Below are 56577 nucleotides of genomic sequence, written 5' to 3' on the forward strand. Positions count from 1 at the left end.
TCAACCCGATCACTTCATACCTCCCTGTTGGACTATGGCCGAGCTTATTGCTCGGCCTTTTTTTTGGCCTCACATCACCGGAATCTCGGCCTCCGCGAGCGGCGACAGCGCTCGCGGCGCACCTTCGGTAATTACGATGTTCTCCTCGTGCACCATGCACAGGCCCCCGGGCCGGTCGATCCCCGGCTCCAGCGTGATCACCATGCCGGGTTCCAGAACAGTCTCGTCGCGCGGGGTGAGAGACAGCCCCTCGGTCAGTTGCATCCCCAACCCGTGGCCCAGCCGCCCCGCGGTCTCGCCCGCGCCGACGATATCCGACATCGCGCGCCACAGGTCGCAGGCGCGCGCGCCGGGCCGGGCGATCTCCATCGCCGTCGCCGTGGCCTCGATCAGCCGCGCATGGGCCTCCGCCACGCCGTCGCCCACATGACCCACCGCGAAATTCCGGTCGAAATCGCAGAAATAGCCGTCCCACACCGCGCCCGTGTCCAGCATCAGCACGTCGCCCGCCCGCAGCGGCATCTCGGACGCGGGCGAGATCACATCCGCATACCCGCCCTGCGCCGCGCCGCCCGCAAGGTAGGGCACCCAATCCGCGCCTTCCTCCAGCAGCAGGCGCTGGAAATCGCGAAAGACCCCCGCAAGCGCCCGGCCTTCCCCCGCGAATTCGGGCACCCGGGCAAAGGCGCGGCCCGCAATGGCACAAGCGGTTTCGATCTTGGCGACCTCGGCCGGGGATTTGACCGCCCGCAGCCGCGCTACGATGCCCGCATCGCCGGTGAACGGCAGACCGGCCAGATCCCTAACCCGCGCGAAATCCGCCAGCGGCATGCGCAGATGCGTCTCGTATCCTGACGGCACCCCCACCGGGCCGCCAACCTCGGCCAGCGTCTGCGCCAGCAGGCTCACACCGTCATCCTCGGGGTTCGGAGCCGGCCACGTGCGGATATCCTCGATCCATGTCCGCCCCATCAGCGCGGCTCCGATCGAGGGAATCACCGCCTTGGGCGGTCCTTCGCGCGGCACCACCAGGAACCAAGAGCGGCTCGGGCTTTCCCAGAACCGCGTCCGAAAGCCGGTGAAATAGCGAACATCCGCCTCGGTGGTCAGCAGTAGCGCGCCCAGCCCCGCGCGATCCATCAGCACCTGTGCCCGCGCGATGCGGGTCTCGTACTCCGCCCGCTCGAACCCCCGGCTCATCCGTCGGCCTGCTCGCTCAGGATGCACAGCACCCGCGCGGTGGCCCCCAGCCCCATCAACCGCGCAGCCGCCAGCCCCGCCGCCCCCGATTCCGTGCTCTCCAGCCCCATCAGCGTCAGCTCCGGCAGCACCGCCGCCGCCTCGTCCTCGGTGAGGGTCGCAAAATCGTCGGCGTCCCGCGACAGCCCGCGCAGCGCGATCAACGACGGCTCCTTGCAATCCAGCCGCCCCATGGCCGAAACCGGGCCCTCGGTCGCCACCGGCCGCCCCGCCTCAATGCTGGCTTGCAAGGCCGGGGCCGCCTCGGGTTCCACCACGACGATGCGCGGCGCGGCGCTCCAGACGGCGCGGAAATAGGCGGCACAGGCCCCCGCCAACCCACCAACCCCGGCTTGCAGGAAGATATGCGTGGGCACCTCGGGCATCTGCCGCACGGCCTCTTCGGCCATCACCAGATAGCCCTCCATCAACCGCCAGGGCAGGTCCACGTACCCGGGCCAGGAACTGTCGGACAGAAGTGTCCAGCCATTGTCCGCTGCAGCCTGCTCGGCGGCTTTCATGCTGGATTCGTAGTCCACCCCGGCCCGCACCACCTCCGCGCCCATGTCGCAAAGCCGAGCGGCAAAGCTTTCCGGAACCGTCTCGGCGATATAAACCACGGCCTTCGCGCCAAAGACCTTAGACCCGGCGGCCACCGACATCCCGTGATTACCCGCGCTTGCGGTGACATAGGTTCGCTCCGCCAGTGCCATCGCCATGTCGTCCGCCCCCGTCGCCGCGGCCTCATGCGCAATGACATAGGCCGCCCCAAGCGCCTTGAAGCTCCCCAACCCCATGCGCCCGCGCTCGTCCTTCACGAATACCGTTGTACCAAAGGCCTCGCGCTGCTCCAGCGGCGTCTCCCCATGCGCCGGGCACTGCGCCAACAATCGCAACGGCGCGGCGGCCTCTACGCTTGGCCCCGGGATCTCGGCCAGCACGCCGTCCACCAGCCCTTGCCCGCGCCACGGGTTCTCGATGATCTTCATTACAGCTCCTTTTCGCCCAACCCCACGGCATCGCGACGGGCAGGTCAAGGCCCATGCCACCCGGGCGCGCCGCACCCCCTTCCCCCCGCTGCGATCATGGCCTAATAGGGGCGCCATCTGCACCGCACCTTGGGGGACATGTTTCACATGCAGGAACCGGCCATCACGTCCGATCTGATCGCGGCCCACGGGCTCAAGCCCGACGAGTACGACCGCATCCTCGAAATCATCGGCCGCGAGCCCACGTTCACCGAGCTTGGCATCTTCTCGGCCATGTGGAACGAGCATTGCTCTTACAAGTCCTCCAAGAAATGGCTGCGCACCCTGCCCACGGACGGCCCGCAAGTGATCTGCGGCCCGGGCGAGAATGCGGGCGTCGTGGATATCGGCGACGGTCAGGCCGTGGTCTTCAAGATGGAAAGCCACAACCACCCGTCGTATATCGAGCCCTACCAGGGCGCGGCCACCGGCGTGGGCGGCATCCTGCGCGACGTCTTCACCATGGGCGCGCGCCCCATCGCGTCGATGAACTCGCTTAGCTTCGGCGAGGTCGCCCACCCCAAGACCCGCCAGCTGGTGCATGGCGTGGTCGCGGGCATCGGCGGCTACGGCAACTGCTTCGGCGTGCCCTGCGCGGGCGGCGAGGTGCGCTTCGACCCGGCCTATAACGGCAACTGCCTCGTCAACGCCTTCGCGGCGGGGCTGGCCGATGCCGACAAGATCTTCTACTCCGCCGCCTCCGGCATCGGAATGCCCGTGGTCTATCTCGGCGCCAAGACCGGCCGCGACGGCGTCGGCGGCGCCACCATGGCCTCGGCCGAATTCGACGAGACCATCGAGGAAAAGCGCCCCACCGTGCAGGTCGGCGACCCTTTCACCGAGAAACGCCTGATGGAGGCCACGCTGGAGCTGATGGCCACCGGCGCCGTCATCTCGATCCAGGACATGGGCGCCGCAGGCCTCACCTGCTCGGCCGTCGAGATGGGCGACAAGGGCGGCCTCGGCGTGAAACTCAACCTCGACGCCGTCCCGCAGCGCGAGGCGAACATGACCGCCTACGAGATGATGCTGTCGGAATCCCAGGAACGGATGCTCATGGTCCTGCGCCCGGAAAAGGAATCCGAGGCCCGCGCCGTGTTCGAGAAATGGGACCTCGACTTCGCCATCGTCGGCGAAACCATCGCCGAGGACCGCTTCCTGATCATGCACAAGGGCGAGGTCATGGCCGACCTGCCGCTGGCAACCCTGTCGGGCAGCGCCCCGGAATACGACCGCCCGTGGGACGAGCCGGAAACGCCCGAGGCGCTCGACGATGCGAACGTGCCCAATGTCGATCCCATCGACGGTCTGAAGGCCCTCATCGGCTCGGTCAACTACTGCGCCAAGCAATGGGTCTACGAGCAATACGACACCATGGTGATGGCCGACAGCGCCCGCACGCCGGGACAGGGCGCGGGCCTCATCCGCGTGCACGGCACGGACAAGCACCTCGCCTTCACCTCCGACGTGACCCCGCGCTACGTGCGCGCCAACCCCTTCGAGGGCGGCAAACAGGCGGTGGCCGAGGCCTATCGCAACCTCACGGCACTGGGCGCCGTGCCGCTTGCCACCACCGACAACCTCAACTTCGGCAATCCGGAAAAGCCTGCGATCATGGGCCAGTTCGTCATGGCCATCAAGGGCATCGGCGAAGCAGTTGCAGCACTCGACATGCCGATCGTATCGGGCAACGTCTCGCTCTATAACGAGACCGATGGCAGCGCCATTCTGCCCACCCCCACCATTGGCGCGGTCGGCCTTATCAAGGACCCCGAGACCGCCATCACCGGCCAGGCCCGCGACGGCCACGTGGCCCTGCTGGTTGGGGAAAGCAACGGCCACCTGGGCCAATCCGCATTGCTGGCCGAGGTCTACAATCGCATCGAAGGCGACGCGCCGCCCGTCGATCTGGCCGCCGAAAAGCGCAACGGCGACTTCATCCGCGCCAATGCCGAATACATCAAGGCCTGCACCGACCTCTCCGATGGCGGCCTCGCGCTGGCGGCTTTCGAGATGGCCGAAGCGGCGGGCGTGGGCGTCTGCCTCGACAGCGACGAAACAGCGGTCCTCTTCGGCGAGGATCAGGCCCGCTACCTCGTGGCCTGCAACTTCGACCAGGCCGAGGCGTTGATGATCGCCGCAGGCCAGGCCGGCGTGCCGATCCAATCCGTGGGCCGCTTCACCGGCAGCGACGTGCAGATGGGCCGCTCCAGCGCGCCACTCACCGAGCTGGCCGCGATCTACCGCGGCACCTTCGGCGACACCTTCGCCTGACACACCGTAGGGCGGGGTTTAACCCCGCCTCCGCACGCCGGTGCCGGGATGAAATCCCGGCCTACGCTGACCCGCGCACAAAATTACACCGCCTGTCCGTCTCACACCTCCACCCGCCGTCCCGCAGGGCGGGGTTTCACCGCGCCACCCCACCCGGATACCGGGATCAAATCCCGGCCTACCTTAATCACGTTTGCGTCGGGGGCGTTGGCGTGCCCGCCGTCCCCTGCCATTCTTTCGGACACCGTACCGTCCGAAAGGTCCCACCATGCTCCGCCTGTCTCTGACCCTTGCCGTCACCCTGCTGCCCCTCCTGGCCAGCGCGCAGGACAGCGAAACACCCGCCCCGGCCCCTGTGCCCGAGGCCCCCATGACGGTCGACCGGCTGAATGACATCCTCGTCGCGCTCGACGACAGCGCGCGGATCAACGGCCGCGTCTGGCAGCTGACCATCGCCGGCACGCCGGTCCTGGTGATTGCAGACCCCGACAACGACCGGATGCGTGCCCTGTCCCCCGTGGCCGATCTCGAAGACGTACAGATCGACACGCTCCAGCGGATGATGCAGGCCAATTTCGACACCGCGCTCGATGCCCGCTACGCCATCGCCAAGGACATGGTCTGGTCCACCTATATCCACCCTCTCAGCCCGCTGGAAAAGGACCAACTGATCTCTGGCTTGGGCCAGGTGATCAACCTCGTGCAGACCTACGGCACGCTCTACACCGGCGGCGCGATGCAGTTCGGCGGCGGCGACAGCGGCGCGATCCAGCGCGACCTCATCGACGAGCTACTGAAAAAGGGCGAAGAACTCTGACGCGGCGCGCGCCCGCCCCACATCGTAGGGCGGGGTTTCACCCCGCCGCCTCATCCCGATGCCGGGATGAAATCCCGGCCTACCGCGCCGCGGACGACGTCGCCGGAAACCACGTCCGTCGCTTGCATCCCGGCCCTGCGCTCTCTACATCAGGGGCAGACACCAAGGAGGCGCGCACATGCCCATGCAAGTCCAGGAAATCGAGGACCTGATCCGCGAGACTTTCCCCGACGCCAAGATCACCATCACCGATCTGGCCGGCGACGGGAACCACTATGCGGCCGAGGTCATCGACGAAAGCTTCCGGGGCAAGAACCGTGTCCAGCAGCAGCGCGCCGTCTATGCCGCGCTCAAGGGCAAGATGGACGGCCCCTCGGGCGACCTGCACGCCCTGGCGCTGACCACCAAGGCCCCGGACTGACCGCAATGAGCTGGACGCTGATCATCCTGCTGGTCCTGGTTGCCGCCGCCATCGCCGCGGTCGCCATCGTGGGCCAGCGCAAATCCCCCGGCAAACGTGGCAGCGAACCGGGGACCGGAATGCATGTACTGGAATCCGACTACCAATCCGGCATGGGCGGCGGCAACGTCCGGCGCTGGGAAATCCCCCGCGATCCGCAAGCCTATGCCAAAATCTTTGCACCGAAGGACACCAAGAAATGAGCGATCCCAAGACGCAAATCGAAGAGACCGTCAAAGCCAACGACGTGGTGCTCTACATGAAGGGTACCAAGACCATGCCGCAATGCGGGTTCTCGTCCCGAGTCGCGGGCGTGCTGAACTACATGGGCGTCGACTATACGGACGTGAACGTGCTGGCTGACGATGGCATCCGGCAGGGTATCAAGGATTATTCCGACTGGCCCACCATCCCGCAGCTTTACGTGAAGGGCGAATTCGTGGGCGGCTGCGACATCATCACCGAGATGACCCTCTCGGGCGAGCTTGATACGCTCTTCGAGCAGAACGGCGTGACCTATGACAAGGACGCCGCCGAGAAGATCCGCGAAGCCAACGGCTGAGCCGGTCTTTCCCAAGACTTGATCCAAAGCGCGGTCCCGGTTTCGGGGCCGCATTTTTCTTTGCGAATGCTTACCGGCGCACGGTCCGTTCACACAAGCCTTCGGACAACGGCACCGTCGCGACACCACCAAAATACCGACGCGATACCGACGCGGGTTTTCGCCCCCGATTCGCCGTTAAGACATTGGCCACAGGATCAAAAACAGCCCCGCCGCGAACGCCGCCGCGCGCAGCGGCCAGCCTTTCTTCAGCACCAGCGATAAGCTGACCAGCGCCAGCCCCGCGCCCACCTTCACCATCGCCAGTACCGCCCATCCGGGCGCCTCGGCCAGCGCCGTGATGCCGGGGTTTGCCACCATCCCCAACGGGATCAGGTAAAGGCCCACACCCAGCGTCATCGCCGTCAGCGCGACCCGCAGCCAGTTCTCGCCGATCATGCCCGCCGCGATGAACACCGCCCCGCAGACGGGCGGCGTGATGGTCGACAACAGCGCATACCAGAAGACGAACAGATGCGCCTGCAAGGGCTCCATCCCCAGTTTGATCAGCGCCGGCCCGGCGACCGACACGCAGATCACATAGGCCGCTGTCGTGGGCACTTCCATGCCCAAAATCAAGCAGGCACAAGCGGTTAGCAGCAGCGAGGGCCACAGCATCCCGCCCGAGGCCGACAGGATCAGCGAGGTGATCTTGACCCCCAGCCCGGTCACACCCAGCACCCCGATCACGATCGAGGCGCAAAAGATGATAGCGCCGATCAGCGCCACCTGCCGCGCCGCCGTCATTACGGCCAACTCGGCGCGCTCCAACGCCCGGCGCGCATTGAACCGCAGGTCCGAGCCCACCAAAAGCAGCGCCGCCCCGGCAAAGATCGACAGGCAGGCAGCATATTGCGGCGTCACGCGCATCACGAACATGCCCCATAGCAAGATCAGGAACGGCACCAGGAAAAATGCAGACGTGACAAGCACATCGCGCCGCGCGGGCCGGTCCGCATCCGCCAGTCCCCGCAGGTCGAACCGCGCCGCATAGCCGTCGATCCCGACCCACACGGCCCAGAAATACAAGAGCGCCGGAAGCGCGGCCGCCGCCATGATGCCAGTGTATGGCACCCCCGTCAGCTCGACCATCACGAAGGCCCCCGCCCCCATCAGCGGCGGCATGATCTGCCCGCCGGACGAGGCCACCGCCTCGACCGCGCCGGCGATCCGCTTCGGGTATCCCAGCTTTTCCATCGCCGGCAGCGTCACCGCCCCGGTCGAGGCCACGTTGGCCGAGGCCGAGCCAGAGATCGACCCGAAGAGCGCAGAACTCAGCACCGACACCTTCGCCGCTCCGCCCCGCAGACGCCCGGCAGCCGCAGAGGCCACGTTCATGAAACCCTGCCCCGCCTCGCCCGCGTTCAGCACCGCACCGAAGATGACAAAGATCGCCACCACGTTCACCGATACCTGCGTGAGCGATCCCCAAAGCGCGCCTTCGGCAATGGTCAGCGTGCCCAGAAAGCTCTCGATCGGCGTGCCCGAATGCCCGAAACGCCCCGGGATATATTGCCCGAAGAGGCCGTATAAAAGCGCGATGGCCGCCACCAGCGGCAAGGGCCAGCCAATCGCCCGCCGCGCCGCCTCCAGCACCACCAGGATCAGCACCGCGGCGATGGCCACCTGACCCTGCCCTTCAAGAAACCCGTACTGGTCGCCCAGCATGTCGCGGTTGAAAACCACCCACAGCGCCGCGCCCACGCCAAGCACCGCGAGCACGTAACCGCTATGACGCATGAGCCCCGCCTGCCCCCAGACCAACACCCAGGGCAGCACGAATACCAGGTGCATCGGGCGGCTGACCAGGTTCGGCACCAACCCCCAGAACACAAGCCCGATATGAAAAACCACCGAGGCCAGCGCCAGGCCAAGCCAGAAAAGCCGCACAGGACCAGCCTGCGCGGCGGGATCGGGGGTCGTCAGGCTCACGCGGTCACTTCTGGGCGTCGGTCAGGGCCATGCCTGCCTCTTCGTAATACCGCACGGCGCCGGGGTGGATCTGGCCGGTGATGTTCTCCATCAGGGCCTCGTCCACGCCGTTCCACCAGGCCGAGGATTCGCCCAGCTTGGCCTTGCTTTCCCAATAGGTCTTGGTCAGCTGATACGCCGTCTCGTCATCCATCTTGGTCGTCGTGTAGGCCGCCACCGGCAGCGAGGTCGTCACGATATCCTCATCCTGCCCGGCATAGGTGCCGGCGGGAATGACCAGCTTGGTGCGCCCGGTCTCGGCGATCTGCTCGTCGCTCATCGACAGCACCGTCACACCTGTCGAAGCCGCGGCCTCGACCACGTTCGGCGCGGGCCACGAGCCTGCGGTGACGAACCCGTCGATCTGGCCGTTCTGCATGGCCGGAACGGCATTGGACAGTTCCACATCCGCGATCTCTACCTTGTCCGCCAGGCCAAAAAGACCAAGGTACTTCTCGCCCTCCGTCGCGCCGAAGCTTCCCTTGCCCAGAAGGATCGTCTTGCCTTCCAGATCGGCCAGCGTCGTCGCGCCGCTTTCCTCGGACATGACGAAATGCATAGTCAGCGACGGGATCGGAAAGAGCGCGCGGATCTCGTTGAAGGCCGGGTCGCCCTTGCCCTCGAACATCGCCTTGCCGCCCTGCGCCAGGCTGACCAGCACGGGGGGCGTCGTAAACACGTAATCGCTGCCCCGCGCCCGCACCTCCATCACGTTCTGCACCGAGCCCTGGCTTTCCTCGACGGTGACGCTGATCTCGCCGTCCGAGGCCTCTTGCATGGCCTCGGCGATCTGCACGCCCATCTGGTAATAGGACGAGGCCGTCTTGGCCGATTTGTAGGTCACGCGCGTCTCGGCGGCGGCCGGCAACGCCAGCATGGAACCGGCCAGAACGGCGGCGGTCAAACGGTGAAACTTCATGGTATCCTCCCAACTGTCTGGGGCGCATCAAGACACGCGCCCCGGACAGGGTCAATGGTCAGATATCCAGCGTATGGTCCTTTTCCCATTGGCTGAAATGCGCCATGTAGGAATCCCATTCCTGCCGCTTCATCTTCAGGAACGCGGCCGAGAATTCCTCGCCCAGCATCGCCTTCAATTCGCGGTCCTTGTCGTAAAGCCGCAAGGCATCCAGCATGTTCAGCGGCAGCTTCGGCGCACCGCGCACCTTGTGGCCTTCGGCGTACATGTCGATGTCGTGCCGCTTGCCCGGATCGGCCTTGGACCGGATCCCGCTGAGCCCCGCCGCGATGATCACGGCCTGAAGCAGGTACGGGTTCGCCGCCCCGTCCGCCAGCCGCAGCTCGAACCGCCCCGGCCCCGGCACGCGCACCATGTGGGTGCGGTTGTTGCCCGTCCATGTCACCGTGTTGGGCGCCCAGGTGGCCCCCGACGTGGTGCGCGGCGCATTGATCCGCTTGTAGCTGTTGACGGTCGGGTTGGTGATCGCCGCCATGCCGCTGGCGTGCTTCATGATCCCGCCCAGGAAATTTGCGCCCCGGTCCGACAGGCCCAGCTCCGCTGTCGGGCTGCCCTCGGCGGTGTCGGTGGCAAAGACGTTGGTCTTGGCCTTGGCCCCCGGCGCGTCCCAGACCGAGATGTGCACATGCGCGCCGTTCCCGGTCAGCCCTTCGACCGGCTTCGGCATGAAGGTCGCGCGAAAGCCGTGCTTTTCGGCCACCGACTTGGCCATGAACTTGAAGAACGAATGCCGGTCCGCGGTCACCAGCGCGTCGTCGAATTCCCAGTTCATCTCGAACTGGCCGTTGGCGTCCTCGTGGTCGTTCTGATACGGCCCCCAGCCCAGATCCAGCATGTAGTCGCAGATCTCGCGCACCACGTCATAGCGGCGCATCACCGCCTGTTGGTCATAGCACGGCTTTTCGGCGGTATCGAACTCGTCCGACAACGAATTGCCGTCCGGCGTCAGCAGAAAATACTCCGCCTCCACGCCGGTCTTGACATGCAGGCCTTCCTCGGCGGCCTCGTCGATCAGGCGGCGCAGCACGTTGCGCGGGGCTTGCGCCACATCCTCGCCTTCCATCACCGGGTTGGCGGCCACCCACGCAACCTCGGGGTTCCACGGCAGCTGAATGACCGACTCGGGGTCCGGCACGGCCAGCATGTCGGGATGCGCCGGCGTCATGTCCAGCCACGTGGCAAAGCCCGCGAACCCCGCGCCATCCTCCTGCATGTCGGCAATCGCCTGCGCCGGCACCAGCTTGGCCCGCTGCCCGCCGAAGAGGTCCGTGAAGGAAATCATGAAGTATTTGACGCCGTTCTTGTCGGCGAATTTCGCCAGGTCCGTGGCCATTGTCGTCTCCCCGTTTCTTGTCGTTGTTGATTATTGTCGCGATTACATACCGCCCTGCCCGGGAATCCAAGAGGTTCCCGCCAGAGGCACTCGCGCCATGGCGGCGGCCTCTACGGTAAGAGCTTGTAAATCTTCTGGCTCCAGGTTGTGCACGTGGTTCTTGCCGCAGGCCCGGGCCAAGGTCTGAGCCTCCAGCGTCAGAACCTGAAGGTAGTTGTTCAGCCGCCGCCCCGCTTCGACCGGATCAAGGCGTTTCGAGAGTTCCGGGTCCTGGGTGGAAATCCCGGCAGGGTCGCGGCCTTCGTGCCAGTCGTCATAGGCCCCGGCGGTGGAACCGAGCGCGTTGTACTCGGCCTCCCACTTGGGGTCGTTGTCGCCGATGGCCACCATGGCCGCCGTGCCGATGCTGACCGCGTCCGCGCCAAGTGCCAACGCCTTGGCGACGTCCGCGCCGGTGCGGATGCCGCCCGAGACGATCAGCTGCACCTTGCGGTGCATCCCCAGTTCCTGCAGCGCTGCGACGGCCTCGCGGATACACGCCAAGGTCGGGATGCCAACATGTTCGATAAACACGTCCTGGGTCGCGGCCGTGCCGCCCTGCATCCCGTCGATCACCACCACGTCTGCCCCGGCCTTCACGGCCAGCGTCGTGTCGAAGAACGGGCGCGCGGCGCCGACCTTGACGTAGATGGGTTTTTCCCAGCCGGTGATCTCGCGCAGTTCCAGGATCTTGATCTCCAGATCATCCGGCCCGGTCCAGTCGGGATGCCGGCAGGCCGAGCGCTGGTCGATCCCCTTGGGCAAGGTGCGCATCTCGGCCACACGGTCCGAGATCTTCTGGCCCAACAGCATCCCGCCGCCGCCGGGCTTCGCGCCCTGGCCCACGACGACCTCGATGGCATCCGCCTTGCGCAGATCGACCGGGTTCATCCCGTAACGGCTAGGAAGATATTGATACACAAGCGTTTTCGACTGCCCCCGCTCTTCCGGCGTCATGCCGCCATCGCCCGTGGTGGTCGAGGTTCCGGCCATGGACGCACCACGCCCCAACGCCTCTTTCGCCTGCGCCGACAGCGCGCCAAAGCTCATCCCCGCGATGGTGATCGGGATTTTCAGCTCGATGGGTTTCTTGGCATAGCGCGTGCCCAGCACCACGTTCGTGTCACACCGTTCGCGATAGCCTTCCAGCGGATACCGCGACATGGATGCGCCCAGGAACACCAGGTCATCGAAATGCGGCACCTTCCGCTTGGCCCCGCCACCGCGGATATCATAGATACCGGTGGCTGCCGCGCGCCGGATTTCCGCGTTAACGTCGGGCGTGAAGGTATTGGAATATCTCGGCAAAGTCCGCGGAGCGGATTTTTGATTGTCGCTCATCTGTCCGTCTCCTCAATAGGCGTTGTCGACTTTGAAATTATAGAGCTTGCGAGCCGAGCCATAGCGCTTGAACTCGGACGGATCGGCGTCGATCCCGGCCTTCTCCAGCAATTCTCTCAGCTTCTCGATGTGCTCGGGCCGCATCTCCTTCTCGATGCAGTCGGCGCCCAGGCTCTTTACGCTGCCGCGCACGAACAGCTTCGCCTCGTAGATCGAGTCGCCAAGCGCATCGCCCGCATCCCCGCACACCACCAAGTGACCCGCCTGCCCCATGAAGGCCGACATATGCCCCACATTGCCGCCCACCACGATATCGATCCCCTTCATCGAGATCCCGCAGCGGGAAGACGCATTGCCCTTGATCACCAAGAGACCGCCATGCCCGGTCGCCCCGGCATACTGGCTGGCGTCGCCTTCGACGATCACCGTGCCGCTCATCATGTTCTCGGCCACGCCGGGGCCGACGCTGCCGGCGACCCGCACCGTTGCCTGTTGGTTCATGCCCGCGCAATAATAGCCGGTCGATCCCTTCACGGTCACATCCAGCCGCGCGTCCAGACCCACGGCAATCGCATGGCTGCCGCGCGGATTGACCACCTCCCAGCCGGTCTCGTTGCCGCTGGCCCCTTGCAGCGCGGCGTTCAGCCCGCGCAGCCCGTCTGCTTCCAAGTCGTATGTCTGCATGTCAGTGGCTCCAGAAATAAACGGTGGCAGGCTCCGGCTCCCACACGCGGGCATCCTCGATCCCCGGCAGGTTCACCAGAGCGCGATACTCGCTGCCGAAGGCCACGTATTGATCGGTTTCGGCCATCACGGCCGGTTTGCAGGCGATGGGGTCGCGCACCACGCCGAACCCGTCCTTGGTGCCGACCACAAAGGTATAAAACCCGTCCAGATCACCCAGCCCGGCCTCCAGAGCTTCGCCAAGCGTATGACCTTGCTGCATTTTCCACGTCAGGTAGGCCGCGGCCACCTCGGTGTCGTTCTCGGTTTCCACCGAAACGCCTTCGCGCGCCAGCTGCCGGCGCAGGGCGTTGTGGTTGCTGAGCGAGCCGTTATGGACAAGGCACTGATCCGAGCCGGTGGAAAACGGATGCGCGCCCAGCGTCGTCACCGCGCTTTCGGTGGCCATGCGGGTATGTCCGATCCCGTGGCTGCCCGTCAGCTTGGGAATGGCAAAGCGTTTCGCCACGTCCTCTGGCAGGCCGACTTCCTTGTAGATCTCGATGATGTCGCCCGCGCTCATGACCCGGATATCCGGGCGCAGCCGCTTGATCGCCTGCCGCGCCGCCGACAGCTTGTCCTTCGGCAGGTTCAGCACCGCGTGGGTGTCGATCACCCGTTGCGCGATGTCGGCGCCGACCTCCTGGCCGATCTCGTCGGCAAGACCCTCGAACTGGCCTGGATCGGCGGCCTGAAGCGTCAGCTTCGCCTGCCCGTCCCGATCGGTGCCGTAGACGGCGATGCCTGCGCTGTCGGGCCCGCGATCGGTCATCGTGATCAGCATTTCGGTCAGCATTTCGCCCAAGCGCGGCTCAAGCGTCTTGTCCTTCAGGAACAGTCCTACGATTCCACACATATCCGTGTCTCCCATGTTCAGAAGACGCTAGTACGGCCCGTGCAAGGATGCAATAGAGGGAATTAAATATTCTTCTGGGGAATATTCATCGATCCCCTTGCGGGTATGAAATCACCGACAGGTACCGGATCGGCAAACGCAGGAGTTCGTCCGGGCCATGTGGCGCGTCGGCATCGAAAAACAGGCTGTCCCCGGGCCGAAGGTGAAACCGCTGGTCGCCGTGGCGATAGCCCACCTCGCCCTCCAGGATATAGAGCAACTCTATCCCTTCATGTTGAAAGGTGGGAAAGACATCCGATTCCTCGTTCAAAGTGATCAGGTAGGGCTCCACCACCACGCCGCTGTTGTTGGCGCCGATATGGCCCAGCAGGTTGTACTGGTGCCCCGCCCGCGTGCCCGCGCGCTCCATTTCCACCGCCTCACCCGCCTTGACATGTACGGCCTCGCGCCGCTCCTCGAAGCGGCGGAAGAAGGCCGTGATCGGCACGCTCAGCGCTGCCGACAGCGCCTGCAACGTGGTCAGCGACGACGAGGTGACCCCGTTCTCGATCTTCGACAGCATTCCCACGGACAGGCCCGTGACATCCGACAGGTCCGACACCGTCATGCCCCGGGTCTTGCGGAACTCGCGCACGGCGCGCCCGATGGCGGTTTCCAGGTTCATGTCCTGTTGTTCACGAACCTTGTGTGGGTCCTGATTCAGCTTGCCGGCGGCCATGGTGTCTGCACTTTTTCTCGTTTCGGAACTTACCCTTGCACGGTCGCGCTGAAGATTACGACAGAAAATTCATCGCAACTGCCACAATCCCGCCACATTCCGGCCCAACTTACGCCGCCATCCCCGGTGAACCTGATCGGATAACCAGGCGCCGGTCGGCGCTGTCCGGCCGGTCTGACCCATAAAGGAGCAGGCAAATGGCAACGGCACCCAACCTCCCCCAAAAGTCGCAGAAACCGGCGCCGACACCGCGCAATGTCGTCCGCAACGACGCCAAGGTGATCGTCTCGAAGCAGGTCTTCACCGACTTCGCCGCGATCTGATCCGGTCCATCAAAACGAAAACGGCGCGATCCGAAGACCACGCCGTTTCCCAAATACTGTCTCGGCGCGATCAACCGACCAGTTCGAGCCCCGAGAAGAAATAGGCGATTTCGACCGCCGCCGTCTCCGGCGCGTCTGAGCCGTGGACCGAGTTTTCGCCAACCGATTCCGCGAATTCCGCGCGGATCGTGCCCGGGGCCGCATCGGCGGGGTTCGTGGCCCCCATCACTTCGCGGTTCTTGGCGATGGCGCCTTCGCCTTCCAGCACCTGAACGACGACCGGCTCGGACGCCATGAATTCGCACAGCTCGTCATAAAACGGACGCTCGGAATGCACGGCATAGAACACACCGGCCTGTGCCTTGGAAAGGTGGATCCGTTTCTGCGCGATGATGCGCAGGCCGGCATCCTCGAACTTGGCGTTTATCTTGCCGGTCAGGTTGCGTTTGGTGGCATCGGGTTTGATGATGCTGAGCGTGCGTTCGACAGCCATTGTAGCCTCTTTTCGTAATAGTCATGGCGCAAACCCCATGCCTGCGCCGTCATTCGGCGCCCCGATAGCATGGGGGTGCATGATTGAAAAGCTGCGATTGACGGCGCGGGCGCGATACGTCATGCGGTTCGCATGTTGCGTCTTGATGACATAAGTTTCTCGGTCGCCGGCCGCCCCCTGATCGAGGGCGCATCGGCCGTCATTCCCGCAGGCCACAAGGTGGGCCTGGTGGGCCGCAACGGCACCGGCAAGACCACGCTTTTCCGGATGATCCGGGGCGAGCTGCCGCTGGACACCGGCACGATCTCCTTGCCCGAGCGCGCTCGCATCGGCGGCGTCGACCAGGAGGTGCCGGGCAACGAGGTGTCGCTGATCGACACCGTGCTGGCCGCCGACACCGAACGAAGCGCGCTGATGGCAGAGGCCGAAACCTCGACGGACGGCACGCGGATCGCCGAAATCCAGACGCGGCTTGCCGATATCGACGCCTGGAGCGCCGAGGCCCGCGCGGCAACCATCCTCAAGGGTCTGGGGTTCACCGACGACGAACAGGCCCAGCCCTGCTCGGCTTTCTCGGGCGGCTGGCGGATGCGCGTGGCGCTGGCCGCGGTGCTGTTCACCGCGCCGGACCTGCTGCTCTTGGACGAGCCCACGAACTATCTCGATCTCGAAGGCGCTCTGTGGCTGGAAAGCTATCTGGCGCGCTATCCGCATACCGTTCTGGTCATCAGCCACGACCGCGGTCTTCTGAACCGTGCCGTGGGGTCGATCCTGCATCTGGAGGACCGCAAGCTGACGCTCTACCAGGGCGGCTACGACACGTTTGCCGAAACCCGCGCCGCGCGGCTCGCCAATGCCGAGGCCGAGGCGAAAAAGCAGGACGCCCGTCGCGCCCACCTGCAATCCTATGTCGACCGCTTCCGCTACAAGGCGGACAAGGCGAAACAGGCGCAGTCCCGCATCAAGGCTCTGGAAAAGATGAAGCCGATCTCGCGCCCGCAAGAGGCCGCGCTGCGCCGATTTACCTTCCCCGAGCCCGACCAGCTATCGCCGCCCATTCTGAGGCTGGACAACGTGGCCACGGGCTATGACGGCGTACCGGTGCTGCAGCGCCTGACGATGAGGATCGACCAGGATGACCGGATCGCGCTTCTGGGGCGCAACGGCGAAGGGAAATCCACGCTTTCCAAGCTGTTATCCGGCAAACTTGAGGTTCTGGACGGCAAGAAGCACGCGGCCTCGAAGCTGCGGGTGGGCTATTTCGCTCAGCATCAGGTGGACGAGCTGCATCTTGATGAGTCCCCGCTCGATCACATCCGCCGCCTCTATCGCGATGACGGCCAGGCCAAGCTGCGCGCACGGCTGGGCGGCTTCGGTATCGGCGCGGAACAGGCCGACACCAAGGTGGCGAAACTGTCGGGCGGGCAGAAGGCGCGGTTGTCGCTGATGCTGGCCACCACAGACGCGCCGCACATGCTGATCCTAGACGAGCCGACCAACCACCTTGATATCGAAAGCCGCGAGGCGCTGGTCGAGGCGCTGACCGATTACACCGGCGCGATCATCCTTGTCAGCCACGACATGCACCTGCTGGAGCTGGTGGCCGACCGGCTGTGGCTGGTCAAGGACGGCACGGTCAGAGCTTACGAAGGCGACCTGCAAACCTATCGCGCCGCCTTGCTGGACCAGAAGCCGGCGAAAAAGGAAGCCGCACCAGCGTCAGCCGAAAAGCCCGCGCCGAAACCCAAGCGCCCCCCTCGCGATATGGTTCTCGAACTGCGCCAGGATGTGAAGACCTGCGAACAGCGCGTGGAAAAGCTGAACGTGATGCGGGACAAGATTGCGGCCAAGCTGGCCGATCCCACGATCTACGCCGACGCCAAGGCGAACGACATGGAAGCCTGGCAGCGCAAATATGCCGAGGTGATGGACGGCCTGGACCGGGCCGAGGCGCTGTGGCTGGCTGCGCTGGAACGGCTGGACGCGGCGGAAAACTGAACCAGGGCGGTTTACAAGCCGCGCATCCCGTCGCAAACCACGCTTATGGATCCAAGCTTCCTCATCACCGCCTGGGTGGCGCTTTTCGTGATCATCGACCCGATCGGGATGACCCCGCTTTTCGTGGCGCTGACCCAGGGCGACAGTCCATCGCGCCGCCGCGCCATCGCCCTGCGGGCCTGTATCGCCGGGGCACTGATCCTGATCGTTTTCGCCAGCTTCGGCGAATCCGTGCTGGAGTTCGTGGGCATCTCGATGCCCGCCTTCCGCATCGCGGGCGGTCTGCTCCTGTTCCTGACCGCGCTCGACATGCTGTTCGAAAGGCGCACCAAGCGGCGCAAGGACCAGGCGGACGAGGAAGACGACCGAGAGGATCCCTCGATCTATCCGCTGGCTATTCCGCTGATCGGCGGGCCGGGGGCCATCACCACGGTGATCCTTCTGGCGGGACAGCAACCGGGGATCGAGGGCCTTGCTTGGGTCATCGGCGTGATGCTGAGCGTTGTGCTGCTGGTGTTCCTGCTGTTCCTGACGGCGGGTCTGCTGGAACGTGCCCTGGGGCGGACCGGCATCAACGTCATCACCCGCCTGCTGGGGATGCTTCTGGCCGCGCTGGCGGTGCAGTTCGTGCTGGACGGATTGAAGGGGTTTGGGCTGGCGGGCTGACGCGCCGCCGCCTATATCTGCACCATGACCGGAGATGACACCGCCCGCCTGCTCTATCTCGTGCTGCTCGGCGCGGCCGTCGTGGCGTGGTTCTTCGCACAGAACCGCACCTCGCTGGGCAAGAACATGCAATACGCGGTGGTCTGGGGGCTGATCTTCATCGGCGGTATTGCCGCCGTGGGCCTCTGGGGCGACATCCGCAACACCGTCAGCCCTGCCGCCTACACCACCATCGGCGAAGATACGATCGAGCTGCGCCGGGCGATGGACGGTCATTACTATGTCACTGCGCAGGTGAACGGCGCGCCCGTCGATTTCGTGGTGGATACGGGCGCGACGCTGATCGTACTGACCCGCGCCGATGCCGAGCGCGCGGGGTTGCGCACCGAGGATCTTGCTTTCGTGGGGCGCGCGGGCACGGCGAATGGCACGGTCAGCACCGCGCCGGTGCGTCTGGACAGCCTGTCCATCGGCCCGCTGGAGGACCGCGGCATCGCGGCGTCGGTCAATGGTGGCGAACTGGACCAGTCGCTTTTGGGCATGAGCTATCTCGAGCGGTTCTCGAACGTCCAGATTTCCGACGGGCGGATGATCCTGACCCGCTAAGCGGACGCCCGGCGTTCACGCCTCGGCTTTCTTCTCCCAGCGGCCCGACTCCTCGGACCAGTATTGCGCCGAACAGCCGGCACCGGTTAGAGCCTTCCATTGGCCACGGGCGTGGTTCAAGGCCTGGTCGTCATTCCCGTCGAACAGGATGCAGGTCCGTTCCAGCGCCTGCACTTCTTCGGGTGACACCTCGGCGCCGTCGACGCTCATGATGCAGACCGCGCCATTGGCCGCCGCGCCCGTCCCCAAAAGGATCGGCTGGCGCGCGTCATGCGGGCCACCCTCGCGGCCATGGGGCAGAAAGCCGTCCTCGGGGCCCAGCCACAGCTTTTCGTCCAGCCAGTCCAGCCGCGCCGCCTCGGTACCGCGCACCAGCACGCGCCACCCCGCGTCGCGCGCCTTTTCCAAGAGCATCGGCAGCGTCGCCTCCAGCGGGCGGCGAGTCAGGTGATAGAAATAGACCGCGCCCATCACTCCCCTTCGTATTGATCGGCGACCAGCCGGTTCAGGCTCATCACGCCCCACCCGGTCGAGCCCTTGGGCGCGAAATCGGTGTCCTTGGTCACTCGCGCCACGCCCGCGATGTCAAGGTGGATCCAGGGCGTGCCCTCCTCGACGAAACGTTGCAGGAATTGCGCCGCGGTGATCGATCCTGCAGCGCGGCCGCCCACGTTCTTCATGTCGGCGATGTCGGATTTCAGTTGCTTGTCATACGCCTCGCCCAGTGGCAGACGCCACGCGCCCTCGCCCTCGTTCTTGGCGGCGCGCAGGAACTTGTCGGCGAAATTGTCGTCGTTGGAAAAGACGCCCGCGTTCTCATGCCCCAGCGCGATGATCATCGCGCCGGTCAAAGTGGCAAGGTCGATGATCGCTGCCGGTTTATAGGTCTGCTGCGCGTACCAAAGCACATCGGCCAGCAGAAGCCGCCCCTCGGCGTCGGTGTTGATGATCTCGACCGTGTCGCCCTTCATCGAAGTGAAGACGTCGCCTGGCCGATAGGCCTCGCCCGACGGCATGTTCTCGACCAGCCCGACAAGGCCCACCACGTTGGCCTTGGCCTGCCGCAGCGCAAGCGCGCGCATTGTGCCTGTGACCACGCCGGCGCCGCCCATGTCCATGGTCATGTCCTCCATCCCCGTGGGTACCTTTAACGAGATACCCCCGGTGTCAAAGACCACGCCCTTGCCGACCAGCGCCAGCGGCGCATCCCCGTCGCGCCCACCGGACCATTCCATCACGGCGACCTTGGTGGGCGAGGCCGAGCCCTGTCCCACGGCCAGCAGAAGCCCCATGCCGTGTTTTTTCAGCTCTTCTTCCTCAAGGATCGTGATCTTCAGCCCGAGGCTCTCCATCTCCTTGATGCGCTTGGCGAACTCTGTGGTGGTCAGGTGGTTCGCCGGCTCCGACACAAGATCGCGGGTCATCAGCACGCCCTCGGCCACGGCCAGGGCGGATTTTGCCGCCTCTGTCGCCTCGTCCGGTTTTCCCACCATGATCGACACCGTGCCCTGCGCGTCAGGCTGCTTGGACTTGCGCGCGTCGAAGGAATAGGCCCTGAGCGCGATCCCCTGCGCCAGCTCGGTCAGCCGCCGCGCGGTGCCTGCCAGAACCAGAAGCGGCCCATTGCCCTTCAACTTGCCCAAGGCCGCACCGGCCTTGCGCGTCTCGACCGGGTCGGCCCCGCGTTCCAGGCACAGCACGTCCAGCGCCTTGGCCGCAAGGCCCGTGGGCCAGGCCAGTGTCACCACCTGCCCGGGCTTGGTCTTTTCCCATGCGTCGCTTTCCAGCAGGCGCTTGACCGCCCCCTTGGTCAGCCGGTTCACACGCCGCGCGCCCGGGCCCATCTTGCCGCTCGGGGTGACCACCACCGCCACGCGGCCTTCCGCTTGGGCGATGGCGTCAAGGTCCAGCTCGGTGAAGGTAACGGAAACGGGGGTGCTCATGAGATGCTCCTTGCGCGGAAGTTGTGTGTCTTTCGCCACCAGATCTAGCGCCTTGCGGACGGGAAGGCCAGTGCCGGCCGCAAACCGCCGGTCCGCATCGCTTTACAGGTTTTCCCCCGCAGTCAAATCGCTTAACTTGCCCGGAACTGCTGTTAAGTTCCGGGGGGGAATGCGTGACCAGATTCGACAGGTATATGCTGTCGCAATTCATGGTGCTGTTCGGGTTCTTCGCACTCGTGCTGGTGTCGATCTTCTGGATCAACAAGGCGGTGCGGATGTTCGACCGGCTGATCGGCGACGGCCAGCCTGCCTGGATCTTCCTGGAGTTCACGGCCCTGACCTTGCCCGGCGTGATCGGCGTGGTGCTGCCCATCGCGACCTTCGCCGGCGCGGTCTATGTCACCAACCGGATGACGACCGAATCCGAACTGACCGTGATGCAGGCCACGGGCTATTCACCCTGGCGGCTGATCCGGCCGGTGCTGATATACGGATGCCTGATCGCACTCATGATGTCGGTGCTCAGCCACTACCTGATCCCCAAAAGCCTGAGCCAGCTGCGCCTGCGCCAGGCCGAGGTCAGCCAGAACATCACCGCCAAGCTGTTGACCGAAGGCGAGTTTCTGCATCCGGCCCCTGGCATCACGTTCTACATCCGCGACATCACGCCCGAGGGCGAATTGCGGGATGTCTTCCTTTCGGACCGGCGCAACGACAAGACGCCCGTCACCTACACCTCGACCCAGGCCTATCTGGTGCAGGAGGGGGGCGGCACCAAGCTGGTCATGGTGGATGGGCTGGCGCAGAACCTGCGCACCGAGGGCAATCGACTGTTCACAACGCATTTCGACGATTTCTCGTATGATATCAGCAGCCTGATCTCGCGCGATCCGACCAACCTGAACCGGGTCGATTTCGCCCTGACCGGCGACCTTCTGTTCCGGCCCGCGGAAATGGCCGAGATCACCGGCAGCACCGTGCCCGAAGTGCTGTACGAGGCGCATGGCCGGTTCGCGCAGGCCCTGATGTGCGTGGTCGCGGCGCTGATCGGCTTCGCCACGCTGCTGGTCGGCACCTACAGCCGCTTCGGGGTCTGGTGGCAGATCGTCGGGGCCTTCACCCTGCTGGTGCTGATCAAGATGGTCGAGGGCGGCGTGTCCGGTGCCGTGCTGGCAAGCGCAAGCGCCTGGCCGCTGATATACCTGCCCACCGGCATCGGCGCCCTGCTTACGATCATTCTTCTCTACCTGGCGGCCTACCCGGGTATCTGGCGCCGTCTGTGGCCGTTCGGGCCGCGCAAGGGTCCCTCCGGGCCGGTGGAGGGCGCCGCGTGATCCTGCACTACTACTTTGCCCGCAAGTTCCTGTGGACCTTCCTGGCCATCGCCGCGGTCTTCGTGATCCTTCTGGCGCTGATCGACCTGGTCGACGAGCTGCAGGATTTTCCGAACCTGCCGTTCATGGACGTTCTGGGCGTCGTCCTGCTGAATGTCCCGCACGCGAATTACGAGATCCTGCCGCTGGTCGTCATCCTGTCCGCGGTGGCGCTCTACCTGCGGCTTGCGCGGTCCTCGGAACTGGTCGTGGTGCGGGCCGCCGGGCGCTCGGCCCTGCGCAGTCTCGCCGCCCCGATCACAGTGGCCGCGCTGATCGGCATCCTGTCGATCACCATGCTGAACCCGCTCGTTGCGGCGGCCTCGAAACGGTACAATGACGTGGTCAACACCTATATGGGCGGCGGCACCAGCGTTCTGGCGATTGCCTCCGAAGGGCTGTGGCTGCGCCAGGGCAGCGCCGAGGGCCAGACGGTGATCCACGCCGCAAGGGCCAGCTCGGACGTCACCACGCTTTACGAGGCGACCTTCATCAACTTCTCGCCCGAGGGGGACCCGGAGCGGCGCATCGTGGCCGAGACTGCCACCCTGGCCGCGGGCCAGTGGGAGCTGAAGAATGCCAAGATCTGGGAACTGACACTCGGGCAGAACCCCGAGGCCTCGGCCCGCGAGGTGGCACAGCTGGACCTGCCCTCGGCGCTGACGCAGGACCGCATTATCGACAGTTTCGGCAAGCCGGAATACATCTCGCTGTGGGATCTGCCGGGCTTCATCAACCAGCTTGAGGAGGCCGGTTTCTCGGCGCGGCGCTACGCGGTCTGGTTCCAGATGGAACTGTCGCGGCCGCTGTTCCTGGTGGCGCTGGTAATGGTGGCTGCGGCCTTCACCATGCGGCACGCACGGCTCAGCAATACCGGGATTTCGGTTCTGATCGCGGTGATGCTGGGCTTCACGCTGCATTACATCCGCAATTTCGCGCAGATCCTTGGAGAGAACGGTCAAATCCCCGTCTACCTCGCGGCCTGGGCACCGCCCGTCGCCTCGTTCATGCTGGCCGCCGGCATCCTGTTGCACATGGAGGACGGATGACCCGACTGTCCGGAATACGCGCCCGGCTTGCAGGGCTTGCGGCAGCGCTGATCTGCTGGACCGCGGCCGCGGTCGCGCAAGGCGGCGTCGATCCGTCCCTGCCCGCCGCGCAGGACGCGCCGCAGCCCGCCATCCTGGTGGCCGACGACGTTTTCCTGTCCGGAAACGAGCAACTGGTGGCAACCGGCAATGTCGAGGCGCTTTACGACGGGCGGCGGCTCAAGGCGTCCCGGATCGTCTATGACCGGACCACCGAAACCCTGCGGGTCGAGGGACCGATCTCGCTGGAAGAGGCCGATGGTTCCATGCTGGTGCTTGCCGACAGTGCCGAGCTGGACCGCGAGATGAAGAACGGCCTGCTCAAGGGCGCGCGGATCGTGATGGACGACCAGGTGCAGCTGGCCGCGAATGAACTGGCGCGGGTCAACGGGCGGTACAACCAGCTTTACAAGGCCGCCGTCACCTCCTGCCGGGTCTGCAATTCGCAAAGCCCCCCGCTCTGGCAACTGCGCGCGCGCCGGGTGGTCCACGACCAGCAGGAAAAGCAGCTTTATTTCGACGATGCGCAGTTCAGGGTGCTTGGCACGCCGGTCTTCTACCTGCCGCGCTTGCGGCTGCCGGATCCGACGCTCGAACGCGCCACGGGCTTTCTTGTGCCGTCGCTCAACAACTCGTCGCTTCTGGGGTTCGGCGCCCGGGTGCCCTATTTCATCCGGATCGGCGATCACAAGGACCTGACCGTCACGCCGTATCTCTCCACCGAAAGCCGCACGCTGGAGCTGCGCTATCGGCAGGCGTTCCGCACCGGCACGATCGAGGTGACCGGCGCGCTGAGCGACGACGACATCGGCGGGCGCAGCTTCAAATCCTATGTCTTTGCCAACGGCACCTTCGCCCTGCCCCGCGATTTCACCCTGCGGTTCGACATCGAGGCGGTGAACGACGACACCTACCTTCTGGATTACGGCTATTCCGAGAAAGACCGGCTGGACAGCGAGATCTCGGTCGAACGCGCCCGGCGCGACGAATACATCCGCGTCGCCCTGACCGGTTTCCGTTCGCTCCGCGCGGGTGAAAGCAATTCGACCCTGCCCACGATCGTGTCGAACGGCGAATACGAGCGCCGGTTCCAGCTGGGCTATGCGCCCGGCGGCGAAATCCGGCTGGGCGTTCTCAGCCACGCGCATTACCGATCATCGAACCTGGCCGTCGACGGCGCCGATTTCGACCCTTTCGCGGATGGCCGCGACGTGGCGCGCTTTACCGTCAGCGCGGATTGGCACAGGTCCTGGACACTTGGCCCAGGGGTGCTGACCAGCGCGCAGGTCGGACTGGCCATCGACAGCTTTCATGTGCAGCAGGCCGGCGTCACCAGCCGGTCCGAAGCGGTCGAGGTCACGCCCTCGGCCTCGGTCGAACTGCGCTGGCCGCTTCTGAAAACCTCATCGGCGGGCGCCACCCACATGATCGAACCGGTGATGCAACTGTCCTGGGTCGGGGGCAGCAACCCGCTGGTGCCCAACGACGAAAGCACCCGGATCGAATTTGACGAGGGCAATCTATTCGCCACTTCGCGTTTCACCGCGCCGGACCGGCGCGAACGCGGCTTCAACTCGGCCTACGGGATCAGCTGGACGCGTTATGGCAACAAGGGCTGGCAAAGCACCTTCGCGGTCGGACAGGTGGTGCGCGAAGAGGCCCAGATCGACCCCGCCGGCGGATTCGCCTTTACCAACTCGTCGGGATTGCAGGACCGCTATTCCGACCTTCTGATCGCCGGGCAGTTCAAGACAGATGACGGGCTGGCCATCACCGCGCGCGGCCTGTTCGACGACGATTTCGTCACCACCAAGGCCGAGGCCCGCGCCAGCTGGCGCAACGACCGCGCAACGGTCGGCGGCACCTATATCTGGCTGCGCAACGACCCGGCCGAGGCGCGGCCCAACAACATCTCGGAATGGGCCTTCGACGCCTCCTACCGCCTGTCGCGGCACTGGACCGGCAGCGCCGACTGGCGCTACGACGTGGCCAGCGACGAATCCGTGCGGGCGGGCCTTGGTGTCACCTACACGAACGAGTGCGTGGACATTTCGCTTTCGGCCTCGCGTCGCTTCACCTCTTCCACTATCCTCGTGCCATCGACCGATATCAGTTTCACGGTTGGCCTACGCGGCTTTACCACCAAGACACGCGACAAAAGCTACGTCCGGACATGCGAGCAATGATGCCAAGACTTACATACCTTACTTCCGCGCTGCTGGCGCTTTCCCTCTTTGCCACCGCCACCCTGATCGGCTCTGGTCCGGCGCGGGCCCAGCAAAGCCCGTTCGACGCCGTGATCAAGGTCAACGACATGGCCATCACCCGGTACGAGATCGCGCAGCGGGCGCGGATGCTGCAACTGTTCCGTGCCCCCGGCGATCCGGTCAAGCTTGCGCGCGAACAATTGATCGAGGACCGGCTGAAGCTGGACGCGGCCACCGCCGAGGGATTCGTGATCACCGACGAGGCGCTCATGGCCGGGATGGAGGAATTCGCCAGCCGCGCCAACATGGACGCCGAACAGATGATTGCCTCGCTGGGACAAGCCGGGGTCGACGCATCGACCTATCGCGATTTTGTCCGCGCCGGCCTGACGTGGCGTGAATTCTCGCGGGCGCGCTTCGGCCCGCGCATCAATGTCGACGAAGACGACGTAAACCGGGCCCGTCTGTCGTTCGGCCGCGAAACCAGCGTGCGCGTGCTTCTGTCCGAAATCATCATGCCGCTTGCCAACGCCAACCCGCAGACGGTGCAAGAGCGTGCGAACCAGATCAGCCAATACACGAGCGAGGCGGAGTTTGCCGCCGCCGCGCGGCGTTACTCGGCCACCGAAAGCGCCGGGCGTGGCGGACGCATGGACTGGGTCGCGGTCACCGATCTGCCCGAAGGCCTGCGCTCGGTGGTTCTTGCCCTTGCCCCCGGCGAGGTCAGCAACCCGCTGCCGCTGCAAGGCGCCATCGCCCTGTTCCAGCTGCGCGACATCGAGGAAATCGCGCAACCCGAGCAGGAATACGAGGAAATCGAGTATGCCGCCTATTACATCGACGGCGGCCGCACCCAGCAGACCCTGGCCCGCGCCGCCCAGATCGACGCGGATACCGACACCTGTAACGACCTCTACGGCATCGCCAAGGATCAGCCCGAACGGGTGTTGGAACGGGGCAGCAAGGCACCCTCCGAAATCCCCGATGACATCCGTTTTGAGCTGGCCAAGCTTGACCCCGGCGAGATTTCCACAGGCGTGACGCGTGCGGGCGGTCAGACGCTGGTGCTATTGATGCTGTGCAGCCGGACGCCCAAGACCGACGGCGACGCGCCCGACGCCGATCAGCTCACCAACTTCATTCAAAGCCAGCGGCTGGACAGCTATGCCAGCGCCTATCTCGCCGAGCTGCGCGCGGCGGCCCGGATCGTCGAACTGGAATGACCCAGGCTTCGGCCCTGCCCGTCGCCATCAGCTGCGGCGAACCCGCGGGCATCGGGCCGGAAATCGCGGCCCGGTCCTGGCACGCGCTGCGGCACGAGGTGCCGGTGCTTTACCTGGGCGATCCGGACCACCTGCCCGAAGACGTACCCGTGGTCTGCATCGACCAACTTGAAGACGTGCCCGAGGTCGGGAAAACCGCGCTGCCCGTCCTGTCGCACCGGTTCGACGGCCCGCTGACCCACGGCCGGCCCAACCCGGACCATGCGCAGTCGGTCGTCGAGATGATCACCACCGCTGTCACGCTTTTGAAGAACGGGGCCGTCAGCGCGCTGTGTACGGCGCCGATCCACAAGAAGGCCTTGCAGGATGGGGCCGGTTTCACCTTTCCCGGACATACGGAATTTTTGGCGGACCTGTCCGATACGGCACATGTGGTGATGATGCTGGTCAGCGAGCAATTGCGCGTCGTACCGGCAACGATCCACATGCCGTTGTCCGAGGTGCCGCAGGCCCTCTCGCCCGAGGTTCTGGAGCAGACCATCCGCATCACGCATGACGGCCTGATCCGCGACTTCGGCATTCTCGTGCCCCGTATCGCGGTTGCGGGTCTCAACCCCCATGCCGGCGAAGGCGGCAAGATGGGGTGCGAAGAGATCGAGGTGATCGCGCCCGTGCTGGACAAGCTGCGCGGCGAAGGCATGGACCTGCGCGGCCCGCTGAGTGCGGACACCATGTTCCACGCCGCCGCCCGCGCCACGTATGACGCGGCGATCTGCATGTATCACGACCAGGCGCTCATTCCGATCAAGACGCTGGATTTCGACCGGGGCGTCAACGTCACGCTGGGCCTGCCCTTCGTGCGCACCTCGCCCGATCACGGCACGGCGCTCGATATCGCGGGCAAGGGCATTGCCAATGCCTCGTCGATGATCGAGGCGGTGCGCCTTGCCGCCCGCCTGGGCCGGATCCGCGCGTGAGCGGTATCGACTCGCTGCCCCCGTTGCGCGACGTGATCACCACCCATGGTCTCAGCGCGCGCAAGTCGCTGGGTCAGAACTTTCTGCTGGACCTCAATCTGACCGCCAAGATCGCGCGCATGGCGGGCGACATCGAAAATGCCGATGTTCTGGAAATCGGCCCCGGCCCCGGCGGACTGACGCGCGGCCTGCTTGCCGAAGGCGCGCGTCGCGTTCTTGCGGTGGAAAAAGATGCACGCTGCATCCCCGCGCTGGAAGAGATCGCCAGCGCCTATCCCGGACGGCTTGAAGTCATCAACGGCGACGCGCTGGAACTCGATCCGACCGAACGCCTGACCCCGCCGATCAAGGTCGCGGCGAACCTGCCCTACAACGTGGGAACAGAGCTGTTGGTGCGGTGGCTGACACCCCCGTCCTGGCCGCCCTTCTGGCAAAGCCTGACCCTGATGTTCCAGCGTGAAGTGGCCGAGCGCATCGTGGCAACGCCCGGATCGAAGGCTTATGGACGTCTGGCCGTGCTGGTCCAATGGCGCGCGTCGGCGCAGATCGTGCTGAACCTGCCGCCCGGCGCGTTCACGCCACCGCCCAAGGTGTCAAGCGCAGTGGTGCATCTCACGGCCCTCAATGCGCCCCGGTTCCCGGCAGACCCGAAAGCGCTGGAACGGGTGGTGGCGCGGGCCTTCAACCAAAGGCGCAAGATGATGCGTGCGGCCTTGAAAGGCATGGCGCCCGATATCGAGGACAGGCTGATCGCCTCGGGGATCGAGCCCACGGACCGCGCGGAAACCGTCGGGCTCGAGCAATTCTGTGCACTTGCCAGAAATCTCGGCTGACAGGCCGCTCGGAACGCGGATGGACCGCGTCGTTTACTCTGCCGCCGTAGAGGTGTCGGAATTGCCGCCCTGCCCCTGGTCACCGCCGTCATTGTTGCCCTCATCGGGCTTCTTGCGCGGTTTGCGGCTACGCTTGGGCTTTTGCGGTTTTTCACCGGACTGATCTTCGGGCGTTTCCACCAGCCCGCTGTCGCCCTCGAAATCGCCTTGCATCGCGTCGGAGCCAGAGTCGTGATCCTGGCCCTGGTCGCCCTTGCCCTGGTCGCTTTGGCTTTGGTCGCCCTTGCCCTGATCGCCGCCGCCATTCGATTCTTGTTCCTGGCGCTGGGCGCGCTCCCGATCTTTCTCGGCCTGGCGCTCGCGGTTCTGGCGTTCCTGTTCTTCGCGGCGCTGGTCCTGTTCCTTCTGCGCCGATCCCAGCAGCCGAAGGTAATGTTCCGCGTGTTGCTGGAAATTCTCGGTCAGCACCCGGTCGCCCGCCAATTGCGAGTCGCGGGCAAGCTGGTTGTACTTGTCGATAATCTGCTGCGGCGTGCCGCGCACCTTGCCTTCGGGGCCGGAACTGTCGAATACGCGATTGACGACATTGCCCAGGGACGAGCGGTTGCGGTTGGACTTGTTCCGCGAACGTGACTTCGATGATCTCATAAGTTTTTGTCAGCCCTATTGCTTGAAGCGCCGTTTGTTCCGGGTGACGCCCCTCGCGTCGAAAATGACCGGATCAATGTGCTGGCTTGAACTCACGTGCGGGTGTCTCAAGGACCCTCTACGTCGTGATGTTCCCCAGTAAACACGCATCGGCCGGTTTCACAAGGGGTAAGCTGGTAAAATCGCCAATAAACCGGGCAAAACCGCCGATTTTCCCCGTCTCACGCGGGCGACTGGCCGCTGATCACCCTGTCCCGGCCTTCCAAGTCGCGGATCACCGAGACCTCTTGAAAGCCCGCTTCCCGGAAAAGACGGCTGACTTCGGCGGCCTGTGTCCAGCCGATTTCGACCATCAAACGCCCGCCCGGGCGCAGGTGCGACACGGCCCCCGGCACGATCCGGCGATAGGCCGACAGCCCGTCACCCTCGTCGGTCAGCGCCACGCGCGGTTCGTGCCTCAGCTCGGGCGCCAGCTCCGTCATCTCGTCAGCCGTGATGTAGGGCGGGTTCGACACGATCAGGTCGAACCGCCCTTCGACGGCCTCATACCAGTCGGACTGCAACAGCAGGCACCTTTCGGCGACGCCCAGGCGCCTGGCATTGCGGTCGGCAAACGCCAGTGCCTCGGGCGAGACATCGGTCCCCAAGCCGGCGGCCTCCGGCCGGGCGGCAAGCAGCGAAAGCAGGATACAGCCCGAGCCTGTGCCAAGGTCGAGCACATGGCGGAACGGCTGCTCCAGCGCGGCCTCGACCAGCGTTTCGGTATCGGACCGAGGGTCCAGAACCGCGCCACTGACCTCGAAGCGATGACGGTAGAAGTCGCGCCAGCCGGTCAGATGAGACATCGGCACGCGTTGCCCCGCACGGCGGTCCAGCAGGTCTTGCAACCGCGCCGCCGCGTCAGGGGGGACATTGTCGTGGGACAACAGGCGGACCCGATCGGGCGCCACGCCGAGGGCGAGTGCCACGAGGGCGCGCGCCTCGCGCGGCGCGTCCTCGATGCCCGCGGCCTTCAGCACGACCCCGGCATGGCGCACAAGGTCGGCCACCGTCTGGCTCACCCTTGCATCTCCGCCAGAAGCGCCGCCTGCGCATCTGTCGTCAGCGCGTCGATCACCTCGTCCAGGTCGCCCTGCATCACCTGGTCCAGCTTGTAGAGCGTCAGGTTGATCCGGTGATCGGTCATGCGTCCTTGCGGGAAATTGTAGGTGCGGATGCGTTCCGAGCGGTCGCCGGAGCCCACCTGTGCCGCGCGGCTGGCCGAGCGTTCGTCATGCATCTTCTGGCGTTCCATGTCGAAAAGGCGCGTCTTCAGCACCTGCATCGCGATCTCGCGGTTGCGGTGCTGCGATTTCTCGGAACTGGTGACGACGATGCCGGTGGGGATGTGGGTGATCCGCACGGCGGAGTCGGTGGTGTTCACGTGCTGGCCGCCCGCGCCGGAACTGCGCATCGTGTCGATCCGCAAGTCGTTCGGATCGATCTGGATATCCACGTCCTCGGCCTCGGGCAGCACGGCCACCGTCGCAGCCGAGGTATGGATCCGCCCGCCCGATTCCGTTTCCGGCACGCGCTGCACCCGGTGCACGCCGGACTCGAACTTCAGCCGCGCAAAGACGCCCTCGCCCTTGATGTTGGCCACGACCTCCTTCACCCCGCCCAGCTCGGTCTCGCTGTATTCGATGATGTCGAAGGTCCAGCGCCTGCTTTCCGCATAGCGCTGGTACATGCGCAAAAGGTCGCCCGCGAACAGCGCCGCCTCCTCCCCGCCCGTACCGGGCCGGATCTCGATGATGGCAGGCCGCGCATCGGCCTTGTCGCGCGGCAGCAGCGCAAGTTGCAGCCGTTCCTCCAGGGCCGGGCGCTGCTCTTCCAACGCGTCCAGCTCCTCGGCGGCCAACTCCTTCATCTCGGGGTCGGCCAGCATGGCGCGGGCGCTCTCGATCCCGTCCAGCACCTCGTTATAGGCGCGGATCTCCTCGACAACCGGGCGCAGTTCGGCATATTCCCGGCCCAGCTGCGCGATATCGCCCGTCCCGGCCGACATCTGCGCCTCGATATACTCGAACCGCTGCGTGATCTCGCGAAGTTTGTCCAATGGCACCATCCGGGCGGTGTTGCCTATTCGTGGCGCTTGGTCAAGTCGGCAAAGCGTGCTAGCATCTCGCCATGAAACGGATTTTCGTCCTTCTCTTTGCGTTCACGCCCGTGCTGGCCACGGCACAGGGCAAGACGGTCGAATGCTACTGCACCGACAAGTCCGGCGCGCGGATCGAGATGGGCGAGACGATCTGTATGCAGGTCGACGGGCGCAGCTTCATGGCGCAATGCCAGATGTCGCTGAACGTGCCGATGTGGCGCAAGGTGTCCGACGGGTGCCTCAGCTCATAGGCGCGCCAACCACCCGTCCAGCCGCTTGGCGTTGACGCCCATATCCGATTTGCCGAACCGCAGCCGACCATAGAGCACGATCTGACCGCCCTGCCGTGCGACCGTGGTATAGTCGGGAAACCCCCACAGCGCCGAACGGGTGATATACGTGATCATCCCCTCGTCGACCGAGCCTGCCAGTACCGTGGTCCGCGGCGTGTCGCGAATGATCGCGTCCAGCCGTTCGAGTGTGTCACCTTCATTCGACACCACTCGCACCGCGCTGCCCGCACCTTCACCGGGTTCCAGACCGTTCGGCAGATCGTGCCAGTCCTCCGCGTAAGACGGCGCAAGACGCACGTAGATCCCAAGCGCGATCAGAGCAAGCACCAGAACGACAATGATCCGCGTCAGAATATACATGGCTATCCCTCTCTATCGCCGCGTCCAGCCCCAAAGGCACAGCATCTCCATCACCACATGCGCGCCCGCAATGGCCGTGGCCCCGGTGGTGTCGAACGGCGGCGACACCTCGACCATGTCCCCGCCCACAAGGTTGATCCCCGCGATATCGCGCAGGATCGCGGCGGCCTGCCAGCTGGCCAACCCGCCCCAGACTGGCGTGCCTGTCCCCGGTGCGAAGGCCGGATCGAGGCAGTCGATGTCGAACGTCATGTAGGTCGGCGCGTCGCCCAGCACCTCCCTGATCCTCGCAGCAACGGCGGCGGGCCCCATCTCGTGCACCTCCCGCGCGGTCAGGGTCGGCACGCCCAGGTTATCCTCGTTCACCGTGCGGATCCCTACCTGGATCGAGCGCGCCGGGTCCACCAGCCCTTCCTTCACGGCCTTGTAGAACATGGTGCCGTGGTCGATCCGCTCCATGTCGTCATCCGCCCAGGTGTCGGAATGCGCATCGAAATGCAGCAGCGACAGCGCCCCGTATTTCTCGGCATAGGCGCGCAAAATCGGGAACGAGATATAATGATCGCCCCCGATCGCGATGCTGGCCGCGCCGCCCTTCAGGATGCCTCGGATGTGTTCCGTCAAGGCGGCGGGAAACTCCGACACCTTGGCATAGTCGAACGCCATGTCGCCGTAATCCACGATCGCCAGCGCCTCCAGCGGGCTGTAGCCGTCCCAATAGATGGGCGGATCGAACGGTTGCAGGCTCGACGCCTCGCGCACCGCGCGCGGCCCCAGCCGCGTACCGGTGCGGTTGGTCACCGCCTGGTCGAACGGGATGCCGGTGATGGCCACGTCCACGCCCTTCAGGTCCTTGCTGTATTTCCGCCGCAGAAAGGACGGCGCGCCGCCAAAGGCGTTCTCGAACGACAGCCCGCGCAGATCGTCCCGCGTGAACGCCTGGTCCACCTGTTTCTTAGCATCCTCAAGCGCCATCCTTGCGCCCTCCTTCGTTATCCGTTCAGCGGTTGCGCCCGCTCCACCAGCCGGGCAAAGAACGACGCCCCAACCGGCGCCACCGCATCGTTGAAATCAAATCCGGGATGATGCAGCGACGGCCCCTCGCCCTGTCCCAGAAACAGATAAGCACCGGGCCGCGCATTCAGCATAAAGGCGAAATCCTCGGCCCCCATCTCGCGCTGGCGGTCGGTCTGCACCATGTCGGCTCCAGACACCTCGCCCGCCACTTCGGCGGCAAAACCCGTCTGGTCGGCATGGTTCACCGTGGCCGGATACCCCGTCTCGATCCGCAGCGCCGCTTCGACCCCGTAAGCGGCCGCCTGCCCCGCGATGATCTCTTCCAGCCGCGTGTGCACCATCTGTTGCACCTCCGGCGCAAAGGTGCGGATCGTGCCGTTCACATAGGCCGTCTCGGGCACGATATTCTCGGCGCTGCCGGTGTGGATCTGGGTCACCGACACGACCAGATCCTGCAGCGCGTGATGGTTGCGGCTGACGATAGTCTGGATCGCCTGCACCATCCCCGCCGCCGCCACGACCGGATCGCGCGTGTGGTGTGGAAAGGCGCCGTGCCCGCCCTGCCCGGTGATATCGATGTGGAACGTGTCCACCGCCGCCATGATCGGCCCCGGCGTGGTGCTGAACAGCCCTTCGGCATCCCCCGGCATGGTGTGCAGCGCGTAGACCTGTTCGATCCCGAATCGCTCCATGATGCCTTCCTCGACCATGATCCGCCCACCGCCCGGCCCCGCCTCTTCGCTGGGCTGAAAGATCAGCGCAACGCGGCCTTTGAAATTGCGCGTCTCGGTCAGGTACCGCGCCGCGCCCAGCAGCATCGTGGTGTGCCCGTCATGCCCGCAGGCGTGCATCGCCCCCGGCGTCTGCGAGGCATGGGGCACGCCCGTCGTCTCATGAATCGGCAGCGCATCCATGTCGGCGCGCAGCCCGATGGTCGGCCCCGGCCCCTGCCCCTCGATCACTGCCACCACGCCGGTCTTCGCGATCCCGGTCTCGATCTGCGTGATCCCGAACTCCCGCAACCGCTCCACGACAAAGGCCGCCGTCTCATGACAGTCGAATCCAAGCTCGGGCCGCTGATGCAGATGCCTGCGCCACGCCGTCATGTCGTCTGCAAATCCTGCGATCCGGTTGATGATGGCCAAGCGTCTGGACTCCTTTTCGCTCTGCGGTCAGGGTCCACTCAACGCCAGAAAGAAGGAGGGTGCAATGCCCGATGACCTGATCCATGACCCCAAGGGCGGGATGCCCCGGCTGCGCGCGATCATGCGCGCGCTGCGCGATCCCGACACCGGCTGCCCGTGGGACATCGAACAGGATTTTGGCACCATCGCCCCCTACACAATCGAGGAAGCCTACGAGGTCGCCGACGCCATCGAGCGCGGCCAGTGGTCCGAGCTGCGCGACGAACTGGGGGACCTCTTGTTCCAGTCCGTGTTCCACGCCCAGATCGCCGACGACAAGGGGCTGTTCGATTTCGACGACGTGGCCAATGGCATCGCCGACAAGATGGTCGCCCGCCACCCGCACGTCTTTGGCGATGAAAGCCGCGACAAGTCCGCCGAGCAACAGACCCGCGACTGGGAAACCGTCAAGGCGGCCGAACGGGCGGCCAAGGCCCAGACCGGCGTGCTCGACGGCGTGGCGGTCGGCCTTCCCGCCCTCATGCGCGCGGTGAAACTCCAGAAACGCGCGGCGCGTGTAGGCTTCGACTGGCCCAATGCCTCGCACGTCCTGGACAAGATCACCGAGGAAGCACACGAGCTGCAAGAGGCCGCCGACACGCTTGGCCCCGACGAGGTCGAGGAAGAATTCGGCGATCTTCTCTTCGTCATGGCCAACCTCGCCCGGCACATGAAGGTCGATCCCGAACAGGCCCTGCGCCGCGCCAACGCCAAGTTCACCCGCCGGTTCGAGCGGATCGAGGCGTTTCTGGCCGAAGACGGCAAGACCCCGCAAGACTCGAACCTGGCCGAGATGGACGCCTTGTGGGACCGCGCCAAGTCCGAGGAAAAAGCCTGAGGTCAGGTGGCTGTCGCGCCGCCCCGGTCATCGCTGGCCTCGCCGGCGCGTCTGTCCTCACCTTCCACCACGATCTGCCGGTAGAGGTGCCATGTGGCATGGCCCAGAAGCGGCAGCACCACGAACAGCCCCAGGAAGCCCGGAGCGAGTGCCACGAACGTCAGCACCGCCACGATCGCGGCCCAGCACAGCATCGGCACCGGGTTGCCCGCGACGGTCTGAATGCTGGTGATCATCGCGGTCACGAAATCCACCTCGCGGTCCAGCAGCAGCGGCAACGCCACCACCGTCATGGAAAACAGCAACAGCGCAAAGGCCGCGCCCACGGCACTGCCCACGGCCAGCATCGTCAGCCCCTCGCGCGTCAGGTAGATGTCGTAAGAGGTCGAGACGTTGGTCATGGTCGAATAGCCCAGGAACAGCGCAAAGATCATATGCGCGAGGAAGAACCAGAACAGGAACACCACGATCACCACGGCGCAGATCGACGGCAACTGCCGATGCCTCTGGTCAAAGATCACGCCCATGATGTCCTTTGCCACCAGCGGCGCGCCGGTCTCCAGCCGGTGACTGACCTCGTACAGACCGACCGCCGCGAAGGGACCGATCAGCGGAAACCCCACCGCCGCGAAGACCAGCCAATAGGTCTGTCCGGTGATCCAGGTTATCCAGATCATGCCCCAGCCGATGGCCACGTAGACGCCCGCGAAAAGAACGGCGTAGCCGGGCGCTCGAAGCATGTCCCGAAAACCCCGGCGCAATGCCGTGCCCAGCATGTCCAGCCGGACGTCGCCAAGCTCCGGCACACCCAGCGGCCGCGCGTGCTGTTCCCTTTCGGCCATGGAATCCTCCCTCGGGCGACAAGCCTACAGCCTGCCCGCGCGTCGGCAAAGCCGAATTTGAGTTCGGCGCACTACAGGATCGGCGGCCGCGTCTCGGGCCAGCGCGTCGCGCGGTGGTAGGCCTCGGCCAGCTCCAGCAGGCGCGCATCGTCGCCGTGCCGCCCGATCAGCTGCAGCCCCATCGGCAGGCCCTGCGGCCCGAACCCGGCGGGCACCGCAACGGCGGGCAGACCCAACAGGCTCGCGGGCACCACCACCTCCATCCAGCGATGATAGGTGTCCATCCCCTGCCCCGCGACGCTCTTCGGCCAGTCCAGCGCCTTGTCGAACGGCCAGACCTGCGCCGTGGGCAAAGCGATGACGTCGAACCGCTCGAAAAACGCGTCAGCGGCGCGCAGCCAATCGGAGCGCAGCACACTCGCCGCGTGCACGTCCAGCGCCGACAGCGCGCGGCCCTGCTCGACCTCCCAGATCGCCTCGGGCTTGAGATGCCGGCGCAGCGTTTCATCCTCGTACATCGGCGACTTGTCCGACGCGATGGCCCAGCTACGCAGCGCGGTCCAGGACTGCCACAGCGCCTCGCGGGAAAACGGCGAGGCGGGGCTGTCCACGGCGCAGCCCACCTGCCCCAGCACATCCAGCGCCGCTTCGCACAGGGGCAGGATACCGTCCTCGAACGGCAACGCGCCGTTCCAGTCCGCCAGCCAGGCCACGCGCAAGCCTGCCGACTCGCCGCGCAGCGCGCCGACCGGTGCAAAATCCGGGCCCCGCAGGCCACCCTTCCGCGGCACCGACATCACGTCCAGCTGCAACGCAAGATCGCCGGGGCAGCGGGCCATCGGCCCGTTGGTGGCCAACCGGTGCAAAAAGACATCACCCTCGGCCCCACCCGGCACCCGGCCCCAGCTGGGGCGCATCCCGTAGACGTTGCTCCACCCCGCCGGGTTGCGCAGGCTGCCCATCATGTCCGAGCCGTCGGCGATCGACAGCATCCCCGCCGCCAGCGCCACCGCCGCGCCGCCCGACGACCCGCCGCAACTGCGCGTCAGGTCATAGGGGTTGGCGGTGACCCCATGCACCGGATTGTAAGTGTGACTGCCCAACCCGAATTCCGGCGTATTGGTCTTGCCGATGACAATCGCGCCCGCCGCGCGCAGCGGTGCGATATGCGGGCTGTCCACGGCGGCGATCTGCCCGGAAAACGCGGGCGAGCCATGGCTGGTGGGCAAGCCCGCCGCGTCGGCCAGATCCTTGACCGCGAGCGGCAAACCGTGCAGCGGGCCTTTCGCCTCGGCCTTGTCCGCCGCACGCGCCTCGGTCAGCAACACCTCACGCTCGCGCATCGACACGATGGCATTGAGCGGCCCGTTCACGGCCTCGATCCGGTCCAGTGTCGCCGCCATCAGGTCGGTCGCGCGCAACCGCCCTTCGCGGATCGCGTGCGCCTGGTCCGCGGCGGTCAGTGTCAGCGGATCACTCGTCATGGGAACAGATCGGCGGACGCGGCGTGCCGCGCTCCGTGGCGTTGATGCCTTCGACCCAGCCTGCGCCGATGGCCAGCATCATCATGTCCATCATCGTCCAGGCGTTGACCGCTTCACCGTTCGTAAGCTCGGCCAACGTCTGCGCCACCTCGACGGTGACCGGCGCGCCATTCGCCTCGCAGGTCACGCGGTTGGCATTGTCGCGCACCAGCGTGTCGAAATGCTCCAGCATCAGGGCCTGGCTGCGCCGGATTGCGTCGATTCCCGGCACATCCGCACAGTCGCCCGTCAGCACCTGAAACCCCATCGGCGTGCGCAGCGGATCGTCGGAGAAAAAGCTGACACGACCCGACCGCACGCCCTCCGCGAGGATCCTGTAATAGGCGACCGCCGCCGCGTCGCGGGTCAGGCCCTCCTGCTGCATAAGCGCCTGCTGCATGTCCTCGCCCACGATGAAACAGCCGTATTCCTCGAACTCCGCATAGGCATCGACCGCCCCGATCCCGCGCTGAACCACCGGCGAGGCGATGTCATAGCGGGTGTCGATCTTCGGCGGCTGAATGGTGCATATTTCGGGCCCCAGCACGATCCAGTCGCCGTGCCTGTCCGCCTCGCCCCGCGCCAGCGCCGCCTCGGCATAGGTTGTCAAAGTGTCGTGGAGCTCCGGCGTGGGCATCTCCTGCGCCATGCGCGCCTGCGGCCCGACCACGCAGCCATTTTCCGACAGGTAGGCCCGCACAGAGGCGTCATCGGCCCAAGCGCCGCCCGCGGTCAGCATCATCACGATGCCCGCTGCGGCAAGCGTCCTAGACATCCTCGCCCTGCGCCTCGGCCCGCGACTTGCCCGACACGTCCAGCGCCAGGGTGGCGGCCATGAACGGGTCCAGATCCCCGTCCAGCACACCCTTGGTGTCGCTGGTCTCGTGCCCGGTGCGCAGGTCCTTCACCATCTGGTAGGGCTGCAACACGTAAGACCGGATCTGGTTGCCCCAGCCTGCATCCCCCTTGGCCTCGTGCGCGGCGTTGATATCGGCATTCCGCTTGTCCAGCTCCAGCTGGTACAGCCGCGATTTCAGCGCCTTCATGGCGATATCCCGGTTCTGGTGCTGCGACTTTTCCGAGCTGGTCACGACGATGCCCGTGGGATGGTGCGTGATCCGCACCGCCGAGTCGGTCTTGTTCACGTGCTGCCCGCCCGCGCCCGAACTGCGATAGGTGTCGATGCGGATGTCGTTGGGGTTCACCTCGATCTCGATATTGTCGTCCACCACCGGGTAGACCCAGACCGAGCTGAATGATGTGTGCCGCTTGGCCGCCGAATCGTAGGGCGAGATCCGCACCAGCCGGTGCACACCCGATTCCGATTTCAGCCAGCCATAGGCGTTGTGCCCGCTGATCTTGTAGGCCGCCGACTTGATCCCGGCCTCGTCGCCCGGCGTCTCGGATTGCAGCTCGACCGTGTAGCCATGCTGCTCGGCCCACCGCACGTACATCCGCGCCAGCATGTTGGCCCAGTCGCAGCTTTCCGTGCCGCCCGCGCCCGCGTTGATCTCCAGGAAGGTGTCGTTGCTGTCGGCCTCGCCGTTCAAGAGTGCTTCCAGCTCCTTCGCCGCCGCCCTCTTGGCCAGCCGCCGCAGCGCCTCCTCGGCCTCGGACACGACCTCGTTGTCGTCCTCCATCTCGCCCAATTCAATCAGGCCGGTCTGGTCCTCCAGCTCCGCCTTGATGGAATCATGCGTCTCGATCGCATCGACCAGAGCCTGCCGCTCGCGCATCAGCGCCTGCGCCTTGGCAGGATCGTCCCAAAGATTGGGGTCCTCCACCCGCGCGTTGAACTCTTCCAGCCGGTGCTGCGCGGTCTGCCATCCCAACCGCTGGCGCAACAGCTCCAGCGAGGTTTCGATTTCGGCAACAAGTGTCTGTATCTCGGCGCGCATTGTGGCGATGTCCTTGGGTCTGCTCAGGGCTTGGTGATATCAAGGCCCTTCGCCGCGGACAAGATCACGCGCACCTTCGCGACGCGGCAGGACGGCCCGTCAGTACAGGCCGCCCGAGCTCATGTTGCCGAAGCTGGATTTCTGTCCCACCTGCGCCTTGTTCCCGGTCGAGGTCGTGACCTCGCGCACCTGCTCGGTCTCGCCGGCCTGGAACAGGTCGAAATCCCCGCCCATCGCATAGCCGCCGTCGAACATGATCCCGAACAGCGGGTCTTCGCCTTCGCGGAAACATTCCGACACCACATTGGCGCCCGAGGCACCGTCGGGCAGGCGCGAGCCTGAATAGCGGTCGATGTTGATGAAATCGCAGCCCTCGGGCACCTTGAACTCCGTGCCGCCGTATTTCTGGATCGCCTTTTCCATGAACGCCTGGAAGACAGGCCCGCACATGGACGAGCCATAGGCGCTGCGCCCCATGCCGCGCGGCTGGTCATAGCCGATGTAACAGCCCGCCGCGATGGTCGACGAAAAGCCCACGAACCAAACGTCGCGCGCATCGTTGGTGGTGCCGGTCTTGCCGGCAATCGGCACCGGCAGGTTGATCGCGCCGCGCGCCGTGCCCCGGTCGACCACGCCTTTCATCATCGATGTCAGCTGATAGGCTGTGACCGGGTCCATCACGCGCTCGCGGTCGGACACGATCCGCGGGCCGCGCGACCGCGGGATGCCGGGATCGTTGCAGTCGGTGCAATCGCGGGTGTCGTGACGGTAAACCGTGCGCCCGTAACGATCCTGCACCCGGTCCACCAGCGTCGGCTGCACCCGCTCACCGCCATTGGCGAACATCGAATAGGCCGCCACCATCTTGTAAAGCGTGGTCTCCTCGGAGCCCAGGGCGTTTGCCAGAAACGGCTTCATGTTGTCATAGACACCGAATTTCTCGGCATAGCTCGCCACCGTCTCCATCCCGACCTCCTCGGCCAGCCGGATGGTCATCAGGTTCCGCGACTGCTCGATCCCCGTTCGCAGCGGCGTCGGGCCGTAAAACTTGTTCGACGAGTTCTTGGGCCGCCACAGCCCCTGCGGCGTATTGATCTCGATAGGCGCGTCCACGACGATCGTCGCCGGCGTATAGCCGCTGTCCAATGCAGAGGCGTAAACGAACGGCTTAAAGCTCGACCCGGGCTGGCGTTTGGCCTGCGTGGCGCGGTTGAAGACCGAATGCTGATAGGAAAACCCGCCCTGCATCGCCAGCACGCGGCCGGTGTTGACGTCCATCGCCACGAACCCACCCTGCACCTGCGGCACCTGCCGCAAGGTCCAGCGGATAAAGCTGCCATCGCTGTCGGCCGTCATGCGTCGCACATGCACGATCTCGCCGCGCTCAAAGGTTTCCTGGAAATTGCCGGGCAGCCAGGCGATGTCTTCGCGCGGCACCACATGCGGCTCGGCGTCGGTTTCCTCGACACCCTCGATGCCAAGGCGCATCTGCTGGTCCCCGATCTCAAGGATCACGGCGGGGTACCACGTGCCGTCCAGCTTGATATCGCGGGCCACGCGTGTGTCGGCCAGCGCCGCGCGCCAGGTCTCTTCGCTTGCCAGCGCCTCCTCCGGCAGGGTCTTGCCCGTACCACGCCAACGACCTGTACCCCGGTCATAGATTTCAAGCTGTTCGCGCAACGCTTCGGCGGCAATGTCCTGCAACTCGCGGTCGATCGTGGCCCGCACGGCCAGCCCGCCCGAGAAAAACTCGCCCTCGCCGAAATCCTGGCTCAACTGGCGGCGAATCTCGTCGGTGAAATAGTCGCGTGGCGGCAACTGCGCCGAAAACGGTTCGAAATCGCCGTTCTGAACGGATCTCAGCGGCTGCGCCACCTCGGTCTCATAGCTCGCTTTATCGATGTATCCGTTCTCGTACATCTCTTTCAGAACGAAGTTGCGGCGCGTCAGCAGCCGCTCGCTCTCGCGCACTGGATGGTAATCCGACGGCGCCTTCGGCATCGACGCCAGGAACGCCGCCTCGTGCGGGGCCAGCTCGCGCAGCGGCTTGTTGAAATAGGTCTGCGCCGCCGCCGTCACACCATAGGAGTTCTGACCGAGGAAGATCTCGTTCATGTAAAGTTCAAGGATATCTTCCTTGCTCAGCGTCTCCTCGATCCGCGTGGCCAGGATGATTTCCTTGATCTTGCGCTCGATGCGGCGATCCCCGGACAGCAGGAAGTTCTTCATCACCTGCTGGGTGATGGTCGACGCGCCACGCACGTTGCGCCCGCGCGACCGCACCGCCTCGACGACCGCCGCCGCGATGCCGCGCGCGTCATAGCCTGCGTGGCTGTAGAAGTTCTTGTCCTCGGCCGAGATGAAGGCCTGTTTCACCAGGTCGGGAATATCCTCGGCCGGGGTGAACAGCCGCCGTTCGCGGCTGAATTCGTCGATGATCCGCCCCTCGCCCGAATAGATCCGGCTGATCGTCGGCGGGGTATAATTCGCCAGGCTCTCGTGGCTGGGAAGGTCCTTGCCATAGATGTGAAACACCGCGCCGATCGACAGCGCGATCACCACGACGACAAGCGTCACGAGGCTAAAGATGGTGCCCAGGAATGTGGTGATGGGTCTCAACAAAATAACGGTCCTTTCGCAGTCGCCTTCATATAAGCGGGGCCGCAGGGCGCGTCAAAACACATTCCCGCGCGGGTTCGCCTTAGGCGCCTCATTGCCGCACCAGTTCGGCATTGGCCGCGTCGGCCAGCCGCCAGGCGACAATCGCATCGCTGACCGCCTGCGCCATCCGGTCGCGCCAGGCCTTGTCGGCGATATTCGCACGGTCCCGGTCTGAGCTCAGAAAGCCCACCTCCAGCAGGACCGACGGGATATCCGGCGATTTCAACACCGAGAAACCGGCCATCCGCATGGGGCGCGAATTCAGCGGCAGGTCGTTTTCCCGAATGCCCAGCTGGATCGCCTTGGCAAGCTGCCCCGCACGCGGCTGTGTCTCCAGCCGCGCGAGGTCCATCAACACGTCGGCCACCACGTCGTCCGAGCCGGTCAGGTCTATCCCGGCCAAAAGATCGGCCCGGTCATGCCGTTCGGCCAGCGCCTCGGACGCCTTGTCGGACGCGCTGTCGGACAGGGTATAGACGGTCGCCCCATGCGCCCGCCCCTCGCTCAGCGCATCGGCGTGCAGCGACAGAAAAAGGTCCGCATCGACCTGGTGCGCAATGGCCACGCGCCGCTCCAGTGAAACGAAACTGTCGTCCTCGCGCGTCAGAACGACCCGGATATCGGCGTCGCGCAACAGCACATCCTTCATTTCCCGCGCCAACGCCAGCATCAGGTCCTTTTCCGTCAGGCCATCCTTTTCGGCGCCGGGATCAATCCCACCATGGCCCGGGTCGATCACCACGGTAAAGGGCTTGTCCGCATCCTTTTCAGCGCGCTCCAGATCCGACGCCTTGCGCACATCCCAGCCCGGCAGGTCCGGCGCGCCCGAGGCCGCGGCGAACGCCTCTGCCGAGACACCCTCCATCTCGATCACCAGTCGTGCGGTGCCGGTTTCCGCGTCCAGCGCCATGTCGGCGCCCTCGATCCCATAGGGCCCCGCCAGCGCCACGACCATGCGCGACCAGCCGGGCTGAAACGATCCCACGCGCACCTCACGCGCGCGCTCGGCCATGTCGAGCAGCGTGCCGTCCACACCGCGCCAGTCCACCTCGCGGAAATCCACGACCAGTCGTTCCGGCGCATCCAGCGTGAACACCCGCCACGGCACGCCCTGGCTCAACGCAAGTTCCAGAATCAGCCCCTGCCGCGTGTCCGACAGGCGCGAGCCCTCCATGTCGACACGCGCCAGCCCGCCGAAGGACTGCGCACTGGCACAGGCCGCCCAAAGGCACATCATCAAACTCAGGATAACCCGGATCATACTGCTCTGCCGCTTTCATCGGTCTTGTTACGTGCCAGTCTACACCAGCCCCGCCGATTCCCACAGCCCGGTTTTTTCTGCTTTGACGGTGCGTCCGAAACCATAAGGCCACCCGCGCGTGCTCATCACGATCAGGCGAACGGGCCGCTATCGCCTTGACGTTGCCGCCGCGAAACCCGACACATGCCACGTCTTTTGTACAGGAGAGCCCCGGATGATCCGCCCCCTTGTGACCGCGACCGCCCTCACCCTGAGTTGCGCCCTACCCCTTGCCGCGCTCGACCTCGACGCCATGTCCGATGCCGAGCGGGAGGCTTTCCGCGAAGAGGTCCGGGCCTATCTTCTGGAAAATCCCGAAGTGATCATGGAGGCCGTCGCAGTGCTGGAACAGCGCGAGGCCGCCGCGCAGGCGCAGAATGACCAGGACCTTGTCGCGGCCAATGCGGACGCGCTTTTCAACGACGACCGCTCCTGGGTCGGCGGCAATCCAGAGGGCGACATCACGCTGGTGGAATTCATCGACTATCGCTGCGGCTATTGCAAACGCGCCCACCCCGAGGTCACCAACCTTTTGAAAGAAGACGGCAACATCCGGTTCGTGCTGAAGGAGTTTCCGATCCTCGGCGAACAGTCAGTCACCGCCTCGCGCTTTGCCATCGCCACGCGGCAGGTGGCCGGGGACGAGGCCTATCATTCCGTCAGCGAAGCGCTGATCGCCTATTCCGGCGACATCACCGAACCCGCGCTGCGCCGGATCGCCGAACCGCTGGAGCTTCCGGTTGACGAGATCATCGCGGAAATGGGCAGCGCGGACGTCACCGAAGTGATCGAAGACAACCACGCGCTTGGCCGTGCGCTTCAGATTTCCGGCACGCCGTCCTTCGTGATGGAGAACCAGATGCTGCGCGGCTACGTCCCGCAGGCCGAGATGGAACTGATCGCCGAAGATATCCGCAACGGCGGATGATCGCGTGAAGACGCTCGCGTAAGCCCTTGATAAAAAACTATTCCGCGGCGTGCGGGTCTGCCGCCGCCGCGGCTTCCAGCTCGGCGGCCTTCTTCTCGACCTCCTCGACGATGTGCTCGATCATCTGGTCGTTTGACATCTTGTGACTGGCCTTCCCGGCCAGATAGACCATACCGCTGCCCGCGCCGCCGCCGGTAAAGCCCACATCGGTCATCAACGCCTCGCCCGGCCCGTTGACCACGCATCCGATGATGCTCAGGCTCATCGGCGTCTTGATGTGCTCCAGCCGTTCTTCCAACGCCTCGACCGTCTTGATCACGTCAAAGCCCTGCCGCGCGCAGGATGGGCAGGATATGATGTTGACCCCGCGATGCCGCAGGCCCAGCGATTTCAGGATTTCATAGCCGACCTTGACCTCTTCGACCGGATCGGCTGACAGGCTGACGCGGATCGTGTCGCCGATCCCCATCCATAGCAGGTTGCCCAGACCGATCGCGCTCTTGATCGTGCCCGAGGTCAGGCCGCCCGCCTCGGTGATCCCAAGGTGAATGGGCGCATCGGTCGCCTCGGCCAGTGCCTGATAGGCGGCGGCGGCCATAAAGACATCGGACGCCTTGCAGCTGATCTTGAACTCGTGAAAATCGTTGTCTTCCAGCACCTTGATGTGGTCCAGCCCGGATTCCACCATCGCCTCGGGCGTCGGTTCGCCGTATTTCTCCAACAGGTGCTTTTCCAGCGACCCGGCGTTCACGCCGATCCGCATCGAACAACCGTGGTCGCGCGCCGCGCGAATAACCTCGCGCACGCGATCCTGGCTGCCGATATTGCCGGGGTTGATCCGCAGGCAGGCCGCGCCCGCCTCGGCCGCCTCGATCCCACGGCGATAATGGAAATGGATGTCCGCCACGATTGGCACCGGGCTTTCGCGGACGATTTCCTTCAATGCCCTCGAACTGTCCTCGTCCGGCACCGATATCCGCACGATATCCGCCCCAGCATCCGCCGCGGCCTGGACCTGCGCGATGGTGCCCCGGATATCCGTGGTCGCGGTGTTGGTCATCGTCTGCACGCTGATCGGCGCATCGCCCCCCACGGGGACGTCGCCCACCATGATACGGCGGCTGGATCGACGGTAAATGTTACGCCAGGGGCGAATGTGGTTCAGTGACATCTCATCGCTTTCGGGCGGTGTCGGGTTTCATCCCGAACCTAAGCAGGCACAGCAAGGATGACAATGCGGTCGCTTCTGTTTCCCCAAGGAAACCCGCTCACTCCTGGATCGGGGTGACCGCGTCGGCCTCAAGCTCGGCGACATAGCGCGACAGGTCCTGGTCCGCGTCCAGATTTGCCACCGGCAGGGCATCGGCCAGCATCTGGGAATCGAGCGGCAGGCCCGACGTGACCTGACCACGCTGTCCTGCGGGGCCATGATGCACGCCATTCACCGCGAAATAGATCGCGCCGCTTTCGCCGATCCGGATCGTCGGGGCGCCTTCCATCACGGGCACATCCCACGTGTCGCCCGCATTCATGATCGTCTCATAGATAACGCTGCCGTCCGGGGCCTGGACGCGCACCCACGCGGGGCGCACCGCGACCATCTTCACGCCTGCCGGCTGATCGGCCAGAACCTGCGGGCTTTGACGCGGCTGATCCTGAGGCTCCTGAACTTCGGCAACCTGGGCCGCGCCCGCCGTGGCCGTGGCATAATCGGGCGAGCTCCGGTCCGCGTCCGGCAGATCGCCGCTGAACGCACCCATTTCCGCCGGGTTCAGCGTCGAGATCGGCGCATCCCGTGCGACCATCACCGGAACCTCCAGCGCCTCGGGACGGTAAAGCCGATCCAGTCGCTCGTCCCGCGGTGCGTTGAAAACCGACTCGGTCGTCGCAGGGTCGTTCTCTTGCGTTTCATCGTCGCGGCCCGAGGCCGGTACGGCCCCGTCCAGAGGATCGAGGTCGCTCAGAACCGCGGGCGTGTTCTCGACCGGCGCGAACTGGACGCGCTGCACCTCGTTCAGCACGCTCCATCCGCCGTATCCCAGCCCGCCGATCAGCAGGGCCAGCACCATGACCGACCCGATCGCGCCCGGTTCGATCCGCGCCAGGAACGACTCCGTGGCCGGCACGAACGGCGTCTTGGGCAGCGCGATGGGGTCTTCCTTGCGCGGCGTCCGGCGCAGCGGGCCGGCATCCGGGCGCCGGATGCTGCTGGCCTCGGCCGACATGCCGTGCGCGATGGAAAAGCCGCTTTCAGCGCAGAACCCGGCAAAAGCCCGGTCCGGGTCCATGTTCAGATAGCGCGCATAAGAGCGCACGTAGCCGGGAATGAAGCCGGGCGTGTCGAACGCATCGGGGTCGCAATTCTCGATGGCAGCGATGTAGGACGCCTTGATGCGCAGCTCGCGCTCCACATCCAGAAGGGATTTACCGATGGTGGCCCGTTCGCCGCGCATAAGATCGCCAAGGCGCAACTCGAACGCGTCAAAGCCGCGCGGCTCGACGTCATGCTCTTCCGTAGTCCGCTTGGATCGGAACCCTATCATCAGGTTCTGCCCTCTAACTTCGTGCCTGCGCTGTCCTTGCGCGCGATCCCCGCTGGTGCGGGCTGTCCGATTCGCGCGCTGCCCTTCTTCTTTACGCTGTTTTACCACAGCGCAAGAAACAATGCACCTTTGGCGAGGTCACGCAGTTAATTCGGCACGATTCAGCGCGCAATGGCTCCAAAGTTCATCCATTGCATTAACCAGATGGTCCATCTCGCGCGGGCCATGCACGGGCGATGGCGTGAACCGCAAACGCTCGGTGCCGCGGGGTACGGTCGGGAAATTGATCGGCTGCACGTAGATGCCATACCCGTCCAGCAGCATATCCGACAGTTGCTTGGTATGGACCGGATCCCCGACGATCACCGGCACGATATGCGTGCCGTGGTCGATGATCGGCAGTCCCAGCCCCTTCAGACGCAGCTTGAGGATGCTCGCCTGAGTCTGGTGCTGTTCACGCAACGCCTGATCGCGCTTGAGATGCGCGACCGACGCCGCAGCGCCCGCGGCAACCGCCGGCGGCAGCGACGTGGTAAAGATGAAGCCCGGCGCATAAGACCTTATGGCGTCACACATTTTGTCGCTGGCGGCAATATAGCCGCCCATCACGCCAAAGGCCTTGGCCAGGGTGCCGTTGATGATGTCGATCCGGTGCATCAGGCGGTCGCGCTCGGCCACCCCGCCGCCGCGCGGGCCGTACATGCCCACCGCGTGCACTTCGTCGAGATATGTCAGCGCGCCGAATTCATCGGCAATGTCGCAGATTGCCTCGATCGGCCCGAAATCTCCGTCCATCGAATAAATCGACTCGAAGGCGATCAGCTTGGGCGCGTCGGGATCGTCCGCCGCCATCATCTCGCGCAGGTGGTCCAGATCGTTGTGCCGGAAGATCCGCTTGGCCCCGCCATTGCGGCGGATCCCCTCGATCATCGAGGCGTGGTTCAGCGAGTCCGAATAGATGATCAGCCCCGGAAACAGTTTCGGCAGCGTGGACAATGTCGCGTCATTGGCGATGTAGGCAGAGGTGAACAGCAGCGCCGCTTCCTTGCCGTGCAGGTCCGCCAGCTCGGCCTCCAGCCGCTTGTGATAGACCGTCGTGCCGGAAATGTTGCGTGTCCCGCCCGAGCCTGCGCCGGTGGCGTCCAGCGCCTCGTGCATCGCCTTCAGAACGACCGGATGCTGGCCCATGCCAAGATAATCATTGCCGCACCACACCGTGATCGGCTGCTCCACCCCGTCGGGGCGCTTCCACGTCGCGTGCGGGAACTGGCCATTGGTCCGCTCGATATCGATGAAGGTACGGTACCGTCCTTCTTCGTGCAGTCGGCTGAGTGCGGCATCGAGCTTGGCAGTATAATCCACGCGGATCTCCTCCTGGCAGTCTGACGAGGCACGGCACGGAGGCATTCAGCTTCGCCTTGGTGCGCCGGATATAGTTTTAAGGCTTCCCGCGCAACAGGTTACAAATTGCCACGCCCCTCCCCGGCTGGCAACCACACCTCGGCCCCTCCTTTGGTCGCAACGGCATGGCCCCCTCGAACCCGCTGGACAGCGCGGCGCGCGATGCTAGGGTCGCGCCAACATTTCCCCCAAAGACCGGAGGTCGCGCATGTCCCTCGACGCCATTCTCACCCGTATCGACGCCCAGTTGCCCGACGCGATGGACCGTTTGAAGGACCTTCTGCGCATTCCTTCGATCTCCACCGATCCGGCCTTCAAACAACCCACCGACAAGGCCGCCGACTGGCTGGTCGCCGACCTGCAAAGCCTCGGCATCAAGGCCGAGAAGCGCCCCACCACCGGCCATCCCATGGTCGTGGGCCATGTCGATGGCCCCAAGGGCGGCACTGGCCCGCACCTTCTGTTCTACGGCCACTATGACGTCCAGCCCGTCGATCCGCTCGACTTGTGGAAGACCGACCCGTTCGATCCCCAGATCGAAGACACGCCCGCCGGCAAGGTCATCCGCGGCCGCGGCGCCTCGGACGACAAAGGCCAGCTCATGACCTTCGTCGAGGCCTGCCGCGCCTACAAGCATGTCACCGGCGAGATGCCCTGCCGCATCACCTTCTTCTTCGAGGGCGAAGAGGAATCGGGCTCGCCCTCGCTCATCCCGTTCATGAAGGAAAACGCCCAAGAGCTTCAGGCCGATCTTGCGCTCATCTGCGACACCTCGATGGTGGCCCCCGGCGTGCCGTCCATCGCCTCGCAGCTGCGCGGCATGATGAAGGACGAGTTCACAATCCACGGCCCCCGCATCGACCTGCACTCGGGGCATTACGGCGGCCCGGCCCTGAACCCGCTGCGGGAAATCTCGCGTCTCATCGCCTCGTTCCACGACGACACCGGGCGCGTCGCCGTCGACGGCTTCTACGACGGGGTGCAAGAGGTTCCGGCCGAGCTTCTGCGCCAGTGGGAAAGCTGCGGCTTCGATGAAAAGGAATACCTGTCCTCGGTCGGCTTCACCCAGGCGCATGGCGAAGAGGGCTACAGCACCCTCGTCCAGCAATGGGCCCGGCCCACGCTGGAAATCAACGGGCTCTGGGGCGGCTACCAGGGTGCGGGCACCAAGACGGTCATCCCCGCCGAGGCGCATTGCAAGCTGACCTGCCGGCTGGTCGACGACATGGACCCCGACGCCCTGCGCGTGAAGATCCGCAAACATGTCGAGGACCGCCTGTCGCCCGACGCCCGCGTCACCTGGAACGACGACCTCGACGGCTCGCCCGCGGCAAAGATGAACATCGACCGTCCCGAATTCGAGGCCGCCCGCCAGGCGCTGTCCGATGAATGGAACCGGGAGGCGGTCTTTAACGCCATGGGCGGCTCGATCCCCATCGCCGGTTTCTTCAAGGAAATCCTGTCACTTGATTCCATGCTGATCGGCTTTGCCCAGGAAGACGACGCCATCCACTCGCCCAACGAGAAATACAACGTCGAAAGCTTCCACAAGGGCATCCGCAGCTGGGCGCGCGTGCTCGACCGGCTGTCGCGCTAAGCCATGCCCATCCTCGGCTTTCGCCACGACACCGCGCAGGTGAACGGCACCAGAATGGCCTACAGCATCGGCGGCGCTGGCCCGCCGCTCTTGCTTCTGCACGGTTTCCCGCAGACCCGCGCGCTCTGGGCCCGCGTGGCCCCGGCGCTGGCTCAGACCCATACGGTCGTCTGCCCCGACCTGCGCGGCTATGGCGACAGCGGCAAACCTCGGGATGTGGCCGCCTACAGCTTTCGCGAAATGGCACGGGATCAAGTTGCACTGATGTCCCATCTGGGCCACGACAGCTTTGCCGTCGCGGGCCATGACCGGGGCGGTCGCGTGGCGCACCGGCTTGCCCTCGACGCGCCCGACGCCGTGACCCGTCTATGCCTGATGGACATCGTCCCCACCCACACGCTCTTGACGGAATTGCGGATGGACGTGGCGCAGAGCTATTACCACTGGTTCTTCCTCGCCCAGCCCGGCGCCCTGATAGAGGACATGATCGCCGCCGACCCGGACGCCTATTTTCATTCGTGCCTGACCGGCTGGGGCGCCGCCGCCCTCGAAGATTTCGACCCGGATCAACTGGCCGCCTACCGCGCCAGCTGGCGCAACCGCGACACCATCCGCGGCATGTGCAACGATTACCGCGCGGCCATCGCCCATGACGTGCACCACGATGCCGCCGATCTGGGCGCCCGCATCGCCTGCCCCACGCTGATTCTCTACGGTCGCAACGGGGCGATGGCCCGCCACTACGACGTGCCGGCCACTTGGGCGGCGAAATGCGCCGACATGCAAGCAGGTACCGTTCCGGGCGGGCATTTCTTCATCGACACCGCGCCCGAGCCGACGATCACGGCGCTGCGCAAATTCTTTGACTGACTGTAAGGAAGGACGTGGCGCGGTTGACGGGGCTCGAACCCGCGACCCCCGGCGTGACAGGCCGGTACTCTAACCAACTGAGCTACAACCGCGCAAAGGTCGTAATGTTCTGCAGCAGTGGCGCGGTTGACGGGGCTCGAACCCGCGACCCCCGGCGTGACAGGCCGGTACTCTAACCAACTGAGCTACAACCGCCCGCTGCAGGCCCGGAACCATGCCCCGAGCGTGAGGTGCTGTTTAGGCGGCACGGCCCGCCCCGTCAAGCGGTCACCGCGTCAAATCATGAGGAATTTTGCCATCCGCCAAAAGCCGCAGAAAGCAGGATCCTGAACGTTACGGAAACAGTGTTTTTCGTGCGATTCATGTGCAGGCATACCGCAAGACGCCTTTAAGATCCTTTACTGAGGACCGGTCAAAGGCTATTTGACGAAAAAGCAAAATGCCTCTTATAAATGACTATTAGTCCGTAAAACAGGATTACTGACCAGTGTTAGATTTCCACGACCGACTGAAGACCTACATCAAAGGTTCTTCCTACGATTACAAAGGCCTCTCGCTCGAGATCGGCCAGGGCGAGCGTTATATCTCCAACCTGCTGTCTTCGAAAAGTGATCCGGGCTATTCCAGTGTCGTGAAAATCTGCTCGGCCCTCGGCATCACGCCGAACCAGATCGCGGGCCTCAACGACCAGATCACCCTGGCGGGCGGCGAGATCGACAACCGCATCGTCTCCGCCCAGGCCGAACGCATCCTGACTTCCGTCACCCGCGAGGCGCATCGCAAGCTGTCGCAACGCGGCGCGCGCCCGCTGTTGGATGACGTCCTGACATGGTGGCATCAGCAGGGCGGCGTGCTGACCAACTTCGACACGCTCAGCGAGCATGTCGACCTCTACCTGGCCCCCGACGAGCATTCCCGCCTGCCCGAGCCCTACAAGATCGGACATCAAAGCCTGGCCGCCGAAAGCTTCGGCATCCAGACGGCCGAGCATCTGCGATATCTTTTCACCACCTTCGACGACAAGCTGTGTGAAAGCGTCCGCCTCGCCCATGTCGAGACCACCAAGGGCGACCCGAAACTGACGATCGAAGAGATCGACGTCATGCTGCCCGGCCACAGCTTCCCGCTGCGCTTTACTTACAAGCGGCTGCTGCTGCCTGTGCGCGACGCCTACAACAACAAGTACGTGCTGAACTATTCACAAGCTCTCGAGTGAGCCGGCGTAATACGCCATCATGTGGGCGAGATGCTCGGATGACAACGCCACCAGCCACTCGCTGTCACCGCGTCCCGGCGGCGGCGGATCGGCCCATTTCGCCACGCCCGGCACCTGCACCGTGAACCCATAGGTCGTGGCGAACCCGGCCATGACATCGCGGTCGCGCATCATCGCATAGGTCCAGTCCACCGGCCATTTGCTGGCGATGCAGCAATGCAGCAAGATCATCAGGTGGCGCAGTCGCTGCCGCGACCCGCGCTGACCGGGGGCCACGAACAGCTCTCCGATATAGGCCATGCGGCCGTGAAAGCCCGGCGGCAGCGCGGTGGTGAACGCGGTCAGCGTTTCGCCGGACGGGTGCGGATAGTGCCGGCGCATCGTGCGGCGCATGTAATCGCCCATGCTTTCGCGGCCGACATTGTCATACCGCGTGGCGACCGCCGCGACGAACGTCTCGCCTTCCCACAGAACCAGCCAAAAGCCAGAGTTTTCGGTAAAGTCGTTGTAATGCGCCGACAGTTTCGCGGTCACGCTGGTCTTGCCGTGCGCGCGCACCAACTGCTCCATTTCGTCGAAGTCCGACACCGTCTCGATGCGGTACCCGTTCCGGCCCAATCCTGCGACGCACGCGCCGCCCACCTTGATCACGTCAAGTGAATTCAGCATCTGGCTTTGCATTCCCCCGAGTGAACCGTCTGTCCCGCGCCGGGTTTGGCCCGGCTGCAAGACATGGTTAACAGCACGCTATGCAGGTTGGAATGACTCCGATCCTTAAAAACGGAATGTTTCTTCTGCCGAAACAGTCTCCGAACCAGCCGATATGCAGGAAAGCATGGTGGGCGGTGAGGGACTCGAACCCCCGGCATCTTCGGTGTAAACGAAGCGCTCTACCAACTGAGCTAACCGCCCCTGCCGGCTTCCTCTAGCAACAGCGTTGTCGCCTTGCAAGATGCATAAAGCAATTGGCGATGCACCTCGAACCGCAGCCCGTCGTGAAACGCGTCGGTCGTGTTAATGGCCGGCAACGCCGGGCGCGCGCGCGCACACCTGTCGTCTGAGCGCTGTTTTGGCGCAACAGACCACGTGAATCGGCAGGCCTGTGCGAAGAAACAGGTGTCGAAACCCGCGCTGTCGCGGCTAGCCTTGCGCACCGAAAACCCGCAAGTGGCGCGATTTCATGGCACTCTCTCTCGTGGCTTTTGCCGTTCCGGCGGCCTTGTTCCTCGGTCTGGCCCTGCTTCCCCATGGGCGTCGGGCGCTCGTGGCCGGGCTGATCGCGGCGGGTGTGCTGGTGTGCCTCTGGCTGGTCCACTCACTCGATCTTCTCGGGCTCGGTGCGCACGGCGACGACAGGATGCAGATCAGGGTTTTCCTGATGCTCTTGGCGCTCAGCCTCGCGTGGTTTCTCGGAACGTCGCTTCAGGTCTTGCGCCGCCGCTTTCCCGCCCATTGGCCGGGCTGGAGCTGGCCCGCGGTCGTGGTCGTGACCCTCATGGTCATCAGCTTCGGCATCTGGCGGATGGCGACGCTCTGACAGGGACGGTCGCTTTGGGAAAAATGGTGGGCGATAGAAGATTCGAACTTCTGACATCTTCGATGTGAACGAAGCGCTCTACCACTGAGCTAATCGCCCGCCGAGGCCGCTGTTTAGCGCCCCTTTGGCACTGGTGCAATAGCAAAGCTGCACGGAATTTCCGAGGACAATCGACGTCGCGAAACACCGCCGCGCCTTGCTCCGGCGGCGTCAGGTTTCGGTCGCGGCGCCGTTCGATTTGGGCTGACGGATCTTCGCCACCGTGACGCGCGCGTTGCCGGTATCCTTCTGCCGGTTGATCTTCACCTTGCCGAACGGCTTGAGGTTCAGCTCCCGCCCCTCTGCCAGCGCCTCGCCCAGCACTTCGAGCATGGCTTCGACCACCGGCTTGACCTTGTTCTTGTTCAGATCGGCCCGGTCCGCGACCAGCTGGAACAGCTCGGACTTTTTGAGCTCGGTCGACAGGATATCGGCCCCCGAGGTTTCGGTCACCACTTCCAGGTCCGGTTTGGCCCTGGCCGCGGTTTCCTTGGTGGATGCATCAGATTTAGAACTTGCCGTACTGCGCGACGCCATTTTGGGCCTCTTTCCATGAAGTTTTGCCACACGATACCCTAAAATGCGGCGAATGCTACCGCCGAGTTGACCTTTGACCGTCTTCGACGCATAACTTTTGGCGTTATGCAAACTGGGGATCACAAAGTGACCAAATTCATTGCCGCAGTCGCCTTCGCATCGCTCATCGTGATCGAACCCGCCATCGCCGGAACCCTGTCCGAGCCCGTTCTGGATCAACAGATCGTCATGGACGCCGCGGTCGAGGATTCCACCGCCAAGGTCGATATCCTGATGATCACGCTGATCTCCGTGTTCATGATCGCGATCGCCGGCGGCGCGTTTTAAAGCGTTTGGCGACAGACCCGATGTGCAGCTTGCCGTGAAACCCCGCGGCACGCGGCGCACGCTTCTCGCGGATGGCTAAGGTCAAAGGCAAAACGCCTGAGCGTCGCCGGACCAAAGCACGTCTCAAAACCCCAGCGCCTCGCGGCCGGTCTCATCTCGTCCGACGATTGGCCCGGACCGGGCCGGCACGGCCCCGGTCCATGGCCTTGCCGCAAGATCTCTTGATGCACCGCCCTAGCCGACCGCCGAGGATCTCAGTCCTGTATCGAAAAAGGCGCCCGGCATTGCGGGCGCCTTTCGTGTTTCTGCGTGACAGAGGTCAGTGGGTCACGGCCCCCGCCCCGTCCTCGCCGGACTTGCGCGCCGCTTCCGCGGCAGCAGCCTCTTCGGCCGCTTCGTCCCATTCCACCGGCTCGGGCGTGTCCACCAGCGCCAGTTTCAGGACGTCGCTCACGTGTTCCACGGGGATGATCTCCAGCCCCTCTTTCACGTTGTCCGGTATCTCGGCCAGGTCCTTTTCGTTCTCCTGCGGGATCAGCACCGTCTTGATGCCGCCTCTCAGCGCCGCCAACAGCTTTTCCTTCAGCCCGCCGATGGCCAGCGCGTTGCCGCGCAGCGTAACCTCGCCCGTCATCGCGATGTCCTTGCGCACCGGGATGCCGGTCAGAACGGACACGATGGACGTCACCATCGCCAGACCCGCGCTGGGCCCGTCCTTGGGCGTCGCGCCCTCCGGCACGTGCACGTGGATGTCCCACTTCTCGAACCGGGGCGGTTTCACCCCGATCTGCGGGCTGATTGACCGCACGTAGCTTGACGCGGCGTCGATCGATTCCTTCATCACGTCGCCCAGCGTGCCGGTGGTCTTCATCCGGCCCTTGCCCGGCAGGCGCAGCGCCTCGATGTTCAGAAGCTCGCCCCCCACCGACGTATAGGCCAGCCCGGTGACGACACCCACCTGGTCCTTCTCCTCGGCAAGGCCATAGCGGAACTTCTTCACGCCCAGGAACTCGTCGATATTCTCGGCGGTCACGTCGACGCGCTCGGCCTCTTTCTTGATGATCTTGGTCAGCGCCTTGCGGCACACCTTGCTGATCTCGCGCTCCAGGTTCCGCACGCCCGCCTCGCGGGTGTAATGCCGGATGATCGCCGTCAGGGCAGTATCGTCCAGGCTAAACTCCTTCTGCTTCAGACCGTGGTTCTTGATCTGCTTGGCCAGAAGGTGCTGCTTGGCGATCTCGCGCTTTTCGTCCTCGGTGTAGCCGGCCAGCGGAATGATCTCCATCCGGTCCAAGAGCGGCCCCGGCATGTTGTAGGAGTTCGCCGTGGTCAGGAACATCACGTTCGACAGGTCGTATTCGACCTCCATGTAGTGGTCCACGAATGTTCCGTTCTGCTCGGGGTCCAGCACCTCCAGCATGGCCGAGGCGGGGTCGCCCCGGAAATCCTGACCCATCTTGTCGATCTCGTCGAGCAGGATCAGCGGGTTCGTCGTCTTGGCCTTTTTCAGCGACTGGATGATCTTGCCCGGCATCGAGCCGATATAGGTCCGGCGGTGGCCGCGGATCTCGGACTCGTCGCGCACACCACCCAGGCTGATGCGGATGAACTCGCGCCCCGTCGCCTTGGCAACCGATTTGCCCAAGGATGTCTTGCCCACGCCCGGCGGACCGACAAGGCACATGATCGGGCCTTTCAGCTTTTTCGAGCGTTGCTGCACCGCGAGGTACTCGACGATCCGCTCCTTGACCTTTTCAAGGCCATAATGGTCGTGATCCAGCACGTCCTGCGCCCGGCTCAGATCCTTCTTCACGCGGGATTTGACACCCCACGGGATCGACAGCATCCAGTCCAGGTAGTTGCGCACCACCGTGGCCTCGGCGCTCATCGGGCTCATGTTCTTGAGCTTCTTCAGCTCGCCTTCGGCCTTCTCGCGCGCTTCCTTCGACAGCTTGGTATTCTCGATGCGCTCTTCCAGCTCGGCAATCTCGCCTTCGCCGTCCTCGCCATCGCCCAGCTCCTTCTGAATGGCTTTCATCTGCTCATTCAGGTAATATTCGCGCTGGGTGCGCTCCATCTGCGACTTCACGCGCGTCTTGATCTTCTTCTCGACCTGCAGAACGCTCATCTCGCCCTGCATCAGGCCGTAAACCTTCTCAAGCCGCTCGCTGACGCTCAGCGTCTCCAGCAATTCCTGTTTCTGCGCCACTTCGATGCCCAGATGCCCCGACACCAGGTCGGCCAGCTTGGCGGCATCGTCGGCCTCGGTCACGGCGGCCAGCGCCTCTTCGGGGATGTTCTTCTTGACCTTGGCATAGCGCGCGAACTCGTCCGACACGGTGCGCAACAGCGCCTCGATGGTCGCGGCATCGCCCGGCATCTCGGTCAGGTACTCGGCGCGCGCCTCGAAGAAATTCTCGTTTTCCAGGTACTCGGTGATCTTCACCCGCGCCACGCCCTCGACCAGCACCTTCACGGTGCCGTCCGGAAGCTTCAACAATTGCAGCACATTGGCCAGCACGCCGGAATTGTAGATCCCGTCCGCCGCCGGATCGTCCTCGCCCGGGTCGATCTGGCTCGACAGCAGGATCTGCTTGTCGTCCTGCATCACCTCTTCTAGCGCGCGGACAGATTTTTCGCGCCCCACGAAAAGCGGCACGATCATATGCGGAAACACCACGATGTCGCGCAGCGGCAGCACGGGGTAAGAGGCGTTAAGGGGATCTTGCATTCTCGGTATCCTGTATTGGCAAGAAGGCTCCGGTCCCG

General features: G+C 64.8%; 53 protein-coding genes and 4 tRNA genes. 23 read left to right on the top strand and 34 right to left on the bottom strand.

The window, feature by feature from the left end; translation table 11 throughout:
* Window positions 1-69 precede the first annotated feature (69 nt).
* Together XM53_RS12765 and XM53_RS12770 are read right to left on the bottom strand one after the other, a co-directional pair.
* Window positions 70-1200, bottom strand: a complete 1131-nt coding sequence (locus tag XM53_RS12765; RefSeq protein WP_057793899.1) for a M24 family metallopeptidase — start codon at window positions 1198-1200, stop codon at window positions 70-72.
* Complete coding sequence (locus XM53_RS12770) at window positions 1197-2228, bottom strand: pyridoxal-phosphate dependent enzyme (protein ID WP_057793901.1); 1032 nt, start codon at window positions 2226-2228, stop codon at window positions 1197-1199. The genes XM53_RS12765 and XM53_RS12770 overlap by 4 nt, the downstream gene beginning before the upstream one ends.
* A 147-nt stretch (window positions 2229-2375) precedes the next feature.
* Between XM53_RS12770 and purL the strand changes: the two genes are divergently transcribed.
* From purL to grxD, 5 genes are all read left to right on the top strand, one after another.
* Entirely contained in the window at window positions 2376-4541 is a 2166-nt protein-coding gene (gene purL, locus XM53_RS12775) for a phosphoribosylformylglycinamidine synthase subunit PurL (RefSeq protein WP_057794074.1), read from the top strand.
* A gap of 268 nt (window positions 4542-4809) precedes the next feature.
* Window positions 4810-5358 (top strand): hypothetical protein, encoded by a 549-nt coding sequence (locus XM53_RS12780; protein ID WP_057793903.1) that lies wholly within the window; start codon window positions 4810-4812, stop codon window positions 5356-5358.
* Window positions 5359-5536: 178 nt separating this feature from the next.
* Window positions 5537-5779 carry a BolA/IbaG family iron-sulfur metabolism protein gene (locus tag XM53_RS12785; protein ID WP_057793905.1) on the top strand — a complete coding sequence of 81 codons (243 nt, stop codon included), beginning with the start codon at window positions 5537-5539 and terminating at the stop codon, window positions 5777-5779.
* A 5-nt stretch (window positions 5780-5784) separates the two neighbouring features.
* Complete coding sequence (locus tag XM53_RS12790; RefSeq protein WP_057793907.1) at window positions 5785-6021, top strand: hypothetical protein; 237 nt, start codon at window positions 5785-5787, stop codon at window positions 6019-6021.
* Window positions 6018-6380, top strand: a complete 363-nt coding sequence (gene grxD, locus XM53_RS12795) for a Grx4 family monothiol glutaredoxin (protein ID WP_057793908.1) — start codon at window positions 6018-6020, stop codon at window positions 6378-6380. The genes XM53_RS12790 and grxD overlap by 4 nt, the downstream gene beginning before the upstream one ends.
* Before the next feature lie 177 nt (window positions 6381-6557).
* On the opposite strand, the gene XM53_RS12800 is transcribed toward grxD, so the two are convergent.
* From XM53_RS12800 to XM53_RS12830, 7 genes are all read right to left on the bottom strand, one after another.
* Window positions 6558-8351, bottom strand: a complete 1794-nt coding sequence (locus tag XM53_RS12800; RefSeq protein WP_057793909.1) for a TRAP transporter permease — start codon at window positions 8349-8351, stop codon at window positions 6558-6560.
* Window positions 8352-8355: 4 nt separating this feature from the next.
* Entirely contained in the window at window positions 8356-9309 is a 954-nt protein-coding gene (locus XM53_RS12805) for a TAXI family TRAP transporter solute-binding subunit (protein ID WP_057793910.1), read from the bottom strand.
* Between the two features lie 58 nt (window positions 9310-9367).
* Window positions 9368-10702 (bottom strand): type III glutamate--ammonia ligase, encoded by a 1335-nt coding sequence (gene glnT, locus XM53_RS12810; protein WP_057793911.1) that lies wholly within the window; start codon window positions 10700-10702, stop codon window positions 9368-9370.
* Window positions 10703-10744: 42 nt separating this feature from the next.
* Entirely contained in the window at window positions 10745-12082 is a 1338-nt protein-coding gene (locus XM53_RS12815; protein ID WP_057793912.1) for an FMN-binding glutamate synthase family protein, read from the bottom strand.
* A gap of 12 nt (window positions 12083-12094) precedes the next feature.
* Window positions 12095-12766 carry a GltB/FmdC/FwdC-like GXGXG domain-containing protein gene (locus XM53_RS12820; protein WP_057793915.1) on the bottom strand — a complete coding sequence of 224 codons (672 nt, stop codon included), beginning with the start codon at window positions 12764-12766 and terminating at the stop codon, window positions 12095-12097.
* A gap of 1 nt (window position 12767) precedes the next feature.
* Window positions 12768-13661 carry a class II glutamine amidotransferase gene (locus XM53_RS12825; RefSeq protein ID WP_057793917.1) on the bottom strand — a complete coding sequence of 298 codons (894 nt, stop codon included), beginning with the start codon at window positions 13659-13661 and terminating at the stop codon, window positions 12768-12770.
* Window positions 13662-13746: 85 nt separating this feature from the next.
* Window positions 13747-14379 carry a helix-turn-helix domain-containing protein gene (locus tag XM53_RS12830; protein ID WP_057793919.1) on the bottom strand — a complete coding sequence of 211 codons (633 nt, stop codon included), beginning with the start codon at window positions 14377-14379 and terminating at the stop codon, window positions 13747-13749.
* Window positions 14380-14576: 197 nt separating this feature from the next.
* Between XM53_RS12830 and XM53_RS23925 the strand changes: the two genes are divergently transcribed.
* Window positions 14577-14702 carry a hypothetical protein gene (locus XM53_RS23925; RefSeq protein ID WP_268873927.1) on the top strand — a complete coding sequence of 42 codons (126 nt, stop codon included), beginning with the start codon at window positions 14577-14579 and terminating at the stop codon, window positions 14700-14702.
* Window positions 14703-14772: 70 nt separating this feature from the next.
* Here XM53_RS23925 and ndk read toward each other — a convergent pair whose 3' ends face one another.
* Entirely contained in the window at window positions 14773-15195 is a 423-nt protein-coding gene (gene ndk / locus XM53_RS12835; protein WP_057793921.1) for a nucleoside-diphosphate kinase, read from the bottom strand.
* A gap of 132 nt (window positions 15196-15327) precedes the next feature.
* Here ndk and XM53_RS12840 point away from each other — a divergent pair, with 132 nt between their 5' ends.
* The 3 genes from XM53_RS12840 to XM53_RS12850 are packed head-to-tail and all read left to right on the top strand — an operon-like array spanning window position 15328 to window position 18465.
* Window positions 15328-17193, top strand: a complete 1866-nt coding sequence (locus XM53_RS12840; RefSeq protein WP_057793923.1) for an ABC-F family ATP-binding cassette domain-containing protein — start codon at window positions 15328-15330, stop codon at window positions 17191-17193.
* Between the two features lie 45 nt (window positions 17194-17238).
* Window positions 17239-17859 (top strand): MarC family protein, encoded by a 621-nt coding sequence (locus XM53_RS12845; RefSeq protein ID WP_057793924.1) that lies wholly within the window; start codon window positions 17239-17241, stop codon window positions 17857-17859.
* Between the two features lie 24 nt (window positions 17860-17883).
* Window positions 17884-18465, top strand: a complete 582-nt coding sequence (locus tag XM53_RS12850) for a retropepsin-like aspartic protease family protein (RefSeq protein ID WP_057793927.1) — start codon at window positions 17884-17886, stop codon at window positions 18463-18465.
* A gap of 15 nt (window positions 18466-18480) precedes the next feature.
* On the opposite strand, the gene XM53_RS12855 is transcribed toward XM53_RS12850, so the two are convergent.
* Both XM53_RS12855 and XM53_RS12860 read right to left on the bottom strand, forming a co-directional pair.
* Window positions 18481-18936 (bottom strand): DNA polymerase III subunit chi, encoded by a 456-nt coding sequence (locus XM53_RS12855; RefSeq protein WP_057793929.1) that lies wholly within the window; start codon window positions 18934-18936, stop codon window positions 18481-18483.
* Window positions 18936-20408 carry a leucyl aminopeptidase gene (locus XM53_RS12860; RefSeq protein ID WP_057793930.1) on the bottom strand — a complete coding sequence of 491 codons (1473 nt, stop codon included), beginning with the start codon at window positions 20406-20408 and terminating at the stop codon, window positions 18936-18938. The genes XM53_RS12855 and XM53_RS12860 overlap by 1 nt, the downstream gene beginning before the upstream one ends.
* A gap of 194 nt (window positions 20409-20602) precedes the next feature.
* Here XM53_RS12860 and lptF point away from each other — a divergent pair, with 194 nt between their 5' ends.
* Genes lptF through rsmA form a run of 6 tightly spaced genes read left to right on the top strand, consistent with a single transcriptional unit; the run spans window position 20603 to window position 28109 of the window.
* Window positions 20603-21742 (top strand): LPS export ABC transporter permease LptF, encoded by a 1140-nt coding sequence (gene lptF / locus XM53_RS12865; protein WP_201455419.1) that lies wholly within the window; start codon window positions 20603-20605, stop codon window positions 21740-21742.
* Window positions 21739-22830 (top strand): LPS export ABC transporter permease LptG, encoded by a 1092-nt coding sequence (gene lptG, locus XM53_RS12870; protein ID WP_057793934.1) that lies wholly within the window; start codon window positions 21739-21741, stop codon window positions 22828-22830. Before lptF ends, lptG begins: the two co-directional genes overlap by 4 nt.
* On the top strand, window positions 22827-25055 hold the full coding sequence (locus tag XM53_RS12875) for an LPS-assembly protein LptD (protein ID WP_057793936.1): 2229 nt from the start codon (window positions 22827-22829) through the stop codon (window positions 25053-25055). Before lptG ends, XM53_RS12875 begins: the two co-directional genes overlap by 4 nt.
* The gene (locus tag XM53_RS12880; protein WP_057794076.1) at window positions 25055-26299 is read left to right on the top strand and encodes a peptidylprolyl isomerase; all 1245 of its coding nucleotides are present in this window, start codon (window positions 25055-25057) and stop codon (window positions 26297-26299) included. Before XM53_RS12875 ends, XM53_RS12880 begins: the two co-directional genes overlap by 1 nt.
* Window positions 26296-27276: a 4-hydroxythreonine-4-phosphate dehydrogenase PdxA gene (gene pdxA / locus XM53_RS12885; protein WP_057793938.1), complete on the top strand. Its 981-nt coding sequence runs from the start codon at window positions 26296-26298 to the stop codon at window positions 27274-27276. Before XM53_RS12880 ends, pdxA begins: the two co-directional genes overlap by 4 nt.
* Window positions 27273-28109, top strand: coding sequence for a 16S rRNA (adenine(1518)-N(6)/adenine(1519)-N(6))-dimethyltransferase RsmA (gene rsmA, locus XM53_RS12890; protein WP_057793940.1), 837 nt, complete (start codon window positions 27273-27275; stop codon window positions 28107-28109). The genes pdxA and rsmA overlap by 4 nt, the downstream gene beginning before the upstream one ends.
* A gap of 33 nt (window positions 28110-28142) precedes the next feature.
* On the opposite strand, the gene XM53_RS12895 is transcribed toward rsmA, so the two are convergent.
* The 3 genes from XM53_RS12895 to prfA form a co-directional block, all read right to left on the bottom strand.
* Complete coding sequence (locus XM53_RS12895) at window positions 28143-28757, bottom strand: DUF4167 domain-containing protein (RefSeq protein WP_057793942.1); 615 nt, start codon at window positions 28755-28757, stop codon at window positions 28143-28145.
* A 221-nt stretch (window positions 28758-28978) separates the two neighbouring features.
* Window positions 28979-29818, bottom strand: coding sequence for a peptide chain release factor N(5)-glutamine methyltransferase (gene prmC, locus XM53_RS12900; protein WP_057793944.1), 840 nt, complete (start codon window positions 29816-29818; stop codon window positions 28979-28981).
* Complete coding sequence (gene prfA / locus XM53_RS12905; protein ID WP_057793945.1) at window positions 29815-30864, bottom strand: peptide chain release factor 1; 1050 nt, start codon at window positions 30862-30864, stop codon at window positions 29815-29817. The genes prmC and prfA overlap by 4 nt, the downstream gene beginning before the upstream one ends.
* A gap of 62 nt (window positions 30865-30926) precedes the next feature.
* Between prfA and XM53_RS12910 the strand changes: the two genes are divergently transcribed.
* A complete protein-coding gene (locus XM53_RS12910; RefSeq protein ID WP_057793947.1) occupies window positions 30927-31148 on the top strand; it encodes a hypothetical protein in 222 nt (73 codons plus the stop codon).
* Here the strand turns inward: XM53_RS12910 and XM53_RS12915 are convergent.
* From XM53_RS12915 to XM53_RS12925, 3 genes are read right to left on the bottom strand one after another with little or no spacing between them, the layout of a single operon-like run.
* Window positions 31143-31550: a DUF1499 domain-containing protein gene (locus XM53_RS12915; RefSeq protein ID WP_057793949.1), complete on the bottom strand. Its 408-nt coding sequence runs from the start codon at window positions 31548-31550 to the stop codon at window positions 31143-31145. The genes XM53_RS12910 and XM53_RS12915 overlap by 6 nt on opposite strands.
* Before the next feature lie 12 nt (window positions 31551-31562).
* The gene (speB, locus tag XM53_RS12920; protein WP_057793951.1) at window positions 31563-32525 is read right to left on the bottom strand and encodes an agmatinase; all 963 of its coding nucleotides are present in this window, start codon (window positions 32523-32525) and stop codon (window positions 31563-31565) included.
* Between the two features lie 17 nt (window positions 32526-32542).
* Complete coding sequence (locus XM53_RS12925) at window positions 32543-33712, bottom strand: M20 aminoacylase family protein (RefSeq protein ID WP_057793954.1); 1170 nt, start codon at window positions 33710-33712, stop codon at window positions 32543-32545.
* A 64-nt stretch (window positions 33713-33776) separates the two neighbouring features.
* On the opposite strand from XM53_RS12925, the gene mazG reads away from it, so the two are divergent.
* On the top strand, window positions 33777-34589 hold the full coding sequence (gene mazG, locus XM53_RS12930) for a nucleoside triphosphate pyrophosphohydrolase (protein ID WP_057793956.1): 813 nt from the start codon (window positions 33777-33779) through the stop codon (window positions 34587-34589).
* A 2-nt stretch (window positions 34590-34591) separates the two neighbouring features.
* Here the strand turns inward: mazG and XM53_RS12935 are convergent, their stop codons facing one another.
* The 6 genes from XM53_RS12935 to XM53_RS12960 all read right to left on the bottom strand — a co-directional run bounded on the left by XM53_RS12935 (window position 34592) and on the right by XM53_RS12960 (window position 42774).
* A complete protein-coding gene (locus XM53_RS12935; RefSeq protein WP_057793958.1) occupies window positions 34592-35431 on the bottom strand; it encodes a DUF2189 domain-containing protein in 840 nt (279 codons plus the stop codon).
* A 71-nt stretch (window positions 35432-35502) separates the two neighbouring features.
* Window positions 35503-36915 (bottom strand): amidase, encoded by a 1413-nt coding sequence (locus tag XM53_RS12940; protein WP_057793959.1) that lies wholly within the window; start codon window positions 36913-36915, stop codon window positions 35503-35505.
* Window positions 36905-37729, bottom strand: coding sequence for a hypothetical protein (locus XM53_RS12945; RefSeq protein WP_144435527.1), 825 nt, complete (start codon window positions 37727-37729; stop codon window positions 36905-36907). Before XM53_RS12945 ends, XM53_RS12940 begins: the two co-directional genes overlap by 11 nt.
* On the bottom strand, window positions 37722-38852 hold the full coding sequence (prfB, locus tag XM53_RS12950) for a peptide chain release factor 2 (protein ID WP_057793963.1): 1131 nt from the start codon (window positions 38850-38852) through the stop codon (window positions 37722-37724). The genes XM53_RS12945 and prfB overlap by 8 nt, the downstream gene beginning before the upstream one ends.
* A gap of 99 nt (window positions 38853-38951) precedes the next feature.
* Window positions 38952-41474, bottom strand: coding sequence for a penicillin-binding protein 1A (locus XM53_RS12955; RefSeq protein ID WP_057793965.1), 2523 nt, complete (start codon window positions 41472-41474; stop codon window positions 38952-38954).
* Window positions 41475-41562: 88 nt separating this feature from the next.
* Window positions 41563-42774: an N-acetylmuramoyl-L-alanine amidase gene (locus XM53_RS12960; protein WP_057793967.1), complete on the bottom strand. Its 1212-nt coding sequence runs from the start codon at window positions 42772-42774 to the stop codon at window positions 41563-41565.
* 214 nt (window positions 42775-42988) lie between these two features.
* On the opposite strand from XM53_RS12960, the gene XM53_RS12965 reads away from it, so the two are divergent.
* On the top strand, window positions 42989-43741 hold the full coding sequence (locus tag XM53_RS12965) for a DsbA family protein (RefSeq protein WP_057793969.1): 753 nt from the start codon (window positions 42989-42991) through the stop codon (window positions 43739-43741).
* 37 nt (window positions 43742-43778) lie between these two features.
* Here XM53_RS12965 and ispG read toward each other — a convergent pair whose 3' ends face one another.
* From ispG to hemA, 3 genes are all read right to left on the bottom strand, one after another.
* Window positions 43779-44912, bottom strand: coding sequence for a flavodoxin-dependent (E)-4-hydroxy-3-methylbut-2-enyl-diphosphate synthase (ispG, locus tag XM53_RS12970; protein WP_057793971.1), 1134 nt, complete (start codon window positions 44910-44912; stop codon window positions 43779-43781).
* A gap of 97 nt (window positions 44913-45009) precedes the next feature.
* Window positions 45010-46284 carry a helix-turn-helix domain-containing protein gene (locus tag XM53_RS12975; protein WP_057793973.1) on the bottom strand — a complete coding sequence of 425 codons (1275 nt, stop codon included), beginning with the start codon at window positions 46282-46284 and terminating at the stop codon, window positions 45010-45012.
* A 138-nt stretch (window positions 46285-46422) separates the two neighbouring features.
* A complete protein-coding gene (gene hemA / locus XM53_RS12980; RefSeq protein WP_057793975.1) occupies window positions 46423-47646 on the bottom strand; it encodes a 5-aminolevulinate synthase in 1224 nt (407 codons plus the stop codon).
* Window positions 47647-47893: 247 nt separating this feature from the next.
* Between hemA and XM53_RS12985 the strand changes: the two genes are divergently transcribed.
* A complete protein-coding gene (locus tag XM53_RS12985) occupies window positions 47894-49282 on the top strand; it encodes a dipeptidase (protein WP_057793977.1) in 1389 nt (462 codons plus the stop codon).
* Between the two features lie 3 nt (window positions 49283-49285).
* A complete protein-coding gene (locus tag XM53_RS12990; RefSeq protein WP_057793979.1) occupies window positions 49286-50152 on the top strand; it encodes an alpha/beta fold hydrolase in 867 nt (288 codons plus the stop codon).
* A 15-nt stretch (window positions 50153-50167) separates the two neighbouring features.
* Here the strand turns inward: XM53_RS12990 and XM53_RS12995 are convergent.
* Both XM53_RS12995 and XM53_RS13000 read right to left on the bottom strand, forming a co-directional pair.
* Window positions 50168-50244: transfer RNA gene (locus tag XM53_RS12995), tRNA-Asp, on the bottom strand.
* Between the two features lie 26 nt (window positions 50245-50270).
* Window positions 50271-50347, bottom strand: a tRNA-Asp gene (locus XM53_RS13000).
* Between the two features lie 292 nt (window positions 50348-50639).
* Here XM53_RS13000 and XM53_RS13005 point away from each other — a divergent pair.
* Window positions 50640-51368 (top strand): helix-turn-helix domain-containing protein, encoded by a 729-nt coding sequence (locus XM53_RS13005; RefSeq protein ID WP_057793980.1) that lies wholly within the window; start codon window positions 50640-50642, stop codon window positions 51366-51368.
* Here the strand turns inward: XM53_RS13005 and XM53_RS13010 are convergent.
* Window positions 51351-52037 carry a hypothetical protein gene (locus XM53_RS13010; RefSeq protein WP_144435528.1) on the bottom strand — a complete coding sequence of 229 codons (687 nt, stop codon included), beginning with the start codon at window positions 52035-52037 and terminating at the stop codon, window positions 51351-51353. The genes XM53_RS13005 and XM53_RS13010 overlap by 18 nt on opposite strands.
* Before the next feature lie 167 nt (window positions 52038-52204).
* Window positions 52205-52280 (bottom strand) — tRNA-Val (locus XM53_RS13015).
* A gap of 268 nt (window positions 52281-52548) precedes the next feature.
* Between XM53_RS13015 and XM53_RS13020 the strand changes: the two genes are divergently transcribed.
* Window positions 52549-52905, top strand: coding sequence for a hypothetical protein (locus XM53_RS13020; protein WP_057793984.1), 357 nt, complete (start codon window positions 52549-52551; stop codon window positions 52903-52905).
* Window positions 52906-52929: 24 nt separating this feature from the next.
* On the opposite strand, the gene XM53_RS13025 is transcribed toward XM53_RS13020, so the two are convergent.
* Window positions 52930-53004, bottom strand: a tRNA-Val gene (locus XM53_RS13025).
* Window positions 53005-53115: 111 nt separating this feature from the next.
* On the bottom strand, window positions 53116-53481 hold the full coding sequence (locus XM53_RS13030; protein ID WP_082630998.1) for an HU family DNA-binding protein: 366 nt from the start codon (window positions 53479-53481) through the stop codon (window positions 53116-53118).
* Window positions 53482-53607: 126 nt separating this feature from the next.
* Here XM53_RS13030 and XM53_RS13035 point away from each other — a divergent pair, with 126 nt between their 5' ends.
* The gene (locus XM53_RS13035) at window positions 53608-53808 is read left to right on the top strand and encodes a hypothetical protein (RefSeq protein WP_144435529.1); all 201 of its coding nucleotides are present in this window, start codon (window positions 53608-53610) and stop codon (window positions 53806-53808) included.
* A 319-nt stretch (window positions 53809-54127) separates the two neighbouring features.
* On the opposite strand, the gene lon is transcribed toward XM53_RS13035, so the two are convergent.
* The gene (gene lon, locus XM53_RS13040; RefSeq protein WP_057793988.1) at window positions 54128-56539 is read right to left on the bottom strand and encodes an endopeptidase La; all 2412 of its coding nucleotides are present in this window, start codon (window positions 56537-56539) and stop codon (window positions 54128-54130) included.
* Window positions 56540-56577 lie beyond the last annotated feature (38 nt).

This window comes from Roseovarius atlanticus, assembly GCF_001441615.1.
In the GTDB taxonomy this organism is placed as follows: Bacteria; Pseudomonadota; Alphaproteobacteria; order Rhodobacterales; family Rhodobacteraceae; genus Roseovarius; species Roseovarius atlanticus.

Bases quoted from the DNA above. Each gene is read 5' to 3' on its own strand.
- pdxA (WP_057793938.1), top strand. From the start codon at position 26,296: ATGACCCAGGCTTCGGCCCTGCCCGTCGCCATCAGCTGCGGCGAACCC.
- glnT (WP_057793911.1), bottom strand. From the start codon at position 10,702: ATGGCCACGGACCTGGCGAAATTCGCCGACAAGAACGGCGTCAAATAC.
- XM53_RS12935 (WP_057793958.1), bottom strand. From the start codon at position 35,431: ATGGCCGAAAGGGAACAGCACGCGCGGCCGCTGGGTGTGCCGGAGCTT.
- XM53_RS12975 (WP_057793973.1), bottom strand. From the start codon at position 46,284: ATGATAGGGTTCCGATCCAAGCGGACTACGGAAGAGCATGACGTCGAG.
- XM53_RS13030 (WP_082630998.1), bottom strand. From the start codon at position 53,481: ATGGCGTCGCGCAGTACGGCAAGTTCTAAATCTGATGCATCCACCAAG.
- XM53_RS13010 (WP_144435528.1), bottom strand. From the start codon at position 52,037: ATGCTGAATTCACTTGACGTGATCAAGGTGGGCGGCGCGTGCGTCGCA.
- XM53_RS12765 (WP_057793899.1), bottom strand. From the start codon at position 1,200: ATGAGCCGGGGGTTCGAGCGGGCGGAGTACGAGACCCGCATCGCGCGG.
- XM53_RS12840 (WP_057793923.1), top strand. From the start codon at position 15,328: ATGTTGCGTCTTGATGACATAAGTTTCTCGGTCGCCGGCCGCCCCCTG.
- mazG (WP_057793956.1), top strand. From the start codon at position 33,777: ATGCCCGATGACCTGATCCATGACCCCAAGGGCGGGATGCCCCGGCTG.
- XM53_RS12825 (WP_057793917.1), bottom strand. From the start codon at position 13,661: ATGTGTGGAATCGTAGGACTGTTCCTGAAGGACAAGACGCTTGAGCCG.
- XM53_RS12820 (WP_057793915.1), bottom strand. From the start codon at position 12,766: ATGCAGACATACGACTTGGAAGCAGACGGGCTGCGCGGGCTGAACGCC.
- XM53_RS12945 (WP_144435527.1), bottom strand. From the start codon at position 37,729: ATGTCTAGGACGCTTGCCGCAGCGGGCATCGTGATGATGCTGACCGCG.
- grxD (WP_057793908.1), top strand. From the start codon at position 6,018: ATGAGCGATCCCAAGACGCAAATCGAAGAGACCGTCAAAGCCAACGAC.
- XM53_RS12805 (WP_057793910.1), bottom strand. From the start codon at position 9,309: ATGAAGTTTCACCGTTTGACCGCCGCCGTTCTGGCCGGTTCCATGCTG.
- XM53_RS12965 (WP_057793969.1), top strand. From the start codon at position 42,989: ATGATCCGCCCCCTTGTGACCGCGACCGCCCTCACCCTGAGTTGCGCC.
- XM53_RS12895 (WP_057793942.1), bottom strand. From the start codon at position 28,757: ATGAGATCATCGAAGTCACGTTCGCGGAACAAGTCCAACCGCAACCGC.
- XM53_RS12985 (WP_057793977.1), top strand. From the start codon at position 47,894: ATGTCCCTCGACGCCATTCTCACCCGTATCGACGCCCAGTTGCCCGAC.
- XM53_RS12770 (WP_057793901.1), bottom strand. From the start codon at position 2,228: ATGAAGATCATCGAGAACCCGTGGCGCGGGCAAGGGCTGGTGGACGGC.
- XM53_RS12790 (WP_057793907.1), top strand. From the start codon at position 5,785: ATGAGCTGGACGCTGATCATCCTGCTGGTCCTGGTTGCCGCCGCCATC.
- lptF (WP_201455419.1), top strand. From the start codon at position 20,603: ATGCTGTCGCAATTCATGGTGCTGTTCGGGTTCTTCGCACTCGTGCTG.
- XM53_RS12785 (WP_057793905.1), top strand. From the start codon at position 5,537: ATGCCCATGCAAGTCCAGGAAATCGAGGACCTGATCCGCGAGACTTTC.
- XM53_RS12780 (WP_057793903.1), top strand. From the start codon at position 4,810: ATGCTCCGCCTGTCTCTGACCCTTGCCGTCACCCTGCTGCCCCTCCTG.
- XM53_RS12830 (WP_057793919.1), bottom strand. From the start codon at position 14,379: ATGGCCGCCGGCAAGCTGAATCAGGACCCACACAAGGTTCGTGAACAA.
- speB (WP_057793951.1), bottom strand. From the start codon at position 32,525: ATGGCGCTTGAGGATGCTAAGAAACAGGTGGACCAGGCGTTCACGCGG.
- XM53_RS13020 (WP_057793984.1), top strand. From the start codon at position 52,549: ATGGCACTCTCTCTCGTGGCTTTTGCCGTTCCGGCGGCCTTGTTCCTC.
- XM53_RS12880 (WP_057794076.1), top strand. From the start codon at position 25,055: ATGCCAAGACTTACATACCTTACTTCCGCGCTGCTGGCGCTTTCCCTC.
- XM53_RS12910 (WP_057793947.1), top strand. From the start codon at position 30,927: ATGAAACGGATTTTCGTCCTTCTCTTTGCGTTCACGCCCGTGCTGGCC.
- ndk (WP_057793921.1), bottom strand. From the start codon at position 15,195: ATGGCTGTCGAACGCACGCTCAGCATCATCAAACCCGATGCCACCAAA.
- XM53_RS12915 (WP_057793949.1), bottom strand. From the start codon at position 31,550: ATGTATATTCTGACGCGGATCATTGTCGTTCTGGTGCTTGCTCTGATC.
- XM53_RS12815 (WP_057793912.1), bottom strand. From the start codon at position 12,082: ATGAGCGACAATCAAAAATCCGCTCCGCGGACTTTGCCGAGATATTCC.
- ispG (WP_057793971.1), bottom strand. From the start codon at position 44,912: ATGTCACTGAACCACATTCGCCCCTGGCGTAACATTTACCGTCGATCC.
- prfB (WP_057793963.1), bottom strand. From the start codon at position 38,852: ATGCGCGCCGAGATACAGACACTTGTTGCCGAAATCGAAACCTCGCTG.
- XM53_RS12990 (WP_057793979.1), top strand. From the start codon at position 49,286: ATGCCCATCCTCGGCTTTCGCCACGACACCGCGCAGGTGAACGGCACC.
- XM53_RS12960 (WP_057793967.1), bottom strand. From the start codon at position 42,774: ATGATCCGGGTTATCCTGAGTTTGATGATGTGCCTTTGGGCGGCCTGT.
- XM53_RS12845 (WP_057793924.1), top strand. From the start codon at position 17,239: ATGGATCCAAGCTTCCTCATCACCGCCTGGGTGGCGCTTTTCGTGATC.
- prfA (WP_057793945.1), bottom strand. From the start codon at position 30,864: ATGGTGCCATTGGACAAACTTCGCGAGATCACGCAGCGGTTCGAGTAT.
- XM53_RS12855 (WP_057793929.1), bottom strand. From the start codon at position 18,936: ATGGGCGCGGTCTATTTCTATCACCTGACTCGCCGCCCGCTGGAGGCG.
- XM53_RS12850 (WP_057793927.1), top strand. From the start codon at position 17,884: ATGACCGGAGATGACACCGCCCGCCTGCTCTATCTCGTGCTGCTCGGC.
- XM53_RS12875 (WP_057793936.1), top strand. From the start codon at position 22,827: ATGACCCGACTGTCCGGAATACGCGCCCGGCTTGCAGGGCTTGCGGCA.
- XM53_RS23925 (WP_268873927.1), top strand. From the start codon at position 14,577: ATGGCAACGGCACCCAACCTCCCCCAAAAGTCGCAGAAACCGGCGCCG.
- XM53_RS12940 (WP_057793959.1), bottom strand. From the start codon at position 36,915: ATGACGAGTGATCCGCTGACACTGACCGCCGCGGACCAGGCGCACGCG.
- XM53_RS12860 (WP_057793930.1), bottom strand. From the start codon at position 20,408: ATGAGCACCCCCGTTTCCGTTACCTTCACCGAGCTGGACCTTGACGCC.
- purL (WP_057794074.1), top strand. From the start codon at position 2,376: ATGCAGGAACCGGCCATCACGTCCGATCTGATCGCGGCCCACGGGCTC.
- lon (WP_057793988.1), bottom strand. From the start codon at position 56,539: ATGCAAGATCCCCTTAACGCCTCTTACCCCGTGCTGCCGCTGCGCGAC.